Annotated in this window: 51 protein-coding genes, 1 tRNA gene and 1 pseudogene (2 of these 53 cut by a window edge); 21 read left to right on the top strand and 32 right to left on the bottom strand. The window is 63.2% G+C overall.

The genetic code is table 11. From position 1 onward, the window contains the following. The 3 genes from PQT43_RS16185 to PQT43_RS16175 all read left to right on the top strand — a co-directional run. Positions 1–55, top strand: partial view of a polysaccharide deacetylase family protein gene (locus PQT43_RS16185; RefSeq protein ID WP_272754293.1) — the final stretch only. Its footprint begins 1,076 nt before the window's first position; the window shows 55 of its 1,131 coding nt (coding positions 1,077–1,131); its start codon lies off the left edge, out of view; the stop codon is at positions 53–55. Between the two features lie 171 nt (positions 56–226). Then, positions 227–2,161 carry a RecQ family ATP-dependent DNA helicase gene (locus tag PQT43_RS16180; RefSeq protein WP_253084380.1) on the top strand — a complete coding sequence of 645 codons (1,935 nt, stop codon included), beginning with the start codon at positions 227–229 and terminating at the stop codon, positions 2,159–2,161. 112 nt (positions 2,162–2,273) lie between these two features. Continuing rightward, complete coding sequence (locus PQT43_RS16175) at positions 2,274–2,708, top strand: acyl-CoA thioesterase (protein ID WP_102862668.1); 435 nt, start codon at positions 2,274–2,276, stop codon at positions 2,706–2,708. A 179-nt stretch (positions 2,709–2,887) separates the two neighbouring features. Here PQT43_RS16175 and PQT43_RS16170 read toward each other — a convergent pair whose 3' ends face one another. From PQT43_RS16170 to PQT43_RS16155, 4 genes and pseudogenes are all read right to left on the bottom strand, one after another. After that, positions 2,888–3,361, bottom strand: coding sequence for a YMGG-like glycine zipper-containing protein (locus PQT43_RS16170; RefSeq protein ID WP_102862669.1), 474 nt, complete (start codon positions 3,359–3,361; stop codon positions 2,888–2,890). A 299-nt stretch (positions 3,362–3,660) separates the two neighbouring features. Then, positions 3,661–6,009 carry an FdhF/YdeP family oxidoreductase gene (locus PQT43_RS16165; RefSeq protein WP_272754292.1) on the bottom strand — a complete coding sequence of 783 codons (2,349 nt, stop codon included), beginning with the start codon at positions 6,007–6,009 and terminating at the stop codon, positions 3,661–3,663. Positions 6,010–6,013: 4 nt separating this feature from the next. Then, positions 6,014–6,106, bottom strand: a pseudogene (locus PQT43_RS16160) (formate dehydrogenase accessory sulfurtransferase FdhD); the annotation flags it as partial. 181 nt (positions 6,107–6,287) lie between these two features. Beyond that, the gene (locus tag PQT43_RS16155) at positions 6,288–7,175 is read right to left on the bottom strand and encodes a LysR family transcriptional regulator (RefSeq protein WP_102862671.1); all 888 of its coding nucleotides are present in this window, start codon (positions 7,173–7,175) and stop codon (positions 6,288–6,290) included. 136 nt (positions 7,176–7,311) lie between these two features. Between PQT43_RS16155 and lysM the strand changes: the two genes are divergently transcribed. Further along, on the top strand, positions 7,312–7,752 hold the full coding sequence (gene lysM, locus PQT43_RS16150) for a peptidoglycan-binding protein LysM (protein ID WP_102862672.1): 441 nt from the start codon (positions 7,312–7,314) through the stop codon (positions 7,750–7,752). Between the two features lie 61 nt (positions 7,753–7,813). Here the strand turns inward: lysM and yrfG are convergent, their stop codons facing one another. Continuing rightward, positions 7,814–8,476: a GMP/IMP nucleotidase gene (gene yrfG, locus PQT43_RS16145; protein WP_267269229.1), complete on the bottom strand. Its 663-nt coding sequence runs from the start codon at positions 8,474–8,476 to the stop codon at positions 7,814–7,816. Between the two features lie 65 nt (positions 8,477–8,541). Here yrfG and nudE point away from each other — a divergent pair, with 65 nt between their 5' ends. Both nudE and cysQ read left to right on the top strand, forming a co-directional pair. Then, entirely contained in the window at positions 8,542–9,108 is a 567-nt protein-coding gene (gene nudE / locus PQT43_RS16140) for an ADP compounds hydrolase NudE (protein WP_102862674.1), read from the top strand. A gap of 11 nt (positions 9,109–9,119) precedes the next feature. Further along, a complete protein-coding gene (gene cysQ / locus PQT43_RS16135) occupies positions 9,120–9,947 on the top strand; it encodes a 3'(2'),5'-bisphosphate nucleotidase CysQ (RefSeq protein WP_267270013.1) in 828 nt (275 codons plus the stop codon). 142 nt (positions 9,948–10,089) lie between these two features. Here the strand turns inward: cysQ and PQT43_RS16130 are convergent, their stop codons facing one another. The 7 genes from PQT43_RS16130 to rfbB form a co-directional block, all read right to left on the bottom strand. Next, on the bottom strand, positions 10,090–10,545 hold the full coding sequence (locus tag PQT43_RS16130; protein ID WP_110651137.1) for a thioesterase domain-containing protein: 456 nt from the start codon (positions 10,543–10,545) through the stop codon (positions 10,090–10,092). Positions 10,546–10,582: 37 nt separating this feature from the next. After that, positions 10,583–11,989, bottom strand: a complete 1,407-nt coding sequence (locus PQT43_RS16125; RefSeq protein ID WP_253084378.1) for a sigma-54-dependent transcriptional regulator — start codon at positions 11,987–11,989, stop codon at positions 10,583–10,585. Between the two features lie 74 nt (positions 11,990–12,063). Next, positions 12,064–13,872, bottom strand: a complete 1,809-nt coding sequence (locus PQT43_RS16120) for a sensor histidine kinase (protein WP_253084377.1) — start codon at positions 13,870–13,872, stop codon at positions 12,064–12,066. Positions 13,873–13,906: 34 nt separating this feature from the next. After that, positions 13,907–14,788 (bottom strand): dTDP-4-dehydrorhamnose reductase, encoded by an 882-nt coding sequence (rfbD, locus tag PQT43_RS16115; RefSeq protein WP_253084376.1) that lies wholly within the window; start codon positions 14,786–14,788, stop codon positions 13,907–13,909. Beyond that, positions 14,785–15,330, bottom strand: coding sequence for a dTDP-4-dehydrorhamnose 3,5-epimerase (rfbC, locus tag PQT43_RS16110; protein WP_253084375.1), 546 nt, complete (start codon positions 15,328–15,330; stop codon positions 14,785–14,787). Before rfbC ends, rfbD begins: the two co-directional genes overlap by 4 nt. Then, positions 15,327–16,202, bottom strand: coding sequence for a glucose-1-phosphate thymidylyltransferase RfbA (gene rfbA / locus PQT43_RS16105; RefSeq protein ID WP_221809947.1), 876 nt, complete (start codon positions 16,200–16,202; stop codon positions 15,327–15,329). The genes rfbC and rfbA overlap by 4 nt, the downstream gene beginning before the upstream one ends. Next, a complete protein-coding gene (gene rfbB, locus PQT43_RS16100) occupies positions 16,199–17,281 on the bottom strand; it encodes a dTDP-glucose 4,6-dehydratase (protein WP_267269230.1) in 1,083 nt (360 codons plus the stop codon). Before rfbB ends, rfbA begins: the two co-directional genes overlap by 4 nt. A 241-nt stretch (positions 17,282–17,522) precedes the next feature. Here rfbB and PQT43_RS16095 point away from each other — a divergent pair, with 241 nt between their 5' ends. The 4 genes from PQT43_RS16095 to PQT43_RS16080 all read left to right on the top strand — a co-directional run bounded on the left by PQT43_RS16095 (position 17,523) and on the right by PQT43_RS16080 (position 23,149). Continuing rightward, positions 17,523–20,441, top strand: coding sequence for an aminotransferase (locus PQT43_RS16095; RefSeq protein WP_272754291.1), 2,919 nt, complete (start codon positions 17,523–17,525; stop codon positions 20,439–20,441). A gap of 269 nt (positions 20,442–20,710) precedes the next feature. Then, positions 20,711–21,589 (top strand): N-carbamoylputrescine amidase, encoded by an 879-nt coding sequence (gene aguB, locus PQT43_RS16090; protein ID WP_102862683.1) that lies wholly within the window; start codon positions 20,711–20,713, stop codon positions 21,587–21,589. A 5-nt stretch (positions 21,590–21,594) separates the two neighbouring features. Next, on the top strand, positions 21,595–22,701 hold the full coding sequence (aguA, locus tag PQT43_RS16085) for an agmatine deiminase (RefSeq protein ID WP_272754290.1): 1,107 nt from the start codon (positions 21,595–21,597) through the stop codon (positions 22,699–22,701). 247 nt (positions 22,702–22,948) lie between these two features. Beyond that, positions 22,949–23,149 carry a hypothetical protein gene (locus tag PQT43_RS16080; RefSeq protein ID WP_102862685.1) on the top strand — a complete coding sequence of 67 codons (201 nt, stop codon included), beginning with the start codon at positions 22,949–22,951 and terminating at the stop codon, positions 23,147–23,149. A gap of 59 nt (positions 23,150–23,208) precedes the next feature. Here PQT43_RS16080 and PQT43_RS16075 read toward each other — a convergent pair whose 3' ends face one another. After that, positions 23,209–25,308, bottom strand: coding sequence for a TonB-dependent receptor (locus PQT43_RS16075; protein WP_272754289.1), 2,100 nt, complete (start codon positions 25,306–25,308; stop codon positions 23,209–23,211). Between the two features lie 262 nt (positions 25,309–25,570). Between PQT43_RS16075 and PQT43_RS16070 the strand changes: the two genes are divergently transcribed. The 3 genes from PQT43_RS16070 (at position 25,571) to PQT43_RS16060 (ending at position 28,207) form a co-directional block, all read left to right on the top strand. Then, positions 25,571–26,266: a DsbA family protein gene (locus PQT43_RS16070; RefSeq protein ID WP_265074052.1), complete on the top strand. Its 696-nt coding sequence runs from the start codon at positions 25,571–25,573 to the stop codon at positions 26,264–26,266. A 27-nt stretch (positions 26,267–26,293) separates the two neighbouring features. After that, positions 26,294–26,683, top strand: a complete 390-nt coding sequence (locus PQT43_RS16065) for a nuclear transport factor 2 family protein (protein ID WP_060842195.1) — start codon at positions 26,294–26,296, stop codon at positions 26,681–26,683. Positions 26,684–26,923: 240 nt separating this feature from the next. Then, complete coding sequence (locus tag PQT43_RS16060; RefSeq protein ID WP_102882160.1) at positions 26,924–28,207, top strand: OprD family porin; 1,284 nt, start codon at positions 26,924–26,926, stop codon at positions 28,205–28,207. A gap of 80 nt (positions 28,208–28,287) precedes the next feature. On the opposite strand, the gene PQT43_RS16055 is transcribed toward PQT43_RS16060, so the two are convergent. Then, complete coding sequence (locus PQT43_RS16055) at positions 28,288–29,136, bottom strand: hypothetical protein (RefSeq protein WP_267269233.1); 849 nt, start codon at positions 29,134–29,136, stop codon at positions 28,288–28,290. A 135-nt stretch (positions 29,137–29,271) separates the two neighbouring features. Between PQT43_RS16055 and PQT43_RS16050 the strand changes: the two genes are divergently transcribed. Further along, positions 29,272–29,937 carry a hypothetical protein gene (locus tag PQT43_RS16050; RefSeq protein WP_267269234.1) on the top strand — a complete coding sequence of 222 codons (666 nt, stop codon included), beginning with the start codon at positions 29,272–29,274 and terminating at the stop codon, positions 29,935–29,937. A gap of 5 nt (positions 29,938–29,942) precedes the next feature. Next, positions 29,943–30,638 carry a tetratricopeptide repeat protein gene (locus PQT43_RS16045; protein ID WP_267269235.1) on the top strand — a complete coding sequence of 232 codons (696 nt, stop codon included), beginning with the start codon at positions 29,943–29,945 and terminating at the stop codon, positions 30,636–30,638. A 70-nt stretch (positions 30,639–30,708) separates the two neighbouring features. Here PQT43_RS16045 and PQT43_RS16040 read toward each other — a convergent pair whose 3' ends face one another. Together PQT43_RS16040 and PQT43_RS16035 are read right to left on the bottom strand one after the other, a co-directional pair. Further along, positions 30,709–31,839 carry a lysozyme inhibitor LprI family protein gene (locus PQT43_RS16040; RefSeq protein ID WP_272754286.1) on the bottom strand — a complete coding sequence of 377 codons (1,131 nt, stop codon included), beginning with the start codon at positions 31,837–31,839 and terminating at the stop codon, positions 30,709–30,711. Positions 31,840–31,870: 31 nt separating this feature from the next. Continuing rightward, entirely contained in the window at positions 31,871–32,257 is a 387-nt protein-coding gene (locus PQT43_RS16035; RefSeq protein WP_253084365.1) for a c-type cytochrome, read from the bottom strand. Between the two features lie 275 nt (positions 32,258–32,532). Between PQT43_RS16035 and PQT43_RS16030 the strand changes: the two genes are divergently transcribed. Together PQT43_RS16030 and PQT43_RS16025 are read left to right on the top strand one after the other, a co-directional pair. After that, positions 32,533–32,766 carry a type II toxin-antitoxin system Phd/YefM family antitoxin gene (locus PQT43_RS16030; RefSeq protein ID WP_221178206.1) on the top strand — a complete coding sequence of 78 codons (234 nt, stop codon included), beginning with the start codon at positions 32,533–32,535 and terminating at the stop codon, positions 32,764–32,766. A gap of 10 nt (positions 32,767–32,776) precedes the next feature. Further along, complete coding sequence (locus PQT43_RS16025) at positions 32,777–33,061, top strand: type II toxin-antitoxin system RelE family toxin (RefSeq protein WP_047301036.1); 285 nt, start codon at positions 32,777–32,779, stop codon at positions 33,059–33,061. Between the two features lie 336 nt (positions 33,062–33,397). Here PQT43_RS16025 and PQT43_RS16020 read toward each other — a convergent pair. Beyond that, positions 33,398–33,473 (bottom strand) — tRNA-Thr (locus PQT43_RS16020). A gap of 234 nt (positions 33,474–33,707) precedes the next feature. Here PQT43_RS16020 and PQT43_RS16015 point away from each other — a divergent pair. Next, positions 33,708–34,073 (top strand): hypothetical protein, encoded by a 366-nt coding sequence (locus PQT43_RS16015; protein WP_272754285.1) that lies wholly within the window; start codon positions 33,708–33,710, stop codon positions 34,071–34,073. Positions 34,074–34,113: 40 nt separating this feature from the next. Here the strand turns inward: PQT43_RS16015 and PQT43_RS16010 are convergent, their stop codons facing one another. From PQT43_RS16010 to PQT43_RS15970, 9 genes are all read right to left on the bottom strand, one after another. After that, complete coding sequence (locus PQT43_RS16010) at positions 34,114–34,335, bottom strand: formate dehydrogenase subunit delta (protein ID WP_102862704.1); 222 nt, start codon at positions 34,333–34,335, stop codon at positions 34,114–34,116. Continuing rightward, a complete protein-coding gene (fdhF, locus tag PQT43_RS16005) occupies positions 34,332–37,229 on the bottom strand; it encodes a formate dehydrogenase subunit alpha (protein WP_272754284.1) in 2,898 nt (965 codons plus the stop codon). The genes PQT43_RS16010 and fdhF overlap by 4 nt, the downstream gene beginning before the upstream one ends. After that, positions 37,226–38,785, bottom strand: coding sequence for an NADH-ubiquinone oxidoreductase-F iron-sulfur binding region domain-containing protein (locus PQT43_RS16000; RefSeq protein ID WP_253084314.1), 1,560 nt, complete (start codon positions 38,783–38,785; stop codon positions 37,226–37,228). Before PQT43_RS16000 ends, fdhF begins: the two co-directional genes overlap by 4 nt. Further along, positions 38,785–39,261, bottom strand: coding sequence for a formate dehydrogenase subunit gamma (locus PQT43_RS15995; protein WP_110651103.1), 477 nt, complete (start codon positions 39,259–39,261; stop codon positions 38,785–38,787). The genes PQT43_RS16000 and PQT43_RS15995 overlap by 1 nt, the downstream gene beginning before the upstream one ends. Positions 39,262–39,670: 409 nt before the next feature. Further along, positions 39,671–40,486 (bottom strand): ABC transporter permease, encoded by an 816-nt coding sequence (locus tag PQT43_RS15990; protein ID WP_253084313.1) that lies wholly within the window; start codon positions 40,484–40,486, stop codon positions 39,671–39,673. A 7-nt stretch (positions 40,487–40,493) separates the two neighbouring features. Then, complete coding sequence (locus PQT43_RS15985) at positions 40,494–41,330, bottom strand: ABC transporter permease (RefSeq protein ID WP_102882151.1); 837 nt, start codon at positions 41,328–41,330, stop codon at positions 40,494–40,496. Between the two features lie 10 nt (positions 41,331–41,340). Then, entirely contained in the window at positions 41,341–42,453 is a 1,113-nt protein-coding gene (locus PQT43_RS15980; protein WP_123391710.1) for an ABC transporter substrate-binding protein, read from the bottom strand. A 91-nt stretch (positions 42,454–42,544) separates the two neighbouring features. Continuing rightward, positions 42,545–43,636 carry an ABC transporter ATP-binding protein gene (locus PQT43_RS15975; protein ID WP_267269238.1) on the bottom strand — a complete coding sequence of 364 codons (1,092 nt, stop codon included), beginning with the start codon at positions 43,634–43,636 and terminating at the stop codon, positions 42,545–42,547. A 149-nt stretch (positions 43,637–43,785) separates the two neighbouring features. Next, positions 43,786–44,703 (bottom strand): LysR substrate-binding domain-containing protein, encoded by a 918-nt coding sequence (locus PQT43_RS15970; RefSeq protein WP_110651095.1) that lies wholly within the window; start codon positions 44,701–44,703, stop codon positions 43,786–43,788. Between the two features lie 316 nt (positions 44,704–45,019). On the opposite strand from PQT43_RS15970, the gene PQT43_RS15965 reads away from it, so the two are divergent. Further along, a complete protein-coding gene (locus tag PQT43_RS15965; RefSeq protein ID WP_102862712.1) occupies positions 45,020–46,603 on the top strand; it encodes a peptidase M20 in 1,584 nt (527 codons plus the stop codon). Between the two features lie 374 nt (positions 46,604–46,977). On the opposite strand, the gene PQT43_RS15960 is transcribed toward PQT43_RS15965, so the two are convergent. The 6 genes from PQT43_RS15960 to PQT43_RS15935 form a co-directional block, all read right to left on the bottom strand. Beyond that, entirely contained in the window at positions 46,978–48,609 is a 1,632-nt protein-coding gene (locus PQT43_RS15960) for a BBE domain-containing protein (protein ID WP_267269239.1), read from the bottom strand. Positions 48,610–48,903: 294 nt separating this feature from the next. Next, a complete protein-coding gene (locus PQT43_RS15955; RefSeq protein WP_267269240.1) occupies positions 48,904–50,115 on the bottom strand; it encodes a methyltransferase in 1,212 nt (403 codons plus the stop codon). A gap of 48 nt (positions 50,116–50,163) precedes the next feature. After that, positions 50,164–50,853: an ABC transporter permease gene (locus tag PQT43_RS15950; protein ID WP_267269241.1), complete on the bottom strand. Its 690-nt coding sequence runs from the start codon at positions 50,851–50,853 to the stop codon at positions 50,164–50,166. Beyond that, positions 50,850–51,545, bottom strand: coding sequence for an ABC transporter permease (locus tag PQT43_RS15945; protein ID WP_016963587.1), 696 nt, complete (start codon positions 51,543–51,545; stop codon positions 50,850–50,852). The genes PQT43_RS15950 and PQT43_RS15945 overlap by 4 nt, the downstream gene beginning before the upstream one ends. Positions 51,546–51,610: 65 nt before the next feature. Continuing rightward, positions 51,611–52,363 carry an ABC transporter substrate-binding protein gene (locus tag PQT43_RS15940; protein ID WP_102882144.1) on the bottom strand — a complete coding sequence of 251 codons (753 nt, stop codon included), beginning with the start codon at positions 52,361–52,363 and terminating at the stop codon, positions 51,611–51,613. A gap of 13 nt (positions 52,364–52,376) precedes the next feature. Next, positions 52,377–53,150, bottom strand: coding sequence for an ABC transporter ATP-binding protein (locus tag PQT43_RS15935; RefSeq protein WP_102862716.1), 774 nt, complete (start codon positions 53,148–53,150; stop codon positions 52,377–52,379). A 565-nt stretch (positions 53,151–53,715) separates the two neighbouring features. Between PQT43_RS15935 and gabP the strand changes: the two genes are divergently transcribed. Further along, entirely contained in the window at positions 53,716–55,107 is a 1,392-nt protein-coding gene (gene gabP / locus PQT43_RS15930) for a GABA permease (RefSeq protein WP_110595351.1), read from the top strand. Positions 55,108–55,295: 188 nt separating this feature from the next. Continuing rightward, positions 55,296–55,954, top strand: partial view of a DKNYY domain-containing protein gene (locus PQT43_RS15925; protein WP_253084309.1) — the beginning only. It continues 1,372 nt past the right edge of the window; 659 of the gene's 2,031 nt are visible here — the first part of the coding sequence; it begins with the start codon at positions 55,296–55,298; the stop codon falls past the right edge of the window.

The following is a 55,954-nucleotide window of genomic DNA, read 5'->3' as shown; positions in this document are numbered from 1 at the left end:
TGAGGCCAATCGGCACAATGGTGTGCGATGGCTGGACTGCCGAACCTTGCGCTAGGCCCAGGCTCCCTTTTGTCGGCCAGCCGACTCCTGGGTAGGAGCCGGCTTGCCGGTGAAAGTGCTCCCGCCCGGTATCATCCGGTATCTGTTTTCCTGCGACCTTTTCTCGAACCGCCGACCTGTGCCGCTAGTCTTCAAGGACAGGTCAGCGGTCAAAGGAGTGACCCTTATGCACAGCACCCTCGAACAGGTCTTCGGTTATCCACAGTTTCGTCCGGGTCAGGAGGCCGCAGTCAGTGCGGTGCTGGCTGGGCGCTCGGCGGCGGCAATCTTTCCCACCGGCTCCGGCAAGTCCCTGTGCTACCAATTGCCGGCCTTGCTGCTGCCGCACCTGACTCTGGTGGTCTCGCCGCTGCTGGCGTTGATGCAGGATCAGTTGGCCTTTCTCCAGCGTCATGGCATTGCCGCCGCCAGCATTGATTCGGCCCAGAGCCGCGATGCAGCCAATGACGTCATGGCCCGGGCCCGCTCCGGTGAACTGAAGATCCTGATGATCTCGGTGGAGCGTTTGAAGAACGAGCGCTTCCGCAATTTCTTGCAGCAGGTGCCCATCTCCCTGCTGGTGGTGGACGAGGCCCACTGCATCTCCGAATGGGGCCACAACTTCCGTCCCGACTACCTGAAACTGCCGGACTACCAGCGCCAGTTCAACATTCCCCAGGCCCTGCTGCTGACGGCCACGGCGACGCCCAAGGTGATCGCCGATATGCAGGCCAAGTTCGCCATTGATGCTGCCGACGTGGTGACCACCGGCTTCTACCGGCCCAACCTCAACCTGCTGGTGGAACCGGTGCGCGGCGCGGACAAGCGCCGGCGCCTGGTGCAGTGGATGGGTGAACGGGCCGGGCAGCCAAGCATTGTCTACGTGACCCTGCAAAAGACCGCCGAACAGATCGCCGAGCACTTGAGCCGCCAGGGTATCGCCGCCGAGGCCTACCACGCGGGTCTGCCCCACGATCAGCGCGAGTCGATCCAGCGCCGGTTCATGGAAGGGCGCAGTAACTGCATCGTCGCCACCATCGCCTTCGGTATGGGCATCGACAAGAGCGACATCCGTAACGTGGTGCACTTCGATCTGCCCAAGTCCATCGAGAACTACAGCCAGGAAATCGGCCGCGCCGGGCGCGACGGCCAGCCTTCGGACTGCCTGGTGCTGGCCAACCGCGACAGCCTCAACGTGCTGGAGAACTTCGTCTATGGCGACACCCCGGAGTTGAGCGGCATCCGCTGTGTGCTGGATGAACTGCAGGCCTCGGTGGCGGAAGGACAATGGGAGTTCCTGCTCGGGCCCCTGGCGGACCAGAGCAACATCCGCCAGTTGCCGCTCAAGACCCTGTTGGTGCAGTTGGAACTGCGGGGCCTGATCGCCCCACGCTATGCCTATTTCGCCGAGTACCGCTTCAAGTTGCTGCTGGAGCCCGAGGCCTTGCTGGCGCGTTTCGAAGGCGAGCGCCGGGACTTTGTCCAGGCCATCATCAACACCTCCAGCCGGGCCCGGACCTGGGCCACGGTGAATTTCGACGCGCTCTACGAGCAGTACCAGGCGCCGCGCAACCGGGTGGTCAAGGCCCTGGATTATTTCCAGGAGAAGGGTTGGGTGGAGCTGGAAAGCAAGCAGATGACCGAGGTCTACAGCCTGCTGCAAACCCACTTCGATGCCGCTGCCTTGAGCACTGATCTGCATGCTTATTTCACCCGGCACGAAGGCAGCGAAATAGCGCGGATTCACGCCATGCTCGACCTGTTCGCCACCGAACAGTGCCTGGGGCAACGCCTGGCGCAGTATTTTGGTGACGATCAGGCGCCCCAGCGTTGTGGGCATTGCTCGGTCTGTCACGGCCAGGTGGCACGACTGCCGGAGCCACCCGCGTTGCCCGCGCTTGTGGATAAAAACTTCAACGGGTTGTGCGGCGATTTTATCCACAGGCATCAGCAGCACACCGGCGATGTGCCGGGCGCAGAGCGGCTGACGCGCTTTCTCTGCGGCATCAGCGTGCCTTTGTTCACCAAGCTCAAGGCCCGCAGCATTCCCGGGTTCGCGGCACTGGAGGACTATCCATACGCTGCCGTGCGTGAGTGGTGCGAGGCTCATCTGGCCGCCTGACAAGCCACCGGTGCAATGGACGCAAAAGGGTTTGCCCAGGCTTGGCTGTCTGCGGTGAAATGCCGGGCGATCAACCGATCGCCCGGCCTTCAATCCAAGGGAGAGAGCCCCGATGTCCGAGCCTATGCCGCAACGTGGCGACTATCGCCACTTCCAGCCGATCATCACCCGCTGGCACGACAACGACGTCTACGGCCATGTGAATAACGTCACCTACTACAGCTTCTTCGACACGGCGGTGAACACCTACCTGATCGAACAGGGCGGCCTGGATATCCATGATGGCGAGGTGGTGGGATTCGTGGTCAGCTCGGCCTGCGACTACTTTGCGTCCATCGCCTTTCCCGAACGTATCGAGATCGGCCTGCGGGTCGGCAAGCTGGGCAACAGTTCGGTGCAGTACGAACTGGCGGTGTTCAAGGCGGGAGAGGCGGATGCCTGTGCGGCTGGACGTTTCGTCCATGTATTCGTCGATCGGCGGTCGAACCAGCCGGTGCCGATTCCGCCCGCATTGCGAGCGGCTCTGGAGCGCCTGCTGCTGGCGTGAACTTCGATACTCGATCTCAACCCCGGCACTGGCACTTGTAGCCGCTGCCGAAGGCTGCGATCGGCTCCGCAGGAGACGCCAAACCTGAATCCGCGGGGCAACTGACCCACCGCAGCGCCTGGCTTGGCGAGGCCTGCGGCCTCGTGCGCAGCCTGCGGCAGCGGCTACAGGGCGGGGGGTCAGTCGCGATAGTGACGGTGCTTGCGATGCCCGTAGGCATGGCCACGGCCACGGTGGCCGTCGCGGTAGTAGCGGCGGTCATCGCGACCACGGTAGTCGCGATCTTCCCGGGCGCTTTCGTTGCCCATGTAGTTGCCCAGTGCACCGCCGGCGCCACCGCCTGCCGCGGCGCCGATCAGGCTGCCGGTATTGCCGCCCATGCTGCGGCCTACCACGTTGCCGCCGGCTGCGCCCAGGGCGCCACCAATGGCTGCCTGGCCACGGCTGCGTTTGTCCGCACCCACCGCGCTACCGCCGGCACCGCCCAGGGCCGCACCAATGGCCGAACCGGTGTTGCCGCCGATCTGCTGACCGACCACCGAGCCTAGAACCCCACCCAATGCGCCGCCCACACCAGCTTCAACGGTGCCACCGGCAGAGGCAACGCCGCTGACCAGGCCAAGGGACAACAAGAGAATCGAGGAGAACTTCATACAGGAGCCTCAAAGGGATGACGGCGCGATCCTGAGGCCGGGCCACGCCGCTTACAAACGAAATCCGACGAATAGCACGAGTTGTACACAATCTCGTAACTTACTGTTTTTATTGTGGAACTTAAGTGAATTTCGCCGGTCTTTAGTTACTTCGGAATGGCCGCTTTGTTAACAAAGCGGCCTTTTTTGTGCCTGCGGTTCAAGGCTGCGCAGCGGCTTTCGCCGGCAAGCCGGCTCCTACGATTCACGCGCTAACTGTAGGAGCTGGCTTGCCAGCGCAGAGGCCCTCAACTCATGAATCAGGCCGAGCGAGCCATGATCAGGCCGTTGTCGCTGGCCGCCTCAAGGCGGATGGCGATGAACTTGGACGTCGGGGTGTGGCTGCCGTCGCCGGTGCTTTCCAGGGGCACCAGCGGGTTCACTTCCGGGTAGTAGGCTGCAGCCTGGCCGGCCGGGATGTCGAAGGCCAGCAAGGTGAAGCCCTTGACCCGACGCTCGCGGCCGTCATCCCACAGGGAAACGATGTCGGCTTTCTGCCCCGGCTTGAAGCCCAGGCGGATGATGTCCGCTTCGTTGGCGAACAGCACGTCGCGCTGGCCCTTGACCCCGCGGTAGCGGTCATCGAGGCCGTAGATGGTGGTGTTGTACTGATCGTGGGAACGCATGGACTGCAGGATCAGATCCGGCAGTTGGCCGGTGGCCCGGGTGCGTTCGTGGATCAGGTCCTTGGGCAGCAGGTTGGCGCGGAAATTGGCCCGACCCGAAGGGGTGTTCCACTGGCGCGAACCGGCGCTGTTGCCCAGGTAGAAACCGCCCGGGTGCTTGAGTCGTTCATTGAAGTCCTTGAAGCCGGGAATGGTATCGGCGATCAGGTCGCGGATACGCCCGTAATCCGCCGCCAGCCAGTTCCAGTCCACCGGCTGGCTGCCCAGGGTCGCGGCAGCCATGCCCGCGACGATCCACGGCTCGGAGCGCATCTGCGACGACAGTGGCTGCAATTGGCCGTTGGAGGCGTGGACCATGCTGAAGGAGTCTTCCACGGTCACCGCTTGCGGGCCGCCGGCCTGCAGGTCGATGTCGGTGCGACCCAGGCACGGCAGGATCAGCGCGTCCTTGCCGTGGGCCAGGTGGCTGCGGTTGAGCTTGGTGCTGATCTGCACGGTGAGGTCGCAATTGCTCAGGGCCTGGAAGGTCCGCGGGCTGTCCGGGGTGGCCTGGGCAAAGTTGCCGCCCAGGCCGATGAACACCTTGGAGCGGCCTTCGAGCATGGCGTGGATCGCCTCGACCACGTTGTGGCCGTTGTCGCGCGGCACTTTGAACTGGAAGCGCCGCTCCAGGGCATCGAGGAAGGCCACCGGCGGGCGCTCGTTGATGCCCATGGTGCGGTCGCCCTGCACGTTGCTGTGGCCACGCACCGGGCATAGCCCGGCGCCGGGCTTGCCGACGTTGCCCCGCAGCAGCATCAGGTTGGCGATTTCCTGGATGGTCGGCACCGAGTGGCGGTGCTGGGTGATGCCCATGGCCCAGCACATGATCACGTTCTTGCCCTTGGCGTACATGCGCGCTGCCTGCTCGATTTCCACCAGGGTCAGGCCGGACTGCTCGACTATCTGCTCCCAAGGGGTGTCGTCGAGGGTGCCCAGGTAATCGAGGACGTGGGCGGTGTGGGCATTGAGGAAGTCGTGGTCGAACACCGATTCTGCGCCGGCTTTCTGCGCATCGCGTTCCCATTGCAGGAGGAACTTGGCCATGCCGCGCAGCAGCGCCATGTCGCCGCCCAGGGCCGGGCGGAAGTAGGCGGTGTTGGTCGGGCGATTGCCGTTGGTGAGCATTTCGAGCGGGTTCTGCGGATGCTGGAAGCGTTCCAAGCCACGCTCTTTTAGCGGGTTGATACACACCACTTGGGCACCGCGTTTCACCGCTTCGCGCAGCGGTTCGAGCATCCGCGGGTGGTTGGTGCCGGGGTTCTGGCCCCAGACGAAAATCGCGTCCGCATGTTCGAAATCGTCGAAGGTCACGGTGCCTTTGCCGACCCCGACGCTTTGCGCCAGGGCTACGCCGCTGGCCTCGTGGCACATGTTCGAACAGTCGGGGAAGTTGTTGGTGCCGTAGGCGCGGACGAACAGTTGATACAGGTACGCCGCTTCGTTGCTGGCCCGGCCCGAGGTATAGAACTCGGCCATGTCCGGGCTGGGCAGGTTGTGCAGGTGCTGGGCGATCAGGCTGAAGGCGTTTTCCCAGCTGATGGGTTGGTAGCGGTCGGTTTCGGCGTTGTAGCGCATCGGCTCGGTCAGCCGGCCCTGGTACTCCAGCCAGTAATCACTTTGTTCCAGCAGGGAGGTGACGCTGTGCTTGGCGAAGAAGGCCGCGTCTACCCGGCGCTTGGTGGCTTCCCAGTTCACCGCCTTGGCGCCGTTCTCGCAGAATTTGACCATGCCGCTTTCCGGCGAATCGCCCCAGGCGCAGCCCGGGCAGTCGAAGCCGCCGTTCTGGTTGGTCTTGAGCATCATGCGGATGTTCTTCAGGGCGTTGTCGCTGGTCAGCCAGGCCAGGGCCACGCTGATCAGGGCACCCCAGCCACCGGCCGGGCCCTTGTAGGGCTTGTAGCGGGCAACGGGTGTCTGATCGGCTTGGTTGTGTGTACTCACAGGGGTTCTCCATCGCGGGGCTGTGGACCCGCGGCGCACGGTTCTGCGGCAGGTGGACAAGGTTGAGGCGGTGATGACGCGGCCATTGCCCGGCCTGGCGGGTGTCTGCGCTGGCGGGCGCTCAAGGCGTCTGTGGGTCTGGCTGGCGCCGAGCGCGAGGGCGGGAGTTGCCTGGGCTGGCATTGAATGAGGGACCAGCGGCCATCGGGTCCCAAGACTAAGCGCGGCATTGTGTCGCGTCTAATTGCTAGTACTGATCTATTGATAGATGGCGTCGATCAAGAAGGGCTGAAGGATTCCTGGTAGAGGGTAAAGCAGGCTTGCGCCAGGGCTGAGCGCGGCGCGCTGCGGCGCATGATCAGGCCCAGGCGGGCCAGGGTTTGGGCGTCGGCGATGGGATGCAGGCGCAAGTGTTCGGTGACGATCTCCAGGCCGCTGTCCAGGGGCATCACTGCGCAGCACAGGCCGCCGTGGACCATGCGCAGTAATTGATGGACGGCATCGGTCTGCAGTACCGGTTGCGGCTGCAGCCCGCGAATGTGGAAGTGGTGGTCGATGGACTGGCGAAAGTGCATGCCGCTGGTGAGCAGGCCCAGGGGCAACTCGATCAGCGCCTCCCAGCTCAAGGGCTGTTCGCCGAAGCTGAAATACCGCTGGTCATAGAGCAGGCCCATGTGGGTCGGGTCCAGGGTCAGGAAGTCGAAGTGCTCGCTGTCCAGGCGATCCAGGTAGGACACGCCCAGGTCCAGACGATTGCTCGCCAACTGTTCGAGGATCTGCTCCGAGCTCAGTGACGAGAGTTCGAAGCGCAGGTTCGGGTGTTCGGCATGCAGGCGCTGCATCAACGGCAGAGGGTCGAAGCTCGACAGCGGCACCACCCCCAGGCGCAGGGTGCCCACCAGATTGCCCCGGCACGCGGCGGCCTCTGCCAGCAAGCCGTCATAGGCGGTCATGACGCTCCGGGCCCAGGCCAGCACCCGTTCGCCAGGAGCGGTAAAGCCTTCGAAGCGCTGGCCACGGTTGACCAGGGGCAGGTCGAGTTCTTCCTCGAGGCTGCGCAGGCGCATGGACAGGGTTGGCTGGGTGATATGACAGCGCGCGGCGGCCTGGCCGAAGTGGCGGGTTTCGTCGAGGGCGATGAGGAATTTCAGCTGCTTGAGGTCCATCTTCGCTCCGGAGCGGCAAAAGGCCGGGATTCTACCGTGGTGGCTGGGCCTTGGGTCATTGGTCGCCCGGGAACCTCATTGTTCCAGGCTGGTCTAGTCTTTCGCGTCTGGATCTATCAACCAAGGAGTGTGCGACATGAGCATTTTCAGCTTTGTGAAAGAAGCCGGTGAAAAACTGATCGACCTGCTGACCCCGGGCAATGCCAATGCCAGCGAGCAGCTCAAGGAGCACATCGAAAAGGTCGGCCTGGGCAATCCCAATGTCCATGCCACGGTGGAAGGCGACAAGGTGATCGTCAGCGGTGAGGTGGCGAGCCAGGAAGAGAAGGAAAAAATCCTTCTGGCCCTGGGCAACATCGCCGGTGTCAGCAGTGTCGAGGACCAGATTACGGTGACCGGTCCCGTGGTGGTTTCTGCGGTGTTCGTCACCGTGAAGAAGGGCGATACCCTGAGCGCCATCGCCAAGGTGCAATACGGCGACGCCAACAAGTACAACAAGATCTTCGAGGCCAACAAGCCGCTGCTGTCCCACCCGGACAAGATCTACCCGGGCCAGGTGTTGCGCATCCCTGAATGATCGACCCTCTTCGCCGGCGATGCCGCTCCCAGTGCCGGAGCGGGATCGCCCGCGAAGGGTTTCACAGCCCTTCGATCAGTTCCCGGTAATCTCCCACCGCCGCGAACTCCGCCGTATCCTTCGGCCCTTTGCGGCTGTCCGGCTGGCTCACCGCGAGCAACTGCGCTACGCCGAAATCCCGCGCGCTGCGCAGAATCGGCAGGGTGTCGTCGATAAACAGGCTGCGGGCCGGATCGAACTGAATATCGGCCTGCAGTGCATCCCAGAACTGTGGATTCTCCTTGGGGAACCCGTAGTCGTGGGAACTGATCAGGCGCTCGAAGTAAGGCGCCAGCTCGATCCGCTCCAGCTTCAATGACAAGGAATCACGATGAGCGTTGGTGATCAGGATCACCCGCTTGCCGGCTTTCTTGATCGCCGCGAGAAAGGTGTCGGCATCCGGTCGCAGGGCGATCAGGTGAGCCGTCTCCAGCTTCAGTTCACGCACCGAGAGCGCAAGCTCGGTACTCCAGAAGTCCAGGCAATACCACTGCAATTGGCCAGCGTTGCGTTCGAACAGCGGTTGCAGTTCCAGCTCGGCCATGGCCAGGCTGACCCCGTGCAACTCGGCGTAGCGCTGGGGCAAGTGTTCCATCCAGAAGTGGTTGTCGTAGTGCAGGTCCAGCAGGGTGCCGTCCATATCCAGCAGGACGGTATCGATATCGCACCAGGGCAGCAGGGCCATTGAACACTTCTCCAGCGGTAAGAAAACAGTCTGTATAGTAACCCGCTATCGCCAAGGAGCCCGCTATGCGCCAGAAACCCACTGTACTCGCCCGCGAGATCGTCGCCACCAGTCGTCTGTTCTGTGTCGAAGAGGTGCAGTTGCGGTTTTCCAATGGCGTCGAGCGCACCTATGAGCGCCTGGTAGGCAAAGGGGCGGGTTATGGCGCGGTGATGATCGTGGCCATGCTCGATGCCGAGCATGCGGTGCTGGTGGAGGAGTATTGCGGCGGTACCGACGCCTACGAACTGTCACTGCCCAAGGGCCTGATCGAGCCGGGTGAAGATGTGCTGGCGGCGGCCGAGCGTGAACTCAAGGAGGAAGCCGGGTTTGGCGCGCGGCAACTGGAGCATCTGACCGAGCTGTCGCTGTCCCCGGGCTACATGAGCCAGAAGATCCAGGTGGTGTTGGCCACCGATTTGTATGAAGAGCGCCTGGAGGGCGATGAGCCGGAGCCGATGCGGGTCGACAAGGTCAACCTGCGCGAGCTGGCCAGCCTGGCGCAGAATCCTCAATTCAGCGAAGGCCGGGCCCTGGCCGCGCTGTACCTGACCCGCGACCTGCTGAGCCAGCGCGGAGCCTTTCCAGCATGAGCATGAACGCGATGAATTTTCCCCATCCTTTATTGGCGCCGGTGGCCGAGCTGGCCTTGCGCGCTGGCGATGCGATCCTGCCGTTCTGGCGCGCCGACGTGGCGGTCAACCACAAGGCTGACGAGTCGCCGGTGACCGCCGCCGACCTTGCGGCCCATCACTTGATCGTGGCTGGCCTGACGGCGTTGGACCCGAGCATCCCGGTGCTGTCCGAAGAAGATGCCGACATTCCCCAGACCACTCGGGCCGGTTGGCAGCGCTGGTGGCTGGTGGACCCGCTGGATGGCACCAAGGAGTTCATTTCCGGCAGTGAAGAGTTCACCGTCAACATCGCCCTGATCGAAGAGGGGCGTGTGGTGTTTGGCGTGGTGTCGATGCCCACCAATGGCCGTTGTTATCTCGGTGGTGCTGGCCTTGGCGCCTGGCGTGTGGATCAGGGGCAGGCGCCGCAAGCGATCCAGGTGCGTGAACAGCCAGGTGTTGGCGAGGCCTTTACCGTGGTGGCCAGTCGGCGCCATTCGAGCCCGGAGCAGGAGCGCTTGTTGGGTGGCTTGAGTGCTGCCCTGGGTGAATTGCAATTGGCCAATATCGGCAGCTCGCTGAAGTTCTGCCTGCTGGCCGAAGGCGCGGCGGACTGTTATCCGCGCCTGGCGCCGACTTCCCAATGGGACACCGCGGCGGCCCAGGGTGTACTCGAAGGGGCGGGTGGCGAAGTGCTGGATCTTGCCGGTGCGCCGTTCTGCTATCCACCGCGGGAGTCATTGCTCAACGGCTTCTTCCTGGCGCTGCCGGCCAAGGCTCCGTGGCGCGGCAAACTGCTGGAGCTGGCCCGCGCCTGATCGCCCCACGGCGACTTGCCTCTGCCACCTTTTGTGTAGGAGCCGGCTTGCCGGCGAAGGGGCCCTTGAGCCCTGTGCAAGCATTTCCGGCCTCTTCGCTGGCAAGCCAGCTCCTACAGATTTGAGCAGGTTGCGAAACGGGTCAGCGGTGCAGGACGTACTGACCGGCAAAGCGTACGGCGTCGTCTTCGCTGCCGACGTTGACCACACGGCTGTGCAAGGTCAGGCGGGCACGACCGTGGCGCTGGTACATCGCAAGGAACTTCTTCCAGAGCTTGTCATCAGGCGCGGTGCAGATCGCCACCGCATCGCCGGTGACCGGTAGCGGGTAACTGATCTGCCCTTCCTGGATGACGATATGCCCGTCATCTATCCCTTCTTCCTTGAGCCGCAAATGCAGCCAGCCCCAACCGGCCAGCACCGCACCGCAGTACAGGCTGCCGCCGAACATGGTGCTCTTGTGGTTGACGTTGGCGTCCAGCGGCAGTTGCAGGCGCAGTTGCTGCGCCTGCCAGTCGAGCACCTTCAGGCCCATGTCCCGGGTCAGGGGAATGTCGTGGTGAAGGATGGATTCCAGGTAGCGACTGTCGCGGTTCATGCACGGGCCTCAAGGGACGAAGGGTTGACGGTGCGGCTCATTCGGATTCATCGCTGGAGTGGCTGGCGCCGCCGTCGGCGAAGCTCAAGCCGTGTTTGCGCAGCTTGTCGTGCAGGGTCTTGCGTGGAATGCCCAGGGCCTGGGCAAGGCTGCGCATCGAACTGTGGGGTTGCGTCAGTTCGGCGGCGATCAGGCTCTTTTCGAAGTGTTCCACCTGTTCGCTCAGACCGCCGGCAATCAACGTCGGGGAGGCGATGGCAGCCTGCTCCGGCTCGTTGTTGTCCAGGGCCAGTTCCAGACCCAGGGCGAAGCGCTCAGCAGCGTTCTGCAGTTCCCGCACGTTGCCCGGCCAGCTATGGCGCAACAGCAGGGCACGATGCCCGGGTTGCAGTTCCTGGGGTGGCAGGCCGTGGCGGGTACTGGCCTCGTCGGCAAAGTGCTGGAACAGCATCAGTATGTCCTCGCCTCGCTCGCGCAGTGGCGGAATGCGCAACGGGGCCACGTTCAGGCGGTAGTAAAGGTCGGCGCGGAAGCGGCCCTGGTCCGCGGCCTGGCGCAGGTCTTCCTTGGTCGCGGCGATGATGCGGATGTCCAGGGGGATCAGCTGGTTGCCCCCCAGGCGTTCCACCACCCGCTCCTGCAGCAGGCGCAGCAGCTTGACCTGGACATCCAGGCTCATGCTTTCGATTTCGTCGAGGAACAGGGTGCCGCCGTTGGCGAATTCGAACTTGCCGATGCGGCGTTTCTGCGCGCCGGTGAAGGCTCCCGGTTCGTGGCCGAACAGTTCGCTTTCCACCACCGACTCGGCCAATGCTCCGGCGTTGATCGCCACGAACGGCCCGTTGCGCCGCCCCGAGAGGTCATGCAGGGCGCGGGCTACCACTTCTTTGCCGGCGCCGGTTTCACCCAGGATCAGCACATCGGCGCGGGTCGCCGCCAGGGCGCCGATCTGCTGGCGCAGACGCAGCATCGGCGCTGACTGACCCACCAGCCGCGCGCTCAGTTCCTGGCGGTCGCTGAGGGCCAGGCGCAGGCTGCGGTTGTCCAGCACCAGGCGCCGCCAGTCCAGGGCGCGGCGCACACTATCGAGCAGGGCATCGCTGGCGAAGGGCTTTTCCAGAAAGTCATAGGCACCGGCGCGCATCGCCTGCACGGCCAGGGGCACATCGCCGTGACCGGTGATCAGCAGCACTGGCAGCTCGGGGTCCTGGGCATGCAATTGGTTGAGCAGTTCCAGGCCATCCATGCCGGGCATGCGGATGTCGCTGACCACCACCCCCGGCCAGTCCCGCTCCAGGCGCGGGGCCAGGCCCTGGGCCTCGGCCAGGGACAACACCTTGAGCCCGGCCAGGTCCAGGGTCTGGCTCAGGGCCTGACGCAGGTGCGGATCGTCGTCGATCAACACCACTTGCAGCTGAGGGTCGAGGCTGTCGGGACGGGTCATCGGTCACTTTCCAGGTCGTGTCGTGGCCAGCATTGTTGGGCCGGGCGTGGTGGCTAACGAGTTGTCGCTGCGTTTCATACCCCGCGATCCTCGGAGGGCTGCAGGCTCACGCCGGGGGCCCCGGCACGCAGGCGCAGGGTGATCAGGGCGCCGCCTTCACGGTGGTTGGCGAACGACAGTTCACCGCCAAAGGCGCGCATCAGGGTGTCGCAGATCGCCAGGCCCAGGCCCAGGCCCTGGGTCCGTGTCTTGGTGGTGTAGAACGGCTCGCCGGCGCGGCCCAGCGCCTCCATGCAGAAGCCCGGGCCGTTGTCGCGGATGTACAGATTGACGCCTGTGGCGGTGGACTCGGCACTCAGCCAGAGTTTGCGCGGCGGGCCCTTTTCGGTCAGGGCGTCGAGGGCGTTGGCCAGCAGGTTGCCGAGGACCTGGCGCAGGCGGGTTTCCCCGGCCTCGACCCACAGGGTAGCGGCTGGCAGGTCGCGGATCAGCTCCACTTCCATGGCCCGGCGACGCTTGGCCAGCAGGGCCAGGGCATCGTCCAGGGCCGGTTGCAGGGCGACGCTTTCCGGGGCGTGGTGATCGCGCCGGGCGAAGGCCCGCAGGTGGGCGATGATCGAGGCCATGCGCCCGGTCAGTTCGCTGATCAGCTTGAGGTTGCCCCGGGCGTCATCGGTGCGTTGGTGGTCCAGCAGCACTTCGGCGTTTTCCGCGTAGCTGCGGATGGCGGCCAGGGGCTGGTTGAGTTCGTGACTGATGCTCGCCGACATGGTGCCTAGGGCCGAGAGCTTGCCGGCCTGGACCAGATTGTCCTGGGCGCGCACCAGTTCCTGTTGGGCGGTTTCGCGTTCCAGCACTTCCTGTTTCAAGCGCCGGTTGAGGCTCTCCAGATCGCTGGTGCGTTCGGCTACGCGCCTTTCCAGCTCACGCCGGGCCTTGGCTTCGAAGGCGATCCGCTCCAGGTAGTGGCGGCGGCGCTGCATCATCAGGCCGAGCAGCAGCATCAGCACCAGCAGCGCAGCGGCGCCGACCGCCACCACGGTGCGCACCGGGCGATCGATCAGGGTGCGCGGGGCGAGGATGCTGACGCTCCAGCGGGTTTCCTCGATCTGCTGGGTCTGGGTCAGCCAGGCATCGGGATTGAGGCTCAGTGGGCGCGGATCTCGGGTTGGGTAGGGCTGGATGGCGACGATGGCCTGGCGTTCCTCGTCGCTCAGTGGTCGGGTCGCACGAAAGCGCCATTCAGGACGCGAGGTGAGGATCACCACACCATTGTGGTCGGTCAGCAGCAATTGTTCCGGGGTCTTGCCCCACAGGCTTTCGGTATGGTCCAAGTCCACCTTGACCACCAGCACGCCCAGCATCCGTTCGCCGTCGCGTACTGCAGCGGCGAAGAAGTAGCCACGCTTGGCCGAGGTGGTGCCCTGGCCGAAGAACCGTCCCAGGCGTCCGGCCATGGCTTCGCTGAAATAGGGGCGGAAGGCGAAATTGCGCCCGACGAAACTGTCGTGCTTGTCCCAGTTGGAGGCCGCCAGGGTCTTACCGTTGGTGTCCATCAGGTACATGACTTCGGCGCCGGTCTGGGCGCTGATGTTTTTCAGCAGGCGGTTGGCGTTGCCCTGGGTCACGCCGTCGTCCGGGGCCCCCAGCACCGCCCGCAGCGCCGGCAGGTCGCCGAGGATCTGCGGCAGCACTTCGTAGCGGTGCAGGGTGCCCAGCAGGTTGGCCACGTAGAGGTCGAGGGTCTGGCGATTCTGGCTGGTCAGCTCGTTGCGATAGTAGCGCTCGGCCAAGTGCTCCAGCGGCCACAGCAACGGCGCCAGGCACAGGGCCAGCAGGGCCAGGCTGCGCCAGCGGGGACGACGGGGAAGAGGTGCGGTCATGGAAAGGGCGCCTGTGGATACAGGCGCATTATGCCTAGCCCTGCTCGGCAAGACACTCGCGCAGTGCGCTGCGCCAGTCCGGCTGGGTCACGCCCCATTCCCGAGCCAGGCGGCTGCAGTCCAGGCGTGAGTTCAGCGGCCGGGGAGCCGGGGTCGGGTAAGCACTGGAGGGGATGGCTTCGAGCACCGCACAAGGCTTGTCCAGGGCCAGCAACTGCTCGCCGATGGCCTGGGCGAAACCGAACCAGGAGGTCTCGCCGTGGGCGGTGAGGTGATAGGTGCCCCAGGCGCCTTGATTCCCGGACTGCCAGCGTTCGATCAGGGCGCGCGTGCTGTTGGCGATGGTGCCGGCCCAGGTGGGCGCGCCGATCTGGTCGGCCACCACCCGCAGCTCGGGTCGTTCCTGCAGCAGGCGCTGCATGGTCAGCAGGAAGTTCTTGCCATGGCTGGAATAGACCCAGCTGGTGCGCAGGATCAGGTGCTGGCCCTGTACCAGGTTGATGGCCCGTTCGCCCGCCAGCTTGCTCTGGCCGTAGACCCCCAACGGATTGGGCTCGTCCTCCTCTACATAGGGCGTGTCCTTGTGGCCATCGAACACGTAGTCGGTGGAGTAGTGAATCAGTGGCACACCCAGTGCCCGGGCTTCCTCGGCGAAGATCCCGGGGGCCGTGGCGTTGATCGCAAAGGCCAGCTCCGGCTCGCTTTCGGCCTGATCGACGGCGGTGTGGGCGGCGGCGTTGATGATCAGATGCGGAGCAATGGCGCGGACCTGCTGGCGAATCTGTTCCGGGTGGCTCAGGTCCAGTTGGTCTCGACCAAGGACCACCAGTTCGCCCAGGTCGCCGAGCCGCTGCTGCAGCTCGCGGGAAACCTGGCCGTGCTGGCCGCTGATGAGGATTTTCAGGGGAGTGCTCATGGGAACAGATCGGCCTCGACCAGCAGGCTGCCGGCCTGATCCTTGGCGGACAATTGCGGGGGCTCGGTGAGTTCCCAGTCAATGGCCAGGGTCGGATCGTCCCAGCGAATGCTGCGCTCGGCGGCGGGATTGTAATAGTCGGTGGTCTTGTAGAGGAACTCGGCAAAGTCGCTGAGCACCACGAAACCGTGGGCGAACCCTTCGGGAACCCAAAGCTGGCGATGGTTCTCGGCCGAGAGGCGTACGGCGACCCATTGACCAAAGTGTGCTGAGCTGCGACGGATATCGACAGCCACATCGAGCACTTCGCCCTGTGTCACGCGTACCAGTTTTCCCTGGGTGTTCTGCAACTGATAGTGCAGGCCACGCAGCACGCCTTTTTGCGAGCGTGAATGGTTGTCCTGAACGAACTGAGTATCCAGGCCGGTGGCGTCGGCGAAAGCCTTGGCATTGAAACTCTCGTAGAAAAACCCACGCTCGTCGCCGAACACCTTGGGCTCGATGATCAGCACGCCGGGCAGGTCGGTGGGAATGATCTTCATTGCGTCTCCCCGGCCAGGGTGAAGAGGTACTGGCCATAGCCGGTCTTGCCAAAGTAGGCGGCGCGCTCCAGCAGATGCTCACGGCTGATCCATTGGTTCTGGTAGGCGATTTCCTCCAGACAGGCGACCTTCAAACCCTGACGGTGCTCGATGGTCTGCACGTACTGCGAGGCCTCCAGCAGGCTATCGTGGGTGCCGGTGTCGAGCCAGGCAAAGCCCCGGCCAAAGCGCTCCACATGCAGATCGCCACGCTTGAGGTAGGCGTTGTTGACGTCGGTGATCTCCAGTTCGCCACGGGGCGACGGCTTGACTGCCTTGGCGATCTGCACCACGTCGTTGTCATAGAAATACAGACCCGTGACCGCGTAGCTGGATTTCGGTTTCTTGGGTTTCTCTTCGATGGACAGGGCGCGGCCTTCGCTGTCGAAGTCGATGACCCCGAAGCGCTCCGGGTCCTTGACCCAGTAACCGAACACCGTAGCGCCGGAGCTGCGCTTGGCGGCAGCGCACAGCTGTTCGCCGAAGTACTGTCCGTGGAAGATGTTGTCGCCCAGGATCAGGCACACCGGGTCATTGCCGATGAACTCTTCGCCGATCAGGAACGCCTGGGCCAGGCCATCCGGTGAAGGTTGTTCGGCATAGCTCAAGCGCACGCCGAACTGGCTGCCGTCACCCAGCAGGTTGCGGTACTGCGGCAAGTCCTGGGGGGTGGAGATGATCAGGATGTCCTGGATGCCGGCCAGCATCAGTACCGAGATCGGGTAATAGATCATCGGCTTGTCGTAGATCGGCAGCAGTTGCTTGGAGACACCGAGGGTGATGGGGTGCAGACGGGTGCCGGAGCCGCCCGCCAGAACAATGCCTTTAATCATGCAATCAGATCCTTGATGTCGGTGGAACCCAGGCGTTCGCCCTGGTAGCTGCCGTCCTGTACTCGACGGCACCACTCGAGGTTTTCCAGGTACCACTGCACAGTCTTGCGCAGTCCGCTGGTGAAGGTTTCTTCCGGCACCCAGCCCAGTTCCCGCTCGATCTTGCCGGCATCGATGGCGTAGCGCAGGTCGTGGCCCGGGCGGTCCTGGACGAAGGTGATCAGGTCGGCGTAGTGGGCAACGCCCGGGGGTTTTTGCGGGGCCAGTTCTTCCAGCAGGCTGCAGATGCCGCGTACCACGTCGATGTTCTTCTGCTCGTTATGGCCGCCGATGTTGTAAGTCTCGCCGACCACACCCTCGGTCACCACCTTGTACAGCGCCCGAGCGTGATCCTCGACATACAGCCAGTCGCGCACTTGCTGGCCATTGCCATAGACCGGCAGCGGCTTGCCTGCGAGGGCGTTGAGAATCACCAGGGGGATCAACTTCTCGGGAAAGTGGAACGGGCCATAGTTGTTGGAGCAGTTGGTGATCAGCACCGGCAGGCCATAGGTACGCTGCCAGGCGCGGACCAGATGGTCGGACGCAGCCTTGCTGGCGGAGTAGGGCGAACTGGGGGCGTAGGGCGTGGTTTCGGTGAACAGGTCGTCGACGCCGTGCAGGTCGCCATAGACCTCGTCGGTGGAAATATGGTGGAAGCGCAAAGCGGCCTTTTCCGCTTCAGGCAGTTTCTGCCAGTAAGCGCGGGTTGCCTCCAGCAGGCTGTAGGTGCCGACGATATTGGTCTGGATGAAGTCGGACGGCCCGTCGATGGAGCGGTCGACATGGGACTCGGCCGCCAGGTGCATGATCGCGTGGGGCTGGAAGCGTGCGAGCACCGCACTGACGGTGGCCTGGTCGACGATATCGGCCTTGACGAATTCGTAGCGGCTGTCGCTGGCGATGCTGTGCAGCGACTCCAGGTTGCCTGCGTAGGTCAGTTTGTCGAGGTTCAGCACTTCGTGTTCTGTGTGCTGGATCAGATGGCGGACCAGAGCCGAGCCGATGAATCCGGCTCCGCCGGTGACGAGAATGCGCATGTTGGAGGGCCTGTGTCCTTGAAAACGATCATTTACTGCAAAAAATGCAGCATAGCTTGTCGACACGACGTCTTAGGCGCAATAGGCGCCATCAGTCGATTTCACCGCGAGCGGTCGGAAATTTCGCAAAGTGCAGGGTTGAGGCGGGGACGGTGCCTGTCTGTTTCCCGTTCTTTGGGCTTGCGTAACGCCTTGGGCAATGGCGATATAAGCGGCTTATAACAATTCCAGGGATCGTTGTATGTTGCTCGCCACCTTGATCCACCGCGCCAGTCTGCCCAGCCCACAGGTCACTGCACAGCAAGCGCTGGAGTTGCTGGAAACCCATTACGGTCTGCAAGGCACCTTGCAGTCTCTGGGCAGCCAGCAGGACCTCAACTATCGCCTCGACAGTCCCCGGGGCCGCTTTGTCCTGAAGATCTGCCGCGGCGACTACTCGGCCCTGGAGTTGCAAGCGCAGCACGCGGGCCTCAAGCACCTGCAGCAATACCCCGATCTGCGAGTGCCCAGGGTGATTCCGGCCAAAAACGGTACGGACCTGCTGTCCCTGGAGATTGCCGGGCAAGCGCTGCACGTGCGGTTGCTCGACTATATAGAGGGTCGCTCCCTGACCCACCTGCCGCACCTGGGGAACGAGCTGGTGGCGGGCCTGGGCCGGCTCTGCGGGCAGATGGACCTGGCTTTGGAAGGTTTCCAGCATCCGGGGCTCGAACGCACCCTGCAATGGGATGCCCGGCATGCCCAGGCGCTGATCGGGCATTTGTTGCCAGTCATCCAGGACCCGCAGCAACGGGCCTTGATCGCTGACACCGCGCAGCGCGCCGAACGTCGGCTGCAGCCCCTGCAGGAACAGTTGCCGGTACAGGCGATCCACATGGACATCACCGACGACAACGTGGTCTGGCAGCGGGATGCCGCGCGCCGTTGGCAGTTGCAGGGAGTGATCGATTTCGGCGACCTGATCCGTACCTGGCGCATCACCGATCTGTCGGTGACGTGCGCCGCACTGCTGCATCACGCCGAGGGCGATCCGCTGCGCATCCTGCCGGCGATCCAGGCCTATCACCAGGTCAACCCGCTGCAACGGGCCGAGCTGCTGGCGCTCTGGCCATTGATCGTGGCCCGCGCCGCGGTGCTGGTGCTCAGTGGCGAGCAGCAGGTCAGCATCGATCCGGGCAACGCCTACAGCCGCGCCAATTTGCACCACGAGTGGGAGATTTTCCGGGTCGCCAGCTCCGTGTCTTTCGAGTTCATGGAAGCGGCCATTCTCAGCGCTGTCGGGGAGTCGCTGCCGGCCATTGGCAGTGACGGCTTCGTTCCGCTGCTGCCGAGCCTGGTAGGGCGCGAGTTCGCCCTGATCGACCTGGGCGTGCTCAGCCCGCACTTCGAAGCCGGCAATTGGGAGCAGCCGGGGATCGATGATCGCCTGTTGGCCGAAGCCGCTGTTGCCCATGGCCTGGCCGCCAGTCGCTATGGCCAGTACCGCTTGTCGCGGACCTGCCCCGACAGCGCCCTGGAGCCGCAAACCTGCCCGTTGCATGTGCAGTTGCAAGTGCCGGCAGGCACGCCGGTAGAAGCACCGTTCGCCGGTGTGCTGCACCGTGCCGAGAACGGCCTGCTGCGCCTGGATGGCCCGGCGTTGAGCGTGCGCTTGTGGGGCGTCGAGCCGTCGTTGCACCCGGGGGCGGCCCTGGTCAAGGGGCAGGTGCTGGGGGCCGTGGTAGCCGACGGTCGGCTCAAGGTACAGCTGTGTCGAGCGGCCGAGCTGGATCCGCCGCTGTTCTGTACGCCTTCCCGGGCGCCTGCCTGGCAGGCGCTGTGCCCTTCTCCGGCCGCGCTGCTGGGGCTGGCCTGTGATGCCGAGCCGGAGCTGGACCCGCAGACCCTGCTGGAGCGTCGCGATGCCAGCTTTGCCCGCTCGCAAAAGCACTACTACGTCGACCCGCCGCGGATCGAGCGCGGCTGGCGCAATCACCTGATCGACATGCAAGGGCGGTCCTATCTGGACATGCTCAACAACGTCGCGGTGCTCGGCCACGGTCACCCACGCATGGCCGCCGAGGCGGCGCGCCAATGGTCGCTGCTCAATACCAACTCGCGTTTTCACTATGCTGCGATCGCCGAGTTCTCCGAGCGCCTGCTGGCCCTGGCGCCGGACTCCATGGATCGGGTGTTTCTGGTCAACAGCGGCACCGAAGCCAACGATCTGGCGATTCGCCTGGCCTGGGCCTACAGCGGCGGGCGCGACATGCTCAGCGTGCTGGAGGCCTATCACGGCTGGTCGGTGGCGGCCGACGCGGTGTCGACCTCCATCGCCGACAATCCCCAGGCCCTCACCAGCCGTCCCGACTGGGTGCACCCGGTGACGGCGCCCAACACCTATCGCGGCGAGTTCCGCGGCCAGGACAGCACACCGCAGTACCTGCGCAGCGTCGACCAGCAGTTGCACAAGCTGGATGAGCAGCATCGCCAGTTGGCCGGGTTCATTTGTGAGCCGGTGTACGGCAATGCCGGGGGCATCTCGCTGCCGCCGGGTTATCTGCAGGAAGTCTACGAACGGGTTCGGGCCCGGGGTGGCGTGTGCATCGCCGATGAGGTCCAGGTGGGCTATGGCCGCATGGGCAAGTTCTTCTGGGGCTTTGAAGAGCAGGGCGTGGTGCCGGACATCATCACCATGGCCAAGGGCATGGGCAACGGTCAGCCCCTTGGGGCGGTGATCACCCGTCGCGAGATTGCCGAGGCGCTGGAGGCCGAGGGCTACTTCTTCTCTTCATCCGGTGGCAGCCCGGTCAGTTGCCGCATCGGCATCGCCGTGCTGGATGTGATGCAGGAGGAGGGCCTCTGGGAGAACGCCCGGGTGGTGGGTGAACATTTCAGGCAACGCCTGGAGGCGCTCAAGGATCTGCATCCCCTGGTGGGTGCGGTGCATGGCTCCGGTTTCTACCTGGGGCTGGAGCTGATCCGCAATCACCAGACCCTGGAACCGGCCACCGAGGAGACCACCCTGCTGTGTGATCGCCTGCGGGAACTGGGGATCTTCATGCAACCCACCGGCGATCACTTGAACATCCTCAAGATCAAGCCGCCGATGGTCACCAGCCGGCAAAGCGTGGATTTCTTCGTCGACATGCTGGACAAGGTGCTGGGCGAAGATCTGTAAGGGCTCGTCGTTCGCTTGCGTTCATCTCCATTCGCCGGCAAGCCGGCTCCTACACCTTTCTGTGGGGGCCGGCTTGCCGGCGAATGTGTTTGTGATTATTCGATTGTTATCGGTATTTTGTCGGATATTTTTCGCGGTTAAGAATTCTTCGGCTTCTAAAGTCGATATTTATCGGATATAAAGTGGCCGTCGTCAGGCGCGACCTTGTCGTGCCCCGTCCTTTTCCTATCCGTTGTCATCGACCGCGTCCATTGCCCGGGAGTTGTTCCATGAGCCGAATCGTTACCGTCGCCGCTACCCAGATGGCTTGTTCCTGGGACCTTGAGGCCAATCTGGAAACCGCCGAAAAACTGGTCCGTGAAGCCGCCGCCAAAGGTGCGCAGATCATCCTGATCCAGGAGTTGTTCGAGGCCCCGTATTTTTGCCAGAAGCCCAACCCGGACTACCTGCAACTGGCCACCACGGTCGATAGCAACGTCGCCATCGCGCACTTCCAGAAAGTTGCCAGGGAGTTGCAAGTGGTGCTGCCCATCAGCTTCTACGAGCTGGCGGGGCGTGCGCGATTCAACAGCATCGCGATCATCGATGCCGATGGCAGCAACCTGGGGATTTATCGGAAAAGCCATATCCCGGATGGCCCCGGCTACCACGAGAAGTACTACTTCAACCCGGGCGATACCGGCTTCAAGGTGTGGAACACCCGCTACGCGAAGATCGGCGTGGGCATCTGCTGGGACCAGTGGTTCCCCGAGTGCGCCCGCAGCATGGCGTTGCAAGGCGCGGAAATCCTCTTCTACCCGACCGCCATCGGCAGCGAGCCCCACGACCAGAGCATTTCCTCCCGCGACCACTGGCAGCGAGTGCAACAGGGGCATGCCGGGGCCAACCTGATGCCGTTGATCGCCAGCAACCGCATCGGCAACGAAGAGCAGGACGGTTACGACATCACCTTCTACGGTTCGTCCTTTATCGCCAATCAGTTCGGCGAGAAGGTTCAGGAGCTCAACCAAACCGAAGAAGGTATCCTTGTGCACAGCTTCGACCTCGACGAGCTCGAGCACATCCGCAGCGCCTGGGGCAGTTTCCGTGACCGTCGTCCGAACCTCTATGGCGCGCTGAAAACCCTCGACGGTTCCCTGGAGTCCTGAACACTATGAGCACTTTGCACAGCACGCCGTGCGCCGACGGTTTCTACATGCCGGCCGAATGGGCGACCCAGACCCAAACCTGGATGATCTGGCCCGAGCGTCCGGACAACTGGCGCCTGGGCGGCAAGCCGGCCCAGGCCGCCCACGCGGCGGTGGCCAAGGCCATTGCCCGCTTCGAACCGGTGACCGTGGCCGTCTCAGCGGGCCAGTATGAAAATGCCCGGGCGCGCCTGGACGTACCCAACATCCGCGTGGTGGAGATGTCCAGCGATGACGCCTGGGTCCGCGACACCGGTCCGACTTTCGTCATCAACCACAGCGGCGAAGTGCGTGGTGTGCACTGGGGCTTCAACGCCTGGGGCGGCTTCGAAGGCGGCCTCTATGCGCCGTGGAACCGTGACGAGCAGGTGGCCAGCAAGGTGCTGGAGATCGAGCGTTGCCAGGAGTACCGCACCGAAGGCTTCGTGCTCGAGGGCGGTTCGATTCACGTCGACGGCGAAGGCACGCTGATCACCACCGAGGAATGCTTGCTCAATCACAACCGCAACCCGCATCTGTCCCGTGAGCAGATCGAGGCGGTATTGCGCGAGCACCTGGCGGTGGAGCAGATCGTCTGGCTGCCGGATGGCCTGTACAACGACGAAACCGACGGCCATGTGGATAACTTCTGCTGCTACGTGCGCCCGGGCGAAGTGCTGCTGGCCTGGACCGACGATCCCCAGGACCCGAACTACCCCCGCTGCCGAGCGGCCATGCAGGTGCTGGAAAACACCCGCGACGCCAAGGGCCGCACTTTCAAGGTGCACAAGATGCCGATTCCCGGTCCCTTGTATGCCACCGAAGAGGAATGCGCCGGTGTCGATGCCGTGCAAGGCAGCCAGGAGCGTAATCCCTCCGTGCGCCTGGCGGGTTCCTACGTGAACTTCCTGATCGTCAACGGCGGGATCATTGCGCCGAGTTTTGACGACCCGATGGATGCACCGGCCAAGGCCATCCTCCAGGAATTGTTTCCCGAGCATGAAGTGGTGATGGTGCCGGGGCGCGAACTGTTACTGGGTGGCGGCAATATCCATTGCCTTACCCAACAGCAGCCCGCGCCGCAGCGAATTTGAGTGCCGTTGTAACAGATAGTGTTGCCTGTTTGACGGCGTCGGACCGATTCCGCACCTGGTGCTTTTCAGCAAGCCCGCAGCCCAGATGGGTTGCGGGCTTTTTCATGGCCGTACGTCGAGCCACCTGGCACTTTGGCATAGCTCTTGTATCTGCTTCGTGGTGATTCTGAGACAGGTGGAACTTTTGTTGTTCTGTCATAAACCTTGGATAAGTTAGGCCGCTCAGATACCAGGAGAGAGCGCTGGAATGAATATGGTCAGCGAGCGGGCACCCCATCCCTTGGCAATGAATAACGAGTCGCTGCAGGTTCTGGCGCAATGGTTGAAGTCCAATGGAACGCGTCAGATCAGGGAACCTGATCCGCGCCGGATCATCGTTGAGCGTTACCCCGCTGGATTGCTCAGCGAGGCGGAACTGCAGGCACTGTGGGATGTGGTGAAAGGATAGAAAACGACGGATTGTAAAAAGCGCTGCCGGGATGGCAGCGCTTTTTTTTGGCCGGTCGTTTAGAAGCGGTAGTTGCCAGTGACCACCAGGCTACGGGGCTCCCCCGGCTGGATCTGGAAGGCACTGGTGGCGGAGCTGTAGTACTCGCGGTCAGCGATGTTGTTCAGCGCCGCGCGCACGTCCCAGTCCTTGTGCCGGTAGCCGGCCAGGGCGTCCCAACGGCCGTAGCCCGGCAGCACCACGGTGTTGGCGCCATCGGCGTAGCGGTCGCCCACCAGGGTCAGGCCGGTCTCGGCGTACCAGCCCAGTTCCGGTTTCCAGGTGATGAACAGGCTGCCGTTGCGCTTGGCCACGTTGTTCACGCGCTTGTCTTCGAAACCGTTGTTGTCCTTGACCACCACCGCGTCCTGCAGGCCGATGCCGCCGCGCAGGTACCAGTTGCCGACGAGCTTGCCGTTGGCAGTCAACTCGATACCCCGGGAGCGTTGCAGGCCGGTGAGCAAGGTGATACTGGGGTCCAGCAGATCGCGGGTGCGACGGTTGTAGAGCTCCAGCTCATACACCGCCAGGGTGGTGCTCAGGCGCTCGCCTAGCCAGTCGCTCTTGACCCCGACTTCCTTCTGTCGGGTCAGCTCCGGACTCAGGTCGTTGCCGTTACCGGCGGCGTTCGGGGTGATACCGATCAGGCCGCCGCCCACCGGCGAGAACGACTTGCTCCACGAGGCATAGAACGAGTGGTGCTCCAGCGGCGTCCAGACTACCCCCAGGCGCGGGCTGACACTGTTGCTGTCACGGCTGTCGGAGACGCCGTTCTTGCGATTGGTGGTCTCGACATCGAAGTTGTCGTAGCGCAGGCCGGCGAGCAATTGCCATTGATCGTTCAGGCGCAGTTGGTCCTGCACGTAGAGCGCCCGGCTTTCGACCTCGGTGTGGTTGTTGCTCCAGACTTGCATGCGCCCGGTATGGCTCTGGTATGGGTTGGGGTTGTACAGGTCGACGGCGGGCACGGCCTGGCTGCCGGGGCCTGTGGTGGCAGGGTTGTAGAGGATCGGGTCGCGGCGCTGGCTGCCGATCTCGATGCCGGTGAGCAGGCGGTGTTCCAGGCCAAAGGTGTCGAAGCGGCCTTCGAGTTCGGTGTTGTTGTAGATGTTGCGCGTCTTCAGATCCTGCTGCCAGCGTTGGCGCTGCACCTTGCCGGTGCTGGCGTTGTAGCCGGTCTGGTAGGTGTTGTCGAAGTCACTGTCGAGCTTGAATACCCCCAAGGTGTGGCGCAGTTGCCAGCTGTCGTTGAGCTCGTAGGTCAGCTTGGAGCGCAAGGACTGGGATTTGTCGTCGATGTAGTCGCGGTGGTCGCCGTAGGTGGTTTCCCGACCGACGTTCGCCGGGCGTCCGTTGAGGCTGGTAATGCCGCGGTCCGGGGTGCGGTTGTAGCGGCTGTATTCGTACTGCACCAGCCAGTTCAGCTCCGGGGTCAGTTGCCAGCTCATGGACGGTGCGAACAGCTGGCGATTGCCACTGACGCCGTCGCGGAAACTGTTCTGGTCCTGATTGCCCAGGTTCAGGCGCAGGCTGAGGTTCTCCGTCGGATCGGCACTGAGGTCGGCGTACAGGCTGCGCAGGTCCTGGCTGCCGCCCTGGACTTCGACGCTGGAGCGGCGGCCGAACTCCGGCAGCTTGCTCACCCGGTTGACGATGCCACCCTGGCTGCCACGGCCGTAGAGCACGGCCGCCGGGCCCTTGAGCACTTCGATGCGCTCGATGTTGTGCAGGTCGCGCACGTACTGGCTGTCGTCGCGGATGCCGTCCAGGTAGAAGTCGTTGCTGGCATCGAAACCCCGAATCCGCAGGCTGTCGAAGCGGGTGTCGGAGCCGCTGCTGACGTTGGGAATGCCGCTCAGGGCGCTGCCCAGATCGTTGTGGCCGTAGTCCAGGACGTTGGCGGTCTTGATCGTGTCGATGGCCTGGGGCACATAGCGCGCGGCGGTGGCGGTGCGGGTCGCGGTGCTGACTTCCTTGACCCGGGGATCGTCGGGGTCGGCCTCGGCTTCGGCGCTGATGGAGGTCGTTGGCAGGGTGGTGCTGGCAGCACAGGCAAAACCGGCGGTCAGCAGGGTGCAGAGTCCCAGTGACAGGGGCGTAAGGCGGAAATGGGCAGGCATCTGAAGCGCATCCGAAAGGAAGGTGAGTCAAGGGGTGCGAATGATAATGCGTGCTATTTACTTATGTTAATTATTCGCTAAAAGTTCCTTTGCACTATTGTTTCTAATTGTGTCGGCGCCGTATCTGCCCGCATACACAGGCTAAACAGACTGATTCGACCGGATACAGCAACAGACTAAAAGCCATTTCGAGGTTTTTCCCCTGGCGTGCGGGGCATAGTCTGCGGGCCATCGAATGCTCAAGATCCTGTTGGAGTCCCTTATGTCCTCGGCCACCCTTCACTACATTTATGACCCGCTGTGCGGTTGGTGCTATGGCGCCAAGCCACTGGTCCAGGCTGCCCAGGCAGTGGTGCCGGTGGTGGCCCATGCCGGTGGCATGATGACCGGTCGCAACCGCCAGCCGGTGTCGCCGCAGTTGCGTGATTACGTCATGCCCCATGACCGACGCATTGCCGAGTACACAGGGCAACCTTTTGGCGAGGCCTATTTCGAGGGTCTATTGCGTGACCACACGGCAGTGTTCGACTCGGCACCGCCGATCGCTGCTGTATTGGCCGCCGAGGCCCTGGGCGGTCGTGGACTGGAATTGCTGGGGCGCCTGCAGACGGCTCATTACCTGGAGGGCCGGCGGATTGCCGATCGCGACGTCCTGCTGGAACTGGCGCAGACCCTGGGGTTTGCTCCACAACCGTTCGCCGTCGCCTACGATCAGGCGGTGGCCCTTGAGCTGGACGAGCATATAAAGAGCAGCCGGGCGCTGCTGGCCAAAGTTGGCGGCCAGGGTTTCCCAACCCTGGCGCTGGAGCGGGACGGTCGCTATCAGTTGCTCGACATCAGCCCCTGGCTGGGCAAGCCCGAGGCCTTCGCGCAGTGGCTGAAGGCTTCCCAGGGGGCCAGTAGCGACCCTCAACATGGCGCGCTCCAGGCCTGTGGCCTGGACGGTTGTGCGCTTTGATCTCACCTGACCTGCGTGGAGTCACCCATGGATAACCTAGCGTTGATCAAAAGCACCTATGAAGGTGCCAACTCCCAGGAAAATGCGCGCAACACCGCTGCGGCCCTGGCCCCGGATGCGCGTTGGACCGAAGCGGCGGGCTTTCCCTATGCCGGCACCTACGTCGGTTTCGAGGCGGTGCTGGAGCATGTTTTCAAGCGCCTGGGCTCGGAATGGCAGGACTTCACCTTCAAGGTGGAAAACTATGTGGCCCAAGGCGACAAGGTGTTCGCCTATGGCAACTACCAAGGCATCTACAAGGCCTCGGGCAAGCCGATCGATGTGCGAGTGGCCCATTTGTGGACCCTCAAAAACGGCAAAGTCACCCACTTCGAACAATTCGTCGACAGCCATAGCGTGCAGCTGGCAATGCTCTAGCCCGAAGTTCTTAGAACATTTTCAGCTATTCAAAGACGATTCACGAAATTGACACGTTGTTCAGGGCGCAGATAGGATTCGCCCCCAACGCCTGTGGCCAAGAGCCATATTTCAGAATAATAAAAGGCCCGTCGCGATCACCCGCGGTCGGGCTTTTTTGTTTCGACGGTAGAAGAGCGTTCAAACGCCATAGCCGAAAGAGCTCACAGCGCGTCATCAAACCGTAATAAGGAAAATAAAATGTCGAAACAGCGGATCTGCTTGATTGCACTGGGGATTTTGAGCGCTACACAGGCCATGGCCGACGGCCAGGCCGATGCCAAGGGCTTCGTCGAAGACAGCAGCCTGAAAGTGCTGCTGCGCAACGCCTACATCAACCGTGACTACAAAGACGGTAACAAGGACAAGGCCGAGTGGGGCCAGGCTGCCATCGGCACCTTCTCCTCGGGTTTCACCCAGGGCACCGTGGGCGTGGGCGTTGACGCCTTCGGCCTGTACGCACTGCGCCTGGACGGCGGCAAGGGCCGCAGCGGCGCTGGCGGTATCGACTTCTTCAAGCAAGGCGACAGCGGCAACGCCGCCGATGACCTGAGCAAGTTCGGTGCGGCGGTCAAGTTCCGTCTGTCCAACACTGTGCTGACCTACGGTGACCAGATGCCGGCCCTGCCGGTACTCAACTACGACAGCTCGCGTCTGCTGCCGGAAAGCTACACCGGCACCCTGATCACCTCCAAGGAGATCAAGGGCCTGGAGCTGAACGCCGGTCACTTCACCGCCGAATCGCGCAAGAGCGCCGAAGGCCGTGACAGCGGTGGTCTGAAGTCGATCAACGTATTGGGCGGTAGCTACCAGTTCACCGAACAGTTCAAGGGCGCGCTGTACGCTTCCGACGTCGAAGACGTGCTGAAGAAACAATACGTGAACCTGAACTACGTGTTCCCACTGGCCACCGATCAGTCCCTGACCCTGGACTTCAACGGTTACCGCACCAAGCTGGACAAATCCTTCGCCAAGGACCTCAACGCCGGCGGCCAGGACAACAAGATCTGGAGCCTGGCGGCGACCTTCGCCACTGGCCCGCACTCGTTCACCGTCGCCCATCAGCGCAGCACCGGCGACAGCCACCTGGGCTACGCCTATGGCGGTTATCAGAAGTCCGGCTATGTGGGTGATGGCGGCAACACCATCTACCTGGCCAACTCCTACTGGTCCGACTTCAACGCGGAAGACGAACGCAGCTGGCAACTGGGCTACGGTCTGGACTTCGGCGCTTTCGGCGTACCGGGCCTGACCTACAACGTGGCCTACGTACGTGGCGACAACATCACCACCGTCAACAGCACGGGTGGCAGCGAGCGAGAAATCTTCAACCAGCTCAAGTACGTGGTGCAGAGCGGCCCGGCCAAGGACCTGAGCGTCAAAGTGCGCAGCTCGGTTCTGCGTGTGTCGCAGAAGTCGTATGAGTACAACAAAGGTGGCAACGAACTGCGTGTGTTCGTCGACTACCCGATCAACGTGTTCTGATGAGCGTTTGATCACCACCTGACTCTGGGTGGTTGTCGTGCAAAAAAGCCCCGACTGGTTCGGGGCTTTTTCATGTTCGGTTATCGCTTGCGGGGTTTTGCCAGAGAGGGCAGGTGGATGTTTTCGTACCACTGTCTTTTCAAGGCGTCGCCTTCGCGCTTGTAGGCAAACATTTCTTGCCAATGTTCACTGGCGAGCTGGAGCATTTTCCCTGGAATGTGTTCCGTCAGGTAGGTGAAGTAGCGCAGGTGGTGAGGGGCCAGAACCTTCATGAGCTTGTTGAGCTGTATGGTTTCCGCGTTTTCGCCAGTGTCTTTCAAGGCTTCATTCAAGATGAAGGTCGGGATCACCATGATGTAGGTGCCGGTAGCGCCCGTGAAGTCCGGAATACCGTCGTCGAGTTGGTAGAGGATATAAACGTAGAGGTCTGCCCAGCGTCGTTTGAGCTGATTACTGGTTAATTCCTTGCCGTTGCGGGTCTGCATCCAGGCTGCCTTGGGAGACACCGGCAGCGCGGTTTTCAGTTTGTTGGCATAGGCCAGGTGACGAAGAGGTCGCTCTGTCTTGTCGACGAGCTTGGTTTTGACCTCCACCGCCCAGCCGTTCCAGGTGGTTCGGCAGAACCAGTCTTTGTCTTCGTTCAGGGGATCAGTGGTGACCTTGCACGAATCCAGGAGCGGTTGCGGATAGCCAAAGTAAATATCCGCCACATCGCTTTCGCCATTGTCTTCGCTGACCGGGTCGAACAGCTTGTTGTGCAGGTAACCGTAAGGCCTACGGTTGGTCTCTGGCTTAAAGTCAGGGCTATGGGCCGGCGGATTGTTGCGCTCGAAGTCCTTGATCGCCGAAATGATGAATGACTCATACACCCGCCCGATCCAGCTGGGGTTGTTCTTGAGGATTTTCAGTAGTCTTTCTGACAGTTCCATCTGCGGGTGGTCCTTGGGGGCAGGGAGGTCTGGCCATGAATGGCCTGGTCACGGGGCAGCGGGATTTTCGGCGAGTGGTTGGTCGATATCAATCTTGCTACAGTCCGCGGCTCCTTCCTGTCACGGATGATTTCGATGTTCCGTACCCTGTTATCCGGCCTGTGCCTGCTGAGCGTCGCCAGCATCGCCCACGGCCAGCCAGCGACTGCATCCGAGCAGTTGCTCAGCCAGTTCTCACGCTGCGATGCGCAGTTTTTCCAGAGCCTGAACACCGCCCAACTGCCGGCCGCGACCTTGACCGTCGCCAAGTACGGCGCGGTGAGTGCGCCCAAGGTCCTGAACCCCTTGCAGGAAGGCGGACGCTACCAGGCGTTCGAACAGCCGCTGCTGGTCAACGGCGTGCGCTTGGTGGGCTACTACAACGAAGCCCAGTCGCTGAAGTCGGTGGGTAACCTGCTGTTCTGGGGGTTTATTGCCGAGGGTGAGCCCCGTGAAGTGGCCGCAGCGCTCAAACCTCTGCTGGTGGACAACCACCGCCTGAAGGCAGACCGCAGCGCCATGGTCCGGGTGGAGATCCGCCGGGTGGGTGACCCTATCGACAGCTGGCGCACCGAAGGTCTGGTCGGCGGCGGCGTGGCCACGCCGTTCGGTTTCGTCGAGCGGGTATTGAGCATCGACAAAGGCATCGCCAGCGCGCCGATCTCGGATCGCACCACGATCTTCTGCAGCCTGCAGGGCACGGTTACCGCGCCGCTGCTGCAGGTCTATCGCCCTGACCTCAACGCTCACCTGCTGGATTGAAAAACATGCCTTCATTGTCTGTACGCGGGTCGATCCTGCTTGTGTGTGCCCTTGCCGTCACTGGCTGTGCCAGCCTGCAGAGCCAGGACCAGATTAACTACGCCCATTGCCGCCTGGTGGGCCAGGCTTCCAAGGCCGAGAAGTTCGATGTGGTGCTGCAAGAGGCCGACCTGTGCCTGTCGAAAAACCAACTGTCCAAGCCGATGCAGAGCCTGGTGTACTGGTTGCAGTCCGATGCCTACGCCAGCTTCAAGCGTTACCCGGAAGCCATCAGCGCCAAGGAAAAATCCATCGAGCTGGGGCCCAAACCCGATGCCCGTGCGGTGCTGGACCTGAGCCGTCTTTATCGTGAATCGGGCAACCCGCAAAAGGCCCTGGAACTGGTGCAGTCCAACCTCGACGCCAACCTGGGCGAGGCGGGCAAGGGCAGCGGCTTCAACATGCCGACCTACTACCACCTGGGCCAGACCCTCTACGACCTGGGCCAATACCGTGAGGCGGCCGAAGCCTACAGCGCCGGCCTGCAAAAGCAGCCGGACTACGCCTGGGCCTTCTACCACCGGGGTTTGGCCTACGAAAAACTGGGCCTGACCGACGATGCCCGCGCCGACTTTACCCAGTTCGCCAAGCGGGTGGACCAGAAGTACGTCGAACCGCAGCACCAGGCCAAGCTGGCCGAATACAAGATCAGCCTGCCTTGAGCAAAGCCTTGCCGGCGCAATGAAAAAGGCTCGCCGTATGGCGAGCCTTTTTGTTCAGCAACCTTGCCCGTCAGTCATCCGGATTGATCGCGAACTTCAGCTGATCGCCTTCCAGGTACACCACCGCCTCACGGCCATGGATATCCACAGGACGGGCTGAAATCGCCTCATGCTCCGGGACGATCTTGGACAGCACCTTGTACTGCACGTCGACCCGCCAGATACAGGCCCGCGGCCCTTCGTTATCGAAGTACATCACCGGGCGGGTTTCGCTCCAGGTGGGATTGACGATGCTCCAGCCGGCCTCGACGTCGTTGTGCTCGGTGACGTTCTCGGAGTAGGTGTTGTTGCTCTGCCGGTCGTAGTCCAGGGACAGGCTGTAGTTCTCCTGATTCAGATCCTGGCCGACCCGCGCCCGGGCATGACGCAGGGTGTTGGAGAGCGACTGGAACAGCTGCTGGCTGGCTTCGGGAGCACTGCGCGAGCCCAGGCGATAGCGCATGCCTTGCTGCAGTTCGCCGCCGCTGCGCTGGCGGTAGTAAAACACCCCGTCAACGATGCCGGCGAAGCGCAGGCCCTGATCGTTGGACCCCGGAGAGGCCCAGCCGACAAAGCCGATATCCCGGGCAATGGGATGCAGGCCGGGCTGGTCATCGGCATATTCGTAGAGGGTGCCGACATAGCCTTCCCGCCCCCTCTGGTACTGACCGACGAACAGCACCACATGCAGCACGCCATCCAGCACCTGGGCGTCGACGATCTGCTGATCGCCTTGCGCCGGAGCGGCGGTGAACTTGGCCAGGGTGAAACGCTGCCAGTCATCAGGGTCCTGCAGGCGGTACTGATGGGTGGGGTCCATTGGCAGCAGCTCGCCTTTGCCGGGAGCCGGAGGGATCGGCAACAGCGTGAGCATTTTCACCTGGGCCCGATAGGCCGACTCCAGGCAGTCGCTGTCGATGCAGGTGTCGCGCACTTCCCGCAGCCACTGGGTTTGCAACAAGCGAAACACCTGCAGGTGCTTGAGCTCCTTATAGCGGCGGTTCAACTCATCGTCCTTGGCGGACAGGGTCGGCGTATCGCAGACGGTTTTCTCCACCCGGGTAGAGGCCTTGGCGCAGTCGAAACCGGCGGCCTGCAACTGGGGCATGAATGCAGCCAGGGCCAGGCCCGTGGCGGCAAGCGACAGCAGAGGAAACTTCATCAAAACATCCTTGTAGGCAAACGAGCTTGGATCAGGGGGAGGGGAAGGTCTGCAGATAGGCCAGCAGATTATCGATTTTTTCTTCATCGCTCAGCCCCCAGAAAATCATCCGCGTACCGGGCACCACGGCTTTTGGATCTTCCAGGTACTGGATGAGCTTGTCCCGGCTCCAGACGATGCCCGACGACTTCATGGCGGTTGAATATTGATAGTCCGTGGCACTGCCTGCCGGCCGGTCGATGATGCCGTTGAGCTGCGGCCCGAACGAACTGCGCACCGAAGGCCCGATATTGTGGCAGCCGCTGCACAAGCGCTTGAACAGCTTGCCACCGGCTTCGGCATCGCCGGCCAGGGCCGGAGCGCTGAACAGCAGGGAGTTGAGCAACAGGGTCAGGATCGATAGGGAAATGGACTTCATGGGCGGCCTGTGTACAACGGGGATCGGCGGGTATTGGAGCATGAAGTGCGGTGCAGATGGATAGCCAAAACAGTTAGGTTCACACGTGGTTCCGTTCATCGTTATTTTTTGATGTGTATTGTTGTATGCATAATGTTGCGTATATTGAGGGTGCGCGTGCCGCAACACCGACTGATAATGAACTGACAAAGACGAACGAACTGAGTGATGAATCGAGGCAATAGAGCATGAGTGCACTCCTAGACCGAGCTGAGCAGGCAGTGTCCGCTACAGCGATGGTTCGAGGCTTTAGCGCGAAACTGAAGGAAGTTACGAGCGGTGAAGTCACTCATTTGGTGATTTTCAAGGATAACGAGCCAGCAGCTGTGCTGGTGGGTGTAGACGCCTACCAAGCTTTGCAGGACGAACTCGAAGATCTTCGCGCTGAGCGTTTGGCCATTGAGCGCCTGTCCACTTTGGACGAACAGAACACAGTGAGCCTTGAGGACATGGAGGCTCGCTTCAAGTAGGCAATAGTCAATGAACTGGAGCGTTCGGTTTCACCCTGATGTTGAGCAAGATCTTGCTCAGTTAGGTAGAGCTGAGGCAAAAAGAGTCCTTAAGGTGATCCGGGAGCGGATCGTTGAAGGCGAGCCAGACAAGATCGGCAAGCTCCTTCGCGGCGCTCTCGCCGGTCACCGCCGGATTCGGACAGGTGATGTTCGCATCGTCTATAGGATCCAAGGTTCTGAGATCGTGCTGGTCCTGTGCATTGGGGCCAGACGCGACGATGAAGTCTATGAGGCCGCTAATAGGCGAGTCTGACCCTTGAGCCCCGCTTCGGCGGGGTTTTTCATCCAACCTTCCATCACCTTGGCCCTTCGAGGGAGCTCTACTGGGTGCTTGCCACGTGGGCGCTCCTTGTCCTTCTGGTTGCGTGTCGATCAAGTTCGATGCAAATGACCTGCTCGAAATGGCTAGAGGCATAGGTCGTATGTTGACGACGAGCAAATCCCCAGTCTCGACGAACATGATGGGCATGCCAGGAAGCGAAAGCGTAGATGTGGACAATTTGTGGACGCTCTCACGACATGACGTGAGGCTTTTCGGAAGCACGAAAACAACAAAGCTCCTGCATTTCTGCAGGGGCTTTGTTTTGTATGGTGCCGGCACCAGGAGTCGAACCCGGGACCTACTGATTACAAGTCAGTTGCTCTACCAACTGAGCTATACCGGCGTGTTAGGGCGACGATTATAGCGATTGGCGGGGTTCTGTAAACCCCTGAAATCTGACTATTTTTGCGTGGGCCTATGCGGGCTCTATACCTAGCGTTCCCAGGCACTCTGGGGCTCAAGCGCGAGGAGGCTTTGAATCATCGGCGGATAGCCGATGATTCAGTGCAGACGGCCCCCACTCGGCCGATAGCCTGCTCAGCCGCTCATACCGCTTCAGACAATGGAAAGATCAGTCATGAAACCTGGAAATATTCCCTTGCTGGCGCTGCTGTCGTTGCTCGGCGCCTGTAGCGTCAAGCCGGTGGAGCCTTATTCGGAGCCGCCCCTGGGTGTGCCGACGGCGCAGTTGCGGGTGATCACCAATGGCGAGGTGCGTGAGGTCTATGCCGGTTGCCAGGGTGACAGCAAGCGCTTGGCCAAGGCCGGGCGCTTCGGCAGCGATCAACAGGCGAACATCAACTATCCGCAGTGTCCACTGCAGCCAAGGCAGATCGACATGCTGCCGCGTTTCGCGCCGAAGCTGCCGTCCTACGTGGGGGCAACCCTGCCGCTGGCGGTCCCGTCCAGGCCTCCAGCGGATCGGCGTTGCCCCGGTCAGTGAGTGTCCCTGGCCGGGGGTTAGCCGGCCAGGGAGCTTTTGCCTAGGCCTCCCAGCCCGCGTCACGTACTGCTTGCTGGACCAACGGATGCAGTTCGGCGCCTTGCTGCTCGGTCTGCCAGGCCAATAGTTCCTTGCGCATGGCCGGGGTCCAGAACATCTGCATGTGATTGCGCACGCTGAGCACCGCCTGCGCCTGATCCGGCTCGTTGGCAAAATACGCGGCGATCTGGTTGGCCATCTTGATCAGGTTGGCGGTACTCATCGACGCACCTCCGCCTTGCCGCCCCGGGACCGGCCGCGCTTGTCCAGCAGACTCTGCTGTTCTTCACTGAAGGCCTGGTAGCGCTTCTGCCATTCGGAAGGGTGGTAGACGCGGCTGACTTCCACCGCCGTGACCTTATACTCCGGACAGTTGGTGGCCCAGTCGGAGTTGTCGGTGGTGATCACGTTGGCCCCCGATTCGGGGAAGTGGAAGGTGGTGTAGACCACCCCCGGCGCTACCCGCTCGGTAACCCGGGCCCGCAGCACGGTCTGCCCGGCGCGGCTGCCGATGCCCACCCAGTTGCCTTCGTTGATGCCCCGGCTCTCGGCGTCGGTGGGGTGGATTTCCAGACGGTCCTCGGCGTGCCAGGCGACGTTGTCGGTGCGCCGGGTCTGGGCGCCGACGTTGTACTGGCTGAGGATGCGGCCGGTGGTCAGCAGCAGCGGGTAGCGGCCGTTGACCTTTTCGTCGGTGGGCACGTAGCCGGTGAGCATGAAACGGCCCTTGCCGCGCACGAACTCGTCGATGTGCATGGTTGGCGTACCGTCCGGCGCGGCGTCGTTGCACGGCCATTGCAGACTGCCGTGGCGGTCCAGGCTGGCGTAGCTGACACCGGTGAAGGTCGGGGTCAGGCGGGCGATCTCATCCATGATTTCCGAGGGATGGTTGTAGTGCATCGGGTAACCCAGGGCTGCGGCCAGGGCCAGGGTGCCTTCCCAGTCGGCCTTGCCGCCCAGGGGCTCCATGACCTTGCGCACCCGGGAGATGCGCCGTTCGGCGTTGGTGAAGGTGCCGTCTTTTTCCAGGAACGAGGAGCCCGGCAGGAACACGTGGGCGAACTTGGCGGTTTCGTTGAGGAAGATGTCCTGCACCACCACGCATTCCATGGCCGACAGGGCCGCGGTCACGTGCTGGGTGTTGGGGTCGCTCTGGGCGATGTCCTCGCCCTGGCAGTACAGGCCCTTGAAGCTGCCGCCCAGGGCCGCTTCGAACATGTTGGGAATGCGCAGCCCGGGGTCGGCTTGCAGGGTGACGTTCCAGGCCTGCTCGAACTCCTGGCGCACCGCCTGGTTGGAGATGTGCCGGTAGCCCGGCAGTTCGTGGGGGAAGGAGCCCATGTCGCAGGAACCCTGGACGTTGTTCTGCCCCCGCAGCGGGTTCACCCCGACCCCTTCGCGGCCGATGTTGCCGGTGGCCATGGCCAGGTTGGCGATGCCCATCACCGCGGTGCTGCCCTGGCTGTGTTCGGTGACGCCCAGGCCGTAGTAGATCGCCGCGTTGCCGCCGGTGGCGTACAAGCGCGCGGCGGCGCGGATATCGGCGGCGGGTACGCCACAGATCGCGCCGAGCACTTCCGGCGAGTTGTCGGCGCGGCTGACGAAGGCGCTCCATTGGGCGAAGGCTTGCGGCTCGCAGCGGCTGTCGACGAACGCCTGATTGACCAGGCCCTCGGTGACGATGACATGGGCCAGGGCATTGAGCATGGCCACGTTGGTGCCCGGGCGCAGGGCCAGGTGCAACTCGGCGCGGGCGTGCACCGCGTCCACCAGGTCAATGCGCCGTGGGTCGATGACGATCAGCTTGGCCCCTTCACGCAGGCGCCGTTTGAGCTGGGAGCCGAACACCGGGTGGGCGTCGCTGGGGTTGGCGCCCATGACCAGGATCACGTCGGCCTGCATCACCGAGTCGAAGCTCTGGGTCCCGGCGGACTCCCCCAGGGTCTGCTTGAGGCCGTAGCCGGTGGGCGAGTGGCAGACCCGGGCGCAGGTGTCGACGTTGTTGTTGCCAAAGGCCGCCCGCACCAGCTTCTGCACCAGGTAGGTTTCTTCGTTGGTGCAGCGGCTGGAGGTGATGCCGCCGATGGAGTCGCGGCCGTACTTGAACTGGATGCGCCGCAACTCGCTGGCGGCGTAGGTCACCGCCTCGTCCCAGCTGACTTCCTGCCACGGGTCGTTGATGTGCTTGCGGATCATCGGCTTGGTGATGCGATCCGGGTGAGTGGCGTAGCCCCAGGCGAAGCGGCCCTTGACGCAGGAATGGCCGTGGTTGGCCTGGCCGTTCTTGTCCGGAACCATGCGCACCAGTTGTTCGCCCTTCATCTCGGCGCGGAACGAGCAGCCCACCCCGCAGTAGGCGCAGGTGGTGATCACTGCCCGCTCCGGCTGGCCCATTTCCACCACGCTTTTTTCCATCAGGGTCGCCGTCGGGCAGGCCTGCACGCAGGCGCCGCAGGACACGCATTCGGAGTCCAGGAAGTTGTCGCCACCGGCCGCCGCGACCCGGGACTCGAAGCCGCGGCCGCTGATGGTCAGGGCGAAGGTGCCCTGGGTTTCCTCGCAGGCGCGCACGCAGCGGTTGCAGACGATGCACTTGCTGGGGTCGTAGTCGAAGTAGGGGTTGGAGCTGTCTTTCTGATCGTCCAGGTGGTTGGCGCCGTCATAGCCGTAGCGCACTTCCCGCAGGCCCACCTGGCCGGCCACTGTCTGCAGTTCGCAGTTGCCATTGGCCGAGCAGGTCAGGCAGTCCAGCGGGTGGTCGGAGATGTACAGCTCCATCACGTTGCGCCGCAGAGTCGCCAGCTTCGGCGTTTGCGTATGCACCACCATGCCTTCGCTGACCGGGGTGGTGCAGGAGGCCGGGTAGCCGCGCATGCCGTCGATCTCCACCAGGCACATGCGGCACGAGCCGAAGGCTTCCAGGCTGTCGGTGGCGCAGAGTTTGGGAATGGTGGTGCCCATCAGCGCCGCGGCGCGCATCACCGAGGTGCCCTGGGGCACGCTGATGCTGCGCCCGTCGATGTTCAGGCTGACCTGCACCTGGCTGTCGCGGGCCGGGGTGCCGAAGTCCACGGCATTGAGGTCGATGTCTGTGGCAGGGTCGAAAATACTGATCATTGGTCGGCCTCCGAGGGCTGCAGACCGAAGTCGGCGGGAAAGTGCTTCAGGGCGCTGGCCACCGGGTAGGAGGTCATCCCGCCCAGGGCGCACAGCGAACCGTATTGCAGGGTGTCGCACAGGTCTTTGAGGATCAGCACCTGCTCATCGCGGCGGCCTTGATCGGGGGCTGCCAGCAGGCGGTCGATGACCTCCACGCCGCGGGTCGAGCCAATGCGGCACGGGGTGCATTTGCCGCAGGATTCCTCGGCGCAGAATTGCAGGGCGAAGCGCGCCATGTGGGCCATGTCCAGGCTGTCATCGGCCACCACCACGCCGCCGTGGCCGAGCATCGCGCCCATGGCGGCGAAGGCTTCGTAATCCAGCGGTGTATCGAACTGCGCCGGTGGCACCCAGGCGCCCAGCGGGCCGCCGACTTGCGCAGCCTTCAGCGGCCGGCCACTGGCGGTACCGCCGCCGTAGCCTTCCACCAGCTCGCGCAGGGTCAGGCCGAAGGCCCGTTCCACCAGGCCGCCGTGACGCACGTTGCCCGCCAGTTGGAAGGGCATGGTGCCCAGGGAGCGACCCATGCCGTAGTCGCGATAGAACGCCGCGCCCTTTTCCAGGATCAGCGGCACCGAGGCCAGGGTCAGCACGTTGTGCACCAGGGTCGGCTGGCCGAACAGGCCTTGCAGCGCCGGGATCGGTGGCTTGGCGCGAACGATGCCGCGCTTGCCTTCCAGGGAGTCCAGCAGCGCGGTTTCCTCGCCGCAGATATAGGCCCCGGCGCCGACCCGTACCTCCATGTCGAACGCCTGGCCGCTACCGCCGGCATTGGCCCCGAGGTAACCGGCATCCCGGGCGATGTCCAGGGCCTCGCGCAGGGTTGCCACCGCCTGGGGATATTCCGAACGCACGTAGATGTAGCCGTAGCTGGCGCCGACTGCGATGCCGGCAATGGCCATGCCTTCGATCAGCAGGAACGGGTCGCCTTCCATCAGCATGCGGTCGGCGAAGGTGCCGGAGTCGCCTTCGTCGGCGTTGCACACCACGTACTTCTGCTGCTGCGGCGTGTCGCGCACGGTGCGCCATTTGATCCCGGCGGGGAAGGCCGCGCCGCCGCGGCCGCGCAGGCCGGAGTCGAGCACCGCGGTCACGGTCTGCTCACCGCCCAGGGCGATGGCACGGCTCAGGCCCTCGAAGCCGCCGTGGGCCCGATAGTCCGCCAGGGACAGCGGCCGGGTGATACCGGCGCGGGCGAACAGCAGGCGTTGCTGGCTCTTCAGGTAGGGCAGGTCTTCGACTCGGCCCAGGGCCAGGGGATGGCTGGTGGGGGCGTCTTGCAGGGCTTTCAGCAGCGAGGGCACGTCGGCGACGCTCACCGGGCCGAAGCCCAGGCGTCCGTCCGGGGTATCGACTTCCAGCAATGGTTCCAGCCAGTACAGGCCTCGGGAGCTGGTGCGTTGCAGTTGCAGCGGCAGTTGGTGCTGCTCGGCCTGGGCGGCGATGGCGTCGGCCACCGCGTCGGCGCCCACGGCCCGGGCCAGGGAATCACAGGGCAGATAGAGGCTCGGCATCACGCGTCCTCCCGGCAACTGTCCAGCAGCGCGTCCAGGTGTTCGGCGCTGACTCGGGCATGCAGTTGTCCATCCAGCTCCAGGGCCGGCGAGCAGGCACAGGCTCCCAGGCAGTACACCGGCCGCAGGCTGATGGAACCGTCGGCGCTGCTGCCGTGGTCGTCCAGTTGCAGGCGTGCGCGCAGTTGCGCCGCCAGTTGCTCGGCGCCGCGGCTCTGGCAGGACTCGGCACGGCACAGGCGCAGGATGTGCCGCGCCGGTGGCGCGGTACGAAAATCATGGTAGAAGCTGATCACCCCGCGCACTTCCGCCTGGCTCTGATTGAGCGCATGGGCGATGTCGGGGACGGCCAGATCGGGGATGTAGCCGAGCTCTTCCTGAATCTGATGGAGAATCGGCAACAGCGCACCCGGGGAGCCTTTGTGACGCTCCAGCAGGGTGTGGATCAACGGCAGATGCAGTGTTTCATCAGGCATACAGCAATTCCTCACGGTCACGGACGAACCTGGTGGTTGTCGGCTGTCCGAAAGTGTCGGCTGCGGCGCTGGTTGCCACGTCACGGTAGCGCGGCGTTTCAGGCCGTTGGCCATGCACCCTGAATGGGTATCTTGTTGTACCCGGTGCGGTCGTTGCCGCACCTGTTCAGGGCATAAAGGGCAGCTTGACACGCTGCCTCTGATTGAACCGCACGAAAGCGACCCGTTCGGTTCCGAATACGACCACCCATCGAGTCTAGAAGAGCCCGGGCAGGCCGTTGGAGCGAGCTGCGCACTATCGGATAAAACGCGGGGGGCGAGGCATGACGTCGGTCAGCTAGAAGGCGATTAGTCACGAGCGCGAAAGAAGGGGGGGCGAGCGAGCAAGCTCCCTCGCCACAGGGGTCTGTCAGGAGCGGGCGCGGCGCTGGGCGGCGTACTGCAAGGCCAGGCGGCCCATGAGCACCAGCAGGGTCAGGCCGATCAGCAGCACCGAGATCGCCGCCACGCTGGGGTCGACGTTGTCCCGCAGGCCGCTCCAGATCCGCCGCGGCAGGGTGTTGACGTCGACGCTGGTGATGAACAGGGTCACCGCCACCTCCTCCCAGGACAGGGCAAAGCTCAGCAGCGCGGTGGAGAAGATCCCCAGCTTGAGGTTGGGCAGCATCACCAGGAAGGTGGTCTGCATCAGGCTCGCTCCCAGGTTGCGCGAGGCCAGCTCGATGCGCCGGTCCACCTGGCTCAGGGCCACCAGCATGGTCACCACGCCGTAGGGCACCACCATCACCACGTGGGCGATCACCACCCCGGGCAGGGTGTCGTAGCCCCAGCCCGGGGCGATGCGCCCCAGGTTGGTTTCCATGAAATACAGCACCAGCGCGGAGATCACCGGCGGAATGGCCATGGGCAGCAGCACCAGACCGATCAGCAAGGTCGCCAGGCGCGAGCGCAGGTACCAGATGCCGAGGCTGAAGCTCACCGCCAGCACGGTGGCGATCAGGCTGGTGGCGCTGGCAATGGCCAGGCTCTGGCCGATGCTCGACAGCCAGTCGGGGTTGCTCAGCAGAGCCTCGTAGTGGCGCAGCGACCAGTTGCCGTCCGGCATCGACAGGTAGCGCTTGGCGGTGAACGACACCGGGATCACCGTCAGCAGCGGGAACAGCATGAAGGCCATGGCGATCACGGCGATCAAGCGGGTACTCAGGGCAGTGCGATGTGTATTCATAGTGACCTCAACCCACCAGTCGATTGACACGGGTGATGCGCAGCAGCAGCCAGATCAGCGCGCTGACCAGGGTCAGCAGCACCAGGCTCAGGGCCGCGCCCAGGCCCCAGTTGCTGGTCTGGAACATCTGCAGGAACACGTACTCGGCGATCATCACCGTCTGCCCGCCGCCCAGCAGCACCGGGGTGATGAAGAAGCCCAGGCAGAACACGAAGACCATGATGAAGGCCCCCAGCAGCCCTGGCAGAGTCTGGGGCAGCAGCACTTGCCAGAAGGTCCGCAGCGCGCCGGCCCCCAGTCCGCGGGAGGCCAGCAGCACCCGTTGATCCAGCTGGCGCATGCTCGACAGCAGCGGGAACAGCGCATAGGGGATCATGAAGTGCAGCATGCCGATCACCACCCCCAGCTCGTTGCGGGTCAGCTGCAACGGATGATCGATCCAGCCCAGGGACAGCAGGCTGTCGTTGACCACGCCATTGCTGCGTAGGGCGATCAGCCAGCCGAAGGCCCGCACCAGCACCGAGATCCAGAACGGGATGAACACGCAGATCTCCACCATGCGCTGCCAGAACGGCGGGCTGAACACCCAGCAATAGGCCAGCAGGTAGCCGATCACCAGGGCCAGAAGGCTCACGGTCAGGCACAGGCGCAAGGTGCGCAGGAGCATGTCGTGGATCGCCGGGTCCGTGGCAATGCGCTGGTATTGCTCGATCCCGGGCTCGGGCAGGGTGAAGCTCCAGCTCACCACGCCGAAGAACGGCAGCAGGTAGAACACCACCAGCAGCAACGGCAGGGGAAACAGCAGCAGGCTGCGTTCCAGGCGTGCGGTTCGGGTTGCACTCATGGTCGACGGCTCACTTGGACAGGTGGGTCAGGTACTGCTCCAGGGTGCTGGAGTAGTGGTCGGCGTACCACTGGGTGTTGAGGAAGATCTGCTTCTTCATGTTGGCTTCGGAGGCGCAGTTGATCTCCCGCTGTTCGGCGCTCATCAACTGCTGGGTGGCGGCGTTGGACGGGCCATTGCCCAGGGCTTCGAACAGCTTCAGCTGCCCGGCGGGCTGCAAGGCGTGCTGGATGAACTGCATGGCCGGCGCGGCGCCTGCCGGGTTGTCCTTGAGCACGCCCCAACTGCTGGCGTTGAGGAAGGCATGGTCGAAGCCCCACTGGATGCGGCCCTCGCTGTCCTCGTGGAGCAGGGTGGCGCGGGTGTGCCAGATGGCGCCCATGGAGGCTTCGCCTTCGATCATCAGCTGCTGGCTTTCGGCGCCCGAGCCCCAGAACGACAGGACGTGGGGCTTGAGCTCATCGATCTTGCGCAAGGCCCGAGGCACGTCCAGCGGGTACAGCTGGTCAGCGGCCACGCCGTCGGCCAGCAGCGCGGCTTCGAGCATGCCGTTCATCCACTTGTAGAGGGTGCGCTTGCCGGGGAATTGCTCCACGTTCCAGAAATCGGCCCAGTTCTTGGGGCCGTTGTTGCCGTATTTCTGGCTGTCCCAGGCGATCACGTAGCTGAACAGGTAGCCGGCGACGCCGTGTTCGTGGGACAGCTCCGGGGCCACCAGATCCCGTTGCACCACGCTGTAGTCCAGGGGCTGGAGGACCTTGTCGCGGCCCAGGGTCATGGCGCTGTAGCTGTCCACATCCACCACGTCCCAGCTCGGCCGGCCGCTGGCCAGCTGTGAGCGGATCGCCCCTTCGGTGGGGCCGGCGCCGTCGATGCGCACCGGGATGCCGGTGCTCTGGGTGAAGCTGTCGGTCCAGGCGCTGCGGAAGGCGTTGAGCGCATCGCCGCCCCAGTTGACCACCACCAGCGGTTTGTCCGCCGCCCAACTGATGCCACTGCGCAGCGCCAGGGGCACCGCGGCCAGCAGGCCCATGGCCTGGATAAAGGTGCGGCGGCTGACCTGCCCGCCGCGGGCTTTTTCGATGAGGATTTCGATGCAGTCGCGTTGATGGTGCTGGCTCATGGGGCAAGTCCTCGCGAGGCCGATGCGCCAGGCGCCGGCCGATAGTGTGATTGGCTTTCTACGCAAACGCTCGACAGCGAGCGTGGTCGGCTCAGGCTTCCAGCAGGAAGCTGTGGCGCACCGGCCAGCTCAGCCACACCGGGGTGCCGCTGGGCAAGCGGGCGCCGGGGTGATCGCCGGGCACCGAGAGGTTGACCGGTGCCAGTTCCGGGCTGATGTTCAGCGCCAGGTGGGTGCTGGAACCCTGGTAGACCCGCTCGCCAAGGCAGGCGGGCAGCACGTTGTGTTCGCCGGCTTGCGGGCGCTCGGTGTGCAGGGTCATGTGTTCCGGACGCACCGCCAGCAACTGCGGCTGGTTGCTGATGTCCCCGGTCGTGGTGGCGTGCAGCGGGCTGTCGCCAAAGCGACCGCTGGCCTGGCCGCCGTTGCGGGAAAGGCCCTGTAGCGGGAACAGGTTCATCTTGCCGAGGAACTCGGCGACGAAGCGGTTTTTCGGCCGGTCGTAGATGGTTTCCGGGGTGTCGATCTGTGCCAGCCGCCCCTGGTTGAAGATGGCGATGCGGGTCGACAGGGCCAGGGCTTCACCCTGGTCGTGGGTGACGAAGACGAAGCTGGTGCCGACCTGGCGGTGAATGCGCTGCAGCTCGGTCTGCAGTTGCTCGCGCAGGTTCTTGTCCAGGGCCGACAGCGGCTCGTCCAGCAGCAACATGTCCGGTTCGAACACCAGGGCCCGGGCAATGGCCACGCGCTGTTGCTGACCACCGGAAAGCTCGGATGGCTTCTTGTTCAGGTGAGCCCCCAGGCCCACCACCTCGAGGATGTGCTTGACCCGGCGCTGGCGCTCCTCGGCCTTCACCCCACGAATGCGCAGCGGGTAGGCGACGTTGTCGGCCACGCTCATGTGCGGGAACAGGGCGTAGCCCTGGAACACCATGCCGTAGTTGCGTTTTTCCGCCGGGCGCCGGCTGATGTCGACGCCACGCTCCAGCAGCTTGCCGGCGCTGGGGCTGAGAAAGCCCGCGAGGATCATCAACAGGGTGGTCTTGCCTGAGCCGGAGGGGCCCAGCAGGGTGAGGAATTCGCCTTGGCGAACGTCCAGATCGATGCCGTCCAGGGCAGTGAAGTTGCCGTAATACTGGCTGATTCCTTGGGCGCTGAGTTGAGTCGAGGGGCTGCTGGACACTACAGAGATCTCCCGGAAACCCACCTGCACGATTGAGTTTTTATTGTGTGTGCAGCAGGTGGTGAACTCATTATTGTGAAAAGCAACGCCACATCAATGGAATAATTTTTGCCTCATTGGTGAGTGAAATTTCCCATTCGACCCGGCCTTCACGGCTCGCTCAGCGGGTTGTCGCTGATGCTTTGGGCACTGACCAGCAGCTGGTTTTTCAGCCAGTCGCTGAACGCCTGGACCGCCGGCCGTTCGGCCTTGGCCGGATCGATCACCAGGAAATAACCGCGCAGGGCGCTGATGCTGATGTCGAACGGGCGCACCAGCAGCCCCCGGGCCAGGGCGTCGCCGCTGAGCAGGTTGTCGCCGATGGCCACGCCCTGGGCGGCGATGCAGGCGGACTGCGCGCAATGGGCGTCGGAGAAGGTGATGCCACGGTCGGGGTTGACCTGACTGGCACCGGCGGCCGCCAGCCAGACCCGCCAGTCGCTGCTGTCGCTCATGTGGATCAACGGAAAGTCCTTGAGGTCCAGCGGGCTCTTCAAACCGCCGATGGCGTTGATCAGGCGCGGACTGCACACCGGTGAAAAGCGCAGGGTGACGATCTGCTCCACCAGCAGCCCCGGCCAGTCGCCGATGCCATAGGCGATGAACAGGTCGGCCTCGGCGTCGCTGGTGTCGTCCTGGGCACGAGGGCTGACCACTTGCAGCTGCACCTGGGGGTATTGGCGCAGGAAGCCGTTGATGTGGTTGCACAGCCAGAAACTGGCAAAGCCCGGGTTGCAGCTGATGCGCAATTTGCCCGACACCGCCTGGCCGTCGAAGCGCCGTCCGGCGTCCTGGATGTCCGCGAGGATGCGCCGCACTTCCCGGGCGTAGCACTCGCCCTGGTAGGTCAGGCCGATGCCGCGCCCGACCCGTTCGGTGAGGGCAAAACCCAGGCTCTGTTCCAGGCTGATGATCTGGTGGCTGATGGCGCTGCGGGTCAGGCTCAGTTGCTGGGCGGCGGCGGTCACGCTACCGAGCCGGGCCACGGCGTCGAGGGCGCGCAGGGCAGTGATCGAGGGATAGCGCATGCAAACTCCGGGTCAAGGAAACCTGTCTTCGAAGGGGCCCGGCCGGTACCTGGGTGCTGCCCAGGCAGGACCCCGAGGAGGGGCCGGCCGCGTCGCAGTATGGGCCGCGACGGCGCCGAACTGGTCAATTTTCTTTGACATTGCTGGCGAAAAAATTCGATTGATGTCGCAGCCGCTTCACCAATACTGGACCTCGATCCGGGCCGCAACCGACCGGACCATCCCTATAACAACAAGAGGTCCTGCAGGTCTTGCACGGGTGCCGAGGCGTCCGGGCAGCGGCCGGCCGGAACCTGGATAACCAGGAGTGCCGCGCATGTCCCGCTACAAAGCATTCGCTCTCGATTGGGTTGAGCGCCACCGCCAGCAACTGTCGGACTGGCACCAGATCATCTGGCATTACGCCGAGCCGGCGTTCCGTGAATACAAGTCCTGTGCCTGGTATGTCGAACTGCTGGAGGCCGAGGGCTTCACCGTCGAGCGCGGCAGCGGCGGCATGCCCACGGCCTTCTGCGCCACCTTCACCCAGGGCCAGGGCCCGCTGCTGGCCACCTACGGCGAGTACGATGCGGTGCCCGGCAACTGCCAGGCGGCCACCACCCGCAAGCAGCCGCGCGATGGCCTGTCGCGCTTTGCGCCGGGGCACACCGACCCGCATTCGGCCCTGGGCATCAGCGCCCTCGGCGGGGCCCTGGCGGCCAAGGCGACCATGGTGGAATTCGGCCTGCAGGGCAGCATCAGGTTCTTCGGCGAGCCGGCGGAAAAACTCCGCGCCTCCAAGCCGGTCCACGCCGCCAAGGGCTATTACGACGACCTCGACGCGGCCATCAGCTTCCACCCCACCTACATGCTGCCGCTGAACAACACCACCACCTGGGACACGCACTGCGGCATTGCCTACGCCTACATCTACAGCTTCACCTGCGAGGACCCGCAGAACTGGATCGCCGCCGATCGTTACAGCCCGATTCCGCAGAATCATCTGGCGGCCCGAGCGCCGGGGGCCAACGATGCCCTGGTGCATTTCTACACCCTCAACGAAAGTCTGCGTCGCTCGACCCTGCCGTTCACCGGCCTGTGGAGCTACAACGAGGCGATTCTCACCGCCGGCCAGGCCACCGCTGACAACCTGCCGCCGCACCTGTCGCAGATCCAGTACCTGCTGCGTTGCGACTCCATCGAGCAGGCCGAAACCATCTCCCAGGTCATGGACAACAACGCTGCGGCGGCGGCCATGGCCACCGGTTGTCGCTGGAAAAAGACCTGGGTCTGCAAGTCCCGGGGCGGCCTGCCCAACCACGTCATGGCCCAGGCCACCTACGACAACCTGGCGGCAGTAGGGGCCCCGCAGTGGGACGAAGAGGCCCGGGAAATCGCTCGCGAGATCCAGCGCAACCTCGGCCTTGAAGCCATGGACAAGCCCTTCCTGCCGGCCACCGAAGCCTTGATCGAGCCCCAGGAATGCGAACGCCAGATGCGCCTGCAAATGCCGGCCTGGCAGAACTACCTGACCTCCGACGACTACCCGGAATACACCTGGCACTGCCCGACCGTGCGCCTGCTGGTGGCCCGGCCGATGCTCAGCGCGCCGCCGGGCACGGTCTATCCGGACTGGGTGTCCAACGCCCTGGGCGGCATTCGCCAGACCATCGACCCGATGATCGAGGTCGCCGCCAAGACCATCGCCGCGACCCTGGTCGACCTGCTGACCGACGAGGCGTTGCTCAGCGCGGCCAAGGCCGAGTTCGTCGAGCGTACCGGCGGCGGCATCGGCGGCAGCCGCTGGCAGGCGCCGCTGCTGCCTGAGGACTTCAAGGTGCCCCATGATTTCCGTTGGCCGGAGTACATCAGCACCGCCCGGGGCGAAGAGTGGTGGATTCCGGCGCGGGCCGACGAGTAGCGGCAGCCGCTATCAGGCCCTTGCCTGAGGTCGCTCCAAGGCACTTGGGCGAGGGGCGTTATGCCCGTTCGCTCAGGTGTTTATGCACAACGGATGGGTTGCCAGGGCCGGGAACTGTCGAATTTGTGGAGCCGTTCTCATCTTTATGCAACTGGCTGTTTTTTCGGGATTTTATTTTGTGAACAAAAAATGACCAGCCCGAGAAAGTCCTTCAGCGCCATGCAATCCAAGGCTTTACCAGAATTCCATCAACAGACTTATCCACAGGTCGCGACAGCCTGTCGCACGGCTCCACAGCCTGCTCATCGAACCTGCGACGCAGGCTCAGCCGAGCAGGCTGTGGTCATGCTGCCGGTGGGTGGCCAGGCTGCGACCTACTCGGCCTTTGTGGCCGGGATGGACAGTTCATGACGAAACAGGTTGTTGGGGTCGATGGCGGCTTTCAAGTTGGACAGTCTGTTGATGAGTTCGCTATTCCAGCCGTAGTACAAGTTCAACCAGTCGGGGTCTACCGCGCCGGTGGCGGTGTACTTCATGTCCACATCGGGGTAGTTGATGTAGCAGCCATCGTAGGCAGGGCGCTTTGGCTTGCCGCCGTGCACGGCCGTGAAGATGTTGCGAATCCAGGCGATTTGCACCGCGTCGTCGGCTGCGTGGGTCCAGTACGTCTGGTATTGGGCTTTAAGCAGTGAGTTTCGTTGAGGAACCGCGGTGGTGCCCATGCCCTTTTTATTGATCGCCCCGCCGTAGGAGTCGATCTGCACCAGCGACTGGCTGAAGCGTTTGTCTGGCGTAGCTTCGGTCAAGTGCGTCAGCAAAGCCTTGCAGGCCTGCTCGGAGAATTGTTCGACCTGATAGTCAGACTTGTATTTGCCCCGCTGATTGTTGCCCGAGCCGTTGATCATTTGAGTGACGTACAGCCAATCCATTGCCGTGTGTTCAGCCACCGCCCCTTTGAACTTCCTGCCGGCAAGCGGGTGCCTGAGCGGGGCAATGTTGGGGGCGATGAAGCCGTCATGCAGGGTTGGCATGATGCCCGCCGCGGCATTCATCTTGCTGATGAAGTCGTTGAGCGGGATATCGTTGGCGCCGCCGACCCGGCCATTAGGGCCGGTGTACTGGATCGCCAGCACCACATGGTCGGAGGTATCCACATGGTTGAGTTTCAGCAGGGTGAACAAGCCGCCGTTGCCTACGCCTTCCACCAGGCTGGTCGCGTTGGCGTCGTTATCCGAAAACCATTGCCAATAGGCCCTCAGGAAGTTCGAGAAGTTGGGAATCAGCTCTTTCCACGGGTAGGCCAGGGGAATCCAGTAGGCTTGTTGCGGGGCTTGGGGGAGTTGGTCGAAGTAGTAGCCGATGATGATGCCGAAGTTGCCACCGCCGGCCCCGCAACAGGCGGTGAACAATGCCTTGTCGTTGTTCGACGGGCTGTCCGCGCGAACATGTCGGAACTCCAGTTGCCGTGAGTTTTCCACAGGCACAAGCATGTCGACGCCGGTGACCCAGTCCACGGTCAAGCCCTGAAGGCGCGATAACAAACCGTAACCGCCGCCGCTGATGTGCCCGCCCAAACCGACCGAATAACATGAGCCGCCAGGAAGGGTGCGCCCGGCCTGCTTGTACAGCGACAGGTAGCCGTCCCAGTTCTGATTGCCGGTCAATGCCATGAAACGATACTTCTTGTTCTGGCTATCCCAGGGAGAAGTGATGGTTTGGCTCTCGTCGTACTTCAGGCCTTTCATTTCACCGATGTCGATAATCGCCAGGTTTTGTGTCTCGCCGCTCAACTTGTTGGAAACAAAACCCTCGTAGCAGTGGCCGCCACTGCGCACCGTAATGCGATAGCCATCATGCAGTGCTGTATTGGCTGCCGTCAGAACTTCATCAGGTGTTGTACACACATAAATTCGGTTCGCGCCCTGTTCGATACTGGGTGGCCAACGCAAGTTGAAACCCTTTTGCAGGGTTTCGTAGGTGTGTGCCTGAGGGTCGATGATGTTCATGGTTAACTCCCTGTCAGTGATGGTGAACTTGGTGACTTCCTGTCGAAACATGACCGCTTGAGTTGCGCCAGAGCTGTGGCTTGAGTGCGGCATATGCCCTGCACGCCTTAGAGACTAGTAGGCGTCCTGAGCTTGGTTTTTTTCTTTTGTGAAGTTGCGGACATCCCCCGGCTTGATCGGCGACTTTCAATGGGTTGTGGGTTTCCCATGGGGTGTCCGATGTCCGTTTTTCAAGGCCACTGGCCGCAGGGGGGCTGCACGACGAGCATCGGCTAGAGCCGGTGCAGGGGCAGGTTATGGGCGTTCTGCCAGCAGGAGCAGATTGCGGGGGGTCAAGGGGGCCTCGCAGAAGGTGCCGAGGCGCACGGCATAGCCCTGTTCTTGCAGGAACAGTCCGCGATCCAGGGCCAGCCACAATTCCAGCGGGCGGCGGAACAGGCCGCGCAGCAGTTCCAGATTGCGCACCTGGGCCAGGCGCTGCCAGCCGGCGGCTTCGAGCGCGACCCAATCCTGGCAATCAACTGTGGATAAGTCCTTGAGGGCGGCCAGGTCGCGGCAGTAGTCGGCGAAGGGTTTGTCCAGCCAGTGGCTGGGCAGCGAGGGTGTCGGCAGGTATTCGTCGAGGCCCCGCACTTGCCGTTGCAGCAGGTCGAAGGCCAGGCGCCGGGCCATGGAGCGGTCGCGCTGGCGCCGGACCCGGGCGCCGGCGGTGACGGTTTCGCTCATGGGCAGGGCCAGGTCTTCCAGGGACAGTTCCAGGCGCGAGGCCTGGGCCGCTGTGGATAAGCCCCGGTAGTGGCTGGCGCGGGTGCGGTTGTAGCAGCACGGGGCAATGGCCAGCTGTGGACAACCCTGCTGGCTGGCCAGCTGGATCAAGCGCACATGCAGATCGCCGCACGCATGCAGGGCCACCGGACTGTGCTCGGCGCAGAGGTGCTGGGCTGTGTCATCGGCCAGCACGTCCTGTTGCACATGGCGGGCGGGCAAACCGTGGTGCCGGCTCAGTTGCTCGCCACTGTCGATCAGCGCCGGGTCGTATTCCAGGCAGGTCAGTTGCTGCCCGGGTTGCAGCAGGCGCCTGCCGAGGTGGCCCTTGCCGGAGCACCAGTCGAGCCAGTGAGTCGGAGCGCGGTCGAATTGCAGGCAGGCGGCGAAGGCTTCGATCTGCTGCCATTTGCGCCCGGGCACGTCGACATTGAGGCGCGGGTGAGGCGCGGGCAGTGCCTTTATGGGGAGTTCGCCCAGCGCGCCGAGTGCTCGGGCCTGCTCCGCCAGTGGGGCAAAGGGCGCCGGTGCCTGGAGTTGCTGCGGCTGGTTGTGGGCGGCTTCGGCGTCTTCCAGGGAGCGTTGGCGTAGCCACTGGGCCAGTTCGGGATGAGCGGTTTCCCACGGCAGTTGCAGATGGTGGAACGGGCGCGGGCGCCAGAGCGCCTGGTGTTCAAGCAGGAAGCCGTCCAGGGCCTGGAAGCGATCGAGCAGCGCGGGGCCTTGGAGGATCGAGGGCATGGGCGGTGGGTCCGGGCAGGCCCGCTCCCTGGTGGGAGCGGGGGAAGATCAGCGTCCCTGGCAGGCGTCGACTCGCAGCCAGCGTTCCAGCAGCTTGAAGCCGCGTACCAGGACGTAGGCCATCACCAGGTAGAACAGCCCGGCGGCGAAGAAGATCTCCACCGGCAGGTAGGTGCGGGCAATGATGGTGCGTGCCATGCCGGTCAGTTCCAGCAGGGTTACGGTGCTGGCCAGGGCACTGGCCTTGAGCATCAGGATCACTTCGTTGCTGTAGGCCGGTAGGCCGATGCGCGCAGCGCGCGGCAGGATGATGTAGAACAGCGCCTTGGGTCGGGACATGCCCAGGGCCCGCGCGGCCTCGATTTCACCCGGCGGGATGGCCTGGATCGCACCGCGCAGGATCTCGGCAATGTAGGCCGCAGTGTGCAGGGTCATGGTCACAGTGGCGCACCAGAACGGATCGCGCAGATAAGGCCACAGTGCGCTTTCACGTACCGCATCGAACTGCGCCAGCCCGTAGTACACCAGGAACAGCTGCACCAGCAGCGGTGTGCCGCGGAAGAAGAAAATGTAGGCGTAGGGCAGGGCGCGCACGTACCACAGCCGTGATGAGCGGGCGATGCCCAGGGGGATCGCCAGCAGCAGGCCGGCGATGACCGCGATGGCCACCAGCTCCATGGTCAGGGTTGCACCCTGAGCCAGCTTTGGCAGCCATTTGATGATCACTTCCCAGTTCATTGGGCGCTCCTTGCGAAGCCGCGAGCGGCGCGTTTTTCCAGGAAGTGCATGCCGGTCATGGCCAGCACGGTCAGGCCCAGGTACATGAAGGCGGCGACCATATAGAAGGTGAACGGCTGCTTGGAAACGGTCACGGCAATCTGCGAGTGACGCATGATTTCTTCCAGGCCGATCACCGACACCAGGGCGGTGTCCTTCATCAAGATCATGAACAGGTTGCCCAGGCCCGGCAGGGCGATGCGCCACATCTGCGGCATGATCAGCCGGGTGAAGATCCGCCATTTCGACAGGCCCAGGGCCATGCCGGCCTCGCGGTGGCCCTTGGGAATGGCCAGGATCGCGCCGCGGAACACTTCAGTGGCGTAGGCGCCGAAGCACAGGCCAAGGGCGATCACCCCGGCGGCGAAGGCATTGAGTTCAAGGTCGGGGTTGCCGAAGAACTCGCCCAGGGCACGCATCAGGTTGACCGTACCGAAGTAGATGAGCAGGACCCAGAGCAGCTCGGGAACGCCGCGCACCAGGGTCGAATAAGCGCCGCCAAGCCATTGCAACGGCTTGTACGGAGAAGTCTTGGCCAAGGCGCCGAGCAGACCGAGCACCAGTCCCAGGCACAATGCCGAGAGGGCCAGCTTGACGGTCATCAGCGCACCGGCGGCGAGCGCCGGGCCGAATCCGTAGAGATCGATATTCATGGGGTCTGGATGGCTTTGCTAAGGACCGGCGCCCAGGGGGCAGGCGCCGGTCAGGCAAGTCAGTATCAATAGATGCTGAACGGGAAGTACTTGTCGTTGATCTTCTTGTAAGTGCCGTCGGCCACGATTTCTTTCAGGGCGGCGTTCAGCTTCTCGCGCAGTGGATCTTTCTTGCGTACGGCAATCCCGATCTTGTCGCTTTCTTCAACCGGGTCGCCCTTGAACTCGTAAGGCTTGCCGGCTTCGCTTTTCAGCCACTCGTAGTTGACGTACTTGTCGGCCAGGATCGCGTCCAGGCGGCCGGACGTCAGGTCCAGGTAGGCGTTTTCCTGGGTGTCGTAGAGCTTGATGGTGATGTCGTCACCCAGGTTGTCTTCCAGCCAGGTGCCGGCCAGGGTCGCCCGTTGCGCGCCGATGATCTTGCCCTTGAGCGAGGCCTTGTCGGTCTTGAAGTCGGTCTTGGCCTTGGGCGCGATGAACTGCAGCTTGTTGGAGTAGTACGGGTCGGTGAAGTCCACCGCCTGCTTGCGCTCGTCGGTGATCGACAGCGAGGAGATCAGGAAGTCGAACTTCTTCGCGTTCAGGGCCGGAATGATGCCGTCCCAGTCGGAAGTGACCACGGTGCATTCGACTTTCATCTTGGCGCACAGGGCGTCGCCGATGTCCTTGTCGAAGCCGACCACTTGGCCGCTGGCATCCTTGTTGTTGAACGGTGGGTAGGCGGCCTCGATGCCCATTTTCAGGGTCTCGGCGGCAGCGCTGGCGCTGAAAGCCAGAGTGACGGCAGCGGCCAGGAGGATCTTCTTATAGCTCTGCATGCGTGTAGCTCCGTTAGCGGTTGCTGGACATGAATTGTTTGCAGCGTGCCGAAAGCGGGTTCTCGAAGACCTGCTGTGGCGATCCCTGCTCTTCGATCAGGCCCTGGTGAAGGAATACCACTTCACTGGAGACCTGGCGGGCAAAGCTCATTTCATGGGTGACCAGCAGCATGGTACGGCCTTCGTCGGCCAGGGCGCGGATCACGTTGAGGACTTCCTGGACCATTTCCGGGTCCAGGGCCGAGGTCGGCTCGTCGAACAGGATGACTTTGGGTTGCATCGCCAGGGTGCGGGCGATGGCGGCGCGTTGCTGCTGGCCGCCAGACAGCTGGGCCGGGTAGGCGTGGCGTTTGTCGGCGATACCGACCTTGGCCAGCAGCGCTTCGGCCACTTCGATGGCCTCGGCCTTGCTCTGGCCCAGCACCCGGCGCGGTGCCTCGATGATGTTGTCGAGCACGCTCATGTGCGGCCAGAGATTGAAATTCTGGAAGACGAACCCGATTTCGCTGCGCAGGCGGTTGATCTGCTTGCCGTCGGCGGCCACCAGCTCGCCGTTTTTCGCGGCCTTGAGCTTGAGCTCTTCGCCGGCCACCAGGATCTGGCCCTGGTGCGGGTTTTCCAGCAGGTTGATGCAACGCAGGAAAGTGGACTTGCCGGAGCCGGAGGAACCCAGGATCGATATCACGTCACCGTCGCGTGCGGTCAGCGAGATACCTTTGAGTACCTCCTGAGTGCCGTAGCGTTTGTGCAAGTTGCGGATTTCAAGCGCGGGCGTGGCCTCAGCCATGTGCGGTCCTCATAGAGTTCATTGTGCTCCTGCTGTTGGCGGCCTTCCTGGCGAGGCGCCAAGCTAGCATAGGGTTCGAATCGCAGCCAACAGCGCTACCGGAGGTAAATAGAGGGTATGTGGCAGGTTGTCGCATCAGCACAGAAGACTGTCGCCCCATCAACAACCGAACGCCCGTTTGAACCCTGAATTCGCCTGAAATCCGGTAGGTGTCGCGTAAAAAAAGGCGCGATGGTGCCAGCTTTGGCCGGGTGTTGGAAGGGTTAACGGGCCAAAGGTCATGGATCTGCTTGCTAATTGTGCATCACGCACTTTGGGGGTGTGTTTCTGGTGCGCTGTTTCGTCCTACAAAGTGAGTCGCCCGGTAACGAAGTGGCGAAATACCATTGTTCTCAATGACTTGGGATTTCCATCGGTCGGCTCGCCAACCCCTGTTGCCCGGGACTCTGTAACATTTTGGCGCAATTCTTGCGTACGAAATAAAGAACGCCCTGTTGAATTCTTTTTACGAGAACGAATGCAGACCGGGTGGAGTGACTCTTTTTTCGTTGCAAAGGTGCTTTTCATGAGCGGTACGCAACTCTCCAATGACCTCGAACAGGGGCTCAAACCACGGCATGTGACCATGCTGTCGATCGCCGGCGTTATCGGCGCGGGTCTCTTCGTCGGCTCCGGCCACGCCATCGCCGAGGCCGGTCCGGCCGTGCTGCTGGCTTACGCCGCCGCCGGCACCCTGGTGGTGCTGGTGATGCGCATGCTGGCGGAAATGGCCGTCGCCTCGCCGGACACCGGGTCGTTCTCGACCTACGCCGATCGCGCCATTGGCCACTGGGCCGGTTTCACCATCGGTTGGCTGTACTGGTGGTTCTGGGTGCTGGTGATCCCGCTGGAAGCCAACGCCGCTGCAACCATCCTGCATGCCTGGTTCCCCAACGTGGCGATCTGGGTCTTTACCCTGGTGATCACCCTGCTGCTGACCGCCACCAACCTGTTCAGCGTGAAGAACTACGGTGAATTCGAGTTCTGGTTCGCCCTGATCAAGGTGGTGGCCATCATCGGTTTCGTGATCCTCGGCCTCGCCGCCATCTGTGGCTTGCTGCCCAACAGCCAGGTCAGCGGCGTCTCGCACCTGGTGGACACCCAGGGCTTCATGCCCAACGGCATGGGCGCGGTGTTGGCCGCCATGCTGACCACCATGTTCTCCTTCATGGGTACCGAGATCGTCACCATCGCTGCGGCGGAATCCCACAACCCGGGCAAACAGATTTCCAAGGCCACCAATTCGGTGATCTGGCGGATTGGTCTGTTCTACCTGGTGTCGATCTTCATCGTCGTGGCCCTGGTGCCGTGGAACGACCCAAGCCTGGCCCAGGTCGGCTCCTACCAGACCGTGCTCGATCGCATGGGCATTCCCAACGCCAAGCTGATCGTCGATCTGGTGGTGCTGGTGGCGGTCACCAGTTGCCTGAACTCGGCGCTCTACACCGCCTCGCGCATGCTCTTCTCCCTGGGCAAGCGGGGCGATGCTCCAGCGGTCGCCAAGCGCACCAATGCCAGTGGCACGCCATATTGGGCGGTGATCCTGTCCACCGCTGCGGCTTTCCTTGCGGTGTTCGCCAACTATGTAGCGCCGGCTGCGGTGTTCGAGTTCCTCCTGGCCAGTTCCGGCGCCATCGCCTTGCTGGTGTACCTGGTGATTGCCGTATCGCAACTGCGCATGCGCCAGAAACGCATGGCCGCCGGCGAGAAGATCGCCTTTCGCATGTGGCTGTTCCCCGGCCTGACCTACGCGGTGATCGTGTTCATCGTCGCGATCCTGGGCATCATGCTGTTCCAGCAAGAGCATCGGGTGGAGATCCTCGCCACTGGCCTGCTCAGTGTCATCGTCATCGCAGCGGGCCTGTTGGTGGCCCGTCGGCGCAAGGCCGAGCGCAGTGGGGCTCTGGCGCTGAACTGACGGTTTGATTCACTGCTTGTGGAAAAAGGCTGCGCTCAGAGATGACCGCGGCCTTTTTCATGTCCGGATGCAAGGTGGCATGTCTGCTTGTGGCGGGCTGATGCTCACTCGCGGTCTGGCGTCGGGGCGCTTTACGCTCGCAGGTCGCCTGCTGATAATCCACCGCTCGGTCAGCTTGGGATGCAGCGATGAAGGGCTTGGACATGGATTTTGCCGAGTGGGAAATGCTCGACCTTGAATGGCATCAGGGGTTTGCCTTCGTGGAGGGGGCGCTGTTGGTGGAGGAGCGGGCCCGGGATGTCTACCTCATGCTGCAGCGTGAGGGGCGGGCGCCGGCTGAGCAGGCTTCTCAGGCCGCGGCCGAGCAATACCCGGTTTCCCCGCTGGTAGAGGGCGAACCGCTCTGGCGCCATCGTGTTCATCGGCACCTGCTGCGTGATGCCCGGGCCGATTACTATGCCTTGCCCCGTTACTTCGAACGTTACGGCTACCACCCGTTGCAGGCGTTGCCGGTGCGCGTGTGTCGCGGGTTGCGAAGCCTGGGCCATGACCATTGGAGCGATCACCAGCGGGCCTACTTCTGTCACGACTATGGGCTGGCGCTGATCGAGGACGCACACCCAGAGCGTCTGGCGCTGCTGCACCCGGTGCCGGAGGACTGGCCTTCATCTGCGGTGCTGTTCAGTGACGGCGCCAAGGTCTTCCTGGGCGCACGGGCGATCGCCAGCGCCGAGGACCGGGTGCGTGGCACCAACCATCCGGCTTATCAGGTGATCAATGATCAGGTCTGCCGGGGCGGCGTGCCGCTGCACCAGAAGGACGGTTCGCCGTTGCCGATTGCCAATCC

Origin of the sequence: Pseudomonas sp. BLCC-B112, from assembly GCF_028550695.1 — a bacterium.
GTDB lineage: Bacteria > Pseudomonadota > Gammaproteobacteria > Pseudomonadales > Pseudomonadaceae > Aquipseudomonas > Aquipseudomonas danubii.
The sequence above is the reverse complement of the archived record's forward strand: the minus strand, read 5'-3'. Positions and strand labels throughout refer to the sequence as shown.

What these genes read in the sequence shown, in the direction of transcription:
- PQT43_RS16175 (WP_102862668.1), top strand. Translation starts at nt 2,274, where the DNA reads ATGTCCGAGCCTATGCCGCAACGTGGCGACTATCGCCACTTCCAGCCG.
- PQT43_RS15940 (WP_102882144.1), bottom strand. Translation starts at nt 52,363, where the DNA reads ATGCAGAGCTATAAGAAGATCCTCCTGGCCGCTGCCGTCACTCTGGCT.
- PQT43_RS16010 (WP_102862704.1), bottom strand. Translation starts at nt 34,335, where the DNA reads ATGAGTACCGCCAACCTGATCAAGATGGCCAACCAGATCGCCGCGTAT.
- nudE (WP_102862674.1), top strand. Translation starts at nt 8,542, where the DNA reads ATGCGCCAGAAACCCACTGTACTCGCCCGCGAGATCGTCGCCACCAGT.
- PQT43_RS15955 (WP_267269240.1), bottom strand. Translation starts at nt 50,115, where the DNA reads ATGCCCTCGATCCTCCAAGGCCCCGCGCTGCTCGATCGCTTCCAGGCC.
- PQT43_RS15995 (WP_110651103.1), bottom strand. Translation starts at nt 39,261, where the DNA reads ATGCCTGATGAAACACTGCATCTGCCGTTGATCCACACCCTGCTGGAG.
- aguA (WP_272754290.1), top strand. Translation starts at nt 21,595, where the DNA reads ATGAGCACTTTGCACAGCACGCCGTGCGCCGACGGTTTCTACATGCCG.
- PQT43_RS16030 (WP_221178206.1), top strand. Translation starts at nt 32,533, where the DNA reads ATGGTTCGAGGCTTTAGCGCGAAACTGAAGGAAGTTACGAGCGGTGAA.
- rfbB (WP_267269230.1), bottom strand. Translation starts at nt 17,281, where the DNA reads ATGCGCATTCTCGTCACCGGCGGAGCCGGATTCATCGGCTCGGCTCTG.
- PQT43_RS16095 (WP_272754291.1), top strand. Translation starts at nt 17,523, where the DNA reads ATGTTGCTCGCCACCTTGATCCACCGCGCCAGTCTGCCCAGCCCACAG.
- rfbD (WP_253084376.1), bottom strand. Translation starts at nt 14,788, where the DNA reads ATGAGCACTCCCCTGAAAATCCTCATCAGCGGCCAGCACGGCCAGGTT.
- PQT43_RS16000 (WP_253084314.1), bottom strand. Translation starts at nt 38,785, where the DNA reads ATGCCGAGCCTCTATCTGCCCTGTGATTCCCTGGCCCGGGCCGTGGGC.
- PQT43_RS15970 (WP_110651095.1), bottom strand. Translation starts at nt 44,703, where the DNA reads ATGCGCTATCCCTCGATCACTGCCCTGCGCGCCCTCGACGCCGTGGCC.
- PQT43_RS15965 (WP_102862712.1), top strand. Translation starts at nt 45,020, where the DNA reads ATGTCCCGCTACAAAGCATTCGCTCTCGATTGGGTTGAGCGCCACCGC.
- PQT43_RS16040 (WP_272754286.1), bottom strand. Translation starts at nt 31,839, where the DNA reads ATGAAGTTTCCTCTGCTGTCGCTTGCCGCCACGGGCCTGGCCCTGGCT.
- PQT43_RS15945 (WP_016963587.1), bottom strand. Translation starts at nt 51,545, where the DNA reads ATGAATATCGATCTCTACGGATTCGGCCCGGCGCTCGCCGCCGGTGCG.
- PQT43_RS16015 (WP_272754285.1), top strand. Translation starts at nt 33,708, where the DNA reads ATGAAACCTGGAAATATTCCCTTGCTGGCGCTGCTGTCGTTGCTCGGC.
- PQT43_RS16050 (WP_267269234.1), top strand. Translation starts at nt 29,272, where the DNA reads ATGTTCCGTACCCTGTTATCCGGCCTGTGCCTGCTGAGCGTCGCCAGC.
- PQT43_RS16070 (WP_265074052.1), top strand. Translation starts at nt 25,571, where the DNA reads ATGTCCTCGGCCACCCTTCACTACATTTATGACCCGCTGTGCGGTTGG.
- PQT43_RS15985 (WP_102882151.1), bottom strand. Translation starts at nt 41,330, where the DNA reads ATGAGTGCAACCCGAACCGCACGCCTGGAACGCAGCCTGCTGCTGTTT.
- PQT43_RS16170 (WP_102862669.1), bottom strand. Translation starts at nt 3,361, where the DNA reads ATGAAGTTCTCCTCGATTCTCTTGTTGTCCCTTGGCCTGGTCAGCGGC.
- PQT43_RS16080 (WP_102862685.1), top strand. Translation starts at nt 22,949, where the DNA reads ATGAATATGGTCAGCGAGCGGGCACCCCATCCCTTGGCAATGAATAAC.
- aguB (WP_102862683.1), top strand. Translation starts at nt 20,711, where the DNA reads ATGAGCCGAATCGTTACCGTCGCCGCTACCCAGATGGCTTGTTCCTGG.
- PQT43_RS16180 (WP_253084380.1), top strand. Translation starts at nt 227, where the DNA reads ATGCACAGCACCCTCGAACAGGTCTTCGGTTATCCACAGTTTCGTCCG.
- PQT43_RS16120 (WP_253084377.1), bottom strand. Translation starts at nt 13,872, where the DNA reads ATGACCGCACCTCTTCCCCGTCGTCCCCGCTGGCGCAGCCTGGCCCTG.
- PQT43_RS16130 (WP_110651137.1), bottom strand. Translation starts at nt 10,545, where the DNA reads ATGAACCGCGACAGTCGCTACCTGGAATCCATCCTTCACCACGACATT.
- PQT43_RS16060 (WP_102882160.1), top strand. Translation starts at nt 26,924, where the DNA reads ATGTCGAAACAGCGGATCTGCTTGATTGCACTGGGGATTTTGAGCGCT.
- PQT43_RS16045 (WP_267269235.1), top strand. Translation starts at nt 29,943, where the DNA reads ATGCCTTCATTGTCTGTACGCGGGTCGATCCTGCTTGTGTGTGCCCTT.
- PQT43_RS15980 (WP_123391710.1), bottom strand. Translation starts at nt 42,453, where the DNA reads ATGAGCCAGCACCATCAACGCGACTGCATCGAAATCCTCATCGAAAAA.
- PQT43_RS16035 (WP_253084365.1), bottom strand. Translation starts at nt 32,257, where the DNA reads ATGAAGTCCATTTCCCTATCGATCCTGACCCTGTTGCTCAACTCCCTG.
- gabP (WP_110595351.1), top strand. Translation starts at nt 53,716, where the DNA reads ATGAGCGGTACGCAACTCTCCAATGACCTCGAACAGGGGCTCAAACCA.
- cysQ (WP_267270013.1), top strand. Translation starts at nt 9,120, where the DNA reads ATGAATTTTCCCCATCCTTTATTGGCGCCGGTGGCCGAGCTGGCCTTG.
- PQT43_RS16155 (WP_102862671.1), bottom strand. Translation starts at nt 7,175, where the DNA reads ATGGACCTCAAGCAGCTGAAATTCCTCATCGCCCTCGACGAAACCCGC.
- PQT43_RS16055 (WP_267269233.1), bottom strand. Translation starts at nt 29,136, where the DNA reads ATGGAACTGTCAGAAAGACTACTGAAAATCCTCAAGAACAACCCCAGC.
- PQT43_RS15950 (WP_267269241.1), bottom strand. Translation starts at nt 50,853, where the DNA reads ATGAACTGGGAAGTGATCATCAAATGGCTGCCAAAGCTGGCTCAGGGT.
- PQT43_RS16075 (WP_272754289.1), bottom strand. Translation starts at nt 25,308, where the DNA reads ATGCCTGCCCATTTCCGCCTTACGCCCCTGTCACTGGGACTCTGCACC.
- PQT43_RS16125 (WP_253084378.1), bottom strand. Translation starts at nt 11,989, where the DNA reads ATGACCCGTCCCGACAGCCTCGACCCTCAGCTGCAAGTGGTGTTGATC.
- PQT43_RS15990 (WP_253084313.1), bottom strand. Translation starts at nt 40,486, where the DNA reads ATGAATACACATCGCACTGCCCTGAGTACCCGCTTGATCGCCGTGATC.
- PQT43_RS15935 (WP_102862716.1), bottom strand. Translation starts at nt 53,150, where the DNA reads ATGGCTGAGGCCACGCCCGCGCTTGAAATCCGCAACTTGCACAAACGC.
- yrfG (WP_267269229.1), bottom strand. Translation starts at nt 8,476, where the DNA reads ATGGCCCTGCTGCCCTGGTGCGATATCGATACCGTCCTGCTGGATATG.
- rfbC (WP_253084375.1), bottom strand. Translation starts at nt 15,330, where the DNA reads ATGAAGATCATTCCCACCGACCTGCCCGGCGTGCTGATCATCGAGCCC.
- lysM (WP_102862672.1), top strand. Translation starts at nt 7,312, where the DNA reads ATGAGCATTTTCAGCTTTGTGAAAGAAGCCGGTGAAAAACTGATCGAC.
- rfbA (WP_221809947.1), bottom strand. Translation starts at nt 16,202, where the DNA reads ATGATTAAAGGCATTGTTCTGGCGGGCGGCTCCGGCACCCGTCTGCAC.
- PQT43_RS16065 (WP_060842195.1), top strand. Translation starts at nt 26,294, where the DNA reads ATGGATAACCTAGCGTTGATCAAAAGCACCTATGAAGGTGCCAACTCC.
- PQT43_RS16025 (WP_047301036.1), top strand. Translation starts at nt 32,777, where the DNA reads ATGAACTGGAGCGTTCGGTTTCACCCTGATGTTGAGCAAGATCTTGCT.
- PQT43_RS15960 (WP_267269239.1), bottom strand. Translation starts at nt 48,609, where the DNA reads ATGAACATCATCGACCCTCAGGCACACACCTACGAAACCCTGCAAAAG.
- fdhF (WP_272754284.1), bottom strand. Translation starts at nt 37,229, where the DNA reads ATGATCAGTATTTTCGACCCTGCCACAGACATCGACCTCAATGCCGTG.